Genomic DNA, 57,671 nt, shown 5'->3' with positions numbered 1-57,671 from the left:
CCCTGTTCCCCGGAAGTTTTAGCAATGGCAATATTTACGTGTGCCTGCGCTTTTTTGATTGACAGAGTATCCAAATGCGCGTTTTCCAGATTGATTTTGGTTATCTTTTTAGCAATAATATCCTGAGTATTTTCGATAAAAGAAACACTCGGACTGCTGTTTGAAATAAACTCGATTTTATGCTCTAATTCGCTTACATCCTCCGTTTTAGGAATTACTAAAATCCCTTCGTAACCGTTATTTGTAATACTGTCTTTTAAATACTGACTGTCAATTTGCGATAAATCCAAATATTTATAGCTTTCCTCTTCTTTATTCTGAACCATAAAATCATGTACAAATAATCCGGTTTCATCGTGAATGGCTACCCGTTTTACATCCGGTTTTATAGAACTTAAATATCCTACAATCACCGCTATCGCCACAAACAGCAGCGGACTTAAAAAAGTCATTACAATAAAAGATTTGTTGCGCACTTTGGCAAAAAATTCTCTTTTTATAATTAATGATATAATACTCATTTCTTGATTTTAGATTTTAGATTGCTGACTTTAGATTTTAGATCTTAGGTTTTCACTCTAAAATCTGAAATCTGAAATCTAATTTTTATTTTCAGTTACTGTTTGAATAAAAATATCGTGAACACTCGGGATTTTTTCTACAAAATGAGTCAACTGTCCGCGTTGTGTAATAACGTTTAGCAATTCATTTGGCAGTGCATTTCCTATTTGAATTTCCAATTTTAATTCGTTGTTCAGCGATTTAAAATGCGCCGGACTCACCTTGAATTTTTGTGTAATATCGTACATCAAACCTTCAACATTTTCGGTCAGAATTCCCACTTCATAACTATTGCTTTTATGTTCTCTTTTAACGTCTTCCAGTTTTCCTTCAATCAATTTATTGGATTTATGAATCAAAGCAATGTGATCACATAATTCTTCCACACTTTCCATACGATGTGTCGAGAAAATAATGGTAGAACCCTGTTCCTTCAAAGCCAGAATTTCATCTTTAATGATATTGGCATTTACGGGATCAAAACCAGAAAAAGGTTCGTCAAAAATCAGCAATTTTGGTTTATGCAAAACACAAACTACAAATTGGATTTTTTGCGCCATCCCTTTAGAAAGCTCCTGAATTTTCTTGTTCCACCAACCCTGAATTCCTAATCGGTCAAACCAATATTCCAGTTGTTTTTTGGCTTCAGCTTTTGATAAACCTTTCATTTGAGCCAAATACAAACATTGCTCTCCCACCTTCATACTTTGGTACAAACCTCGCTCTTCGGGCAAATAACCAATATATTGTACATGTTTAGGCTGTAATTTTTCGCCATCCAAAATTACCTCTCCGCTGTCGGGCATCGTAATTTGATTAATGATACGAATAAGGGAAGTTTTTCCGGCACCATTAGGACCTAAAAGTCCATAAATACTGCCTTTAGGAACAGACAAAGAAACTTCGTTAAGTGCCACATAATCTCCGTATTGCTTAACTATTTTATTGACTTCTAATAAGGTATTCATACTGATTTTTGGAATTTTCTTCTTCAGTTAGGTCATTTTGACCTTGCGGCTGTAAAAGTAAATAATTAGGAGCGAAATAGACGATAATTGTATCATAAAAAAACCCATCTTTCAAAATCTGAAGATGGGTTTTTGAATCTATATTTCAACTTATTTAAAAAGTTTAAGAAAACATATCTTTTACTTTTTCAAAAAATGATTTATCTGATTTTTCAGGACTTGGCGAGAAATTTTCATCTTCAAGATTTTTCTCAAAGAATTGTTTCTGTTCTTTATTCAATGTTTTTGGTGTCCAAACATTTACATGCACTAACAAATCTCCGCTTCCGTAACCATTGATACTTGGAATTCCTTTTCCTTTCAAACGAAGAATTTTTCCGGATTGAATGCCTTCTTCTAATTTGATTCTCACCTTACCATTTACCGCATCAATATCTTTAGAAACCCCTAAAATTGCTTCCGGGAAACTGATATACAAATCGTAATGCAGATTTTCCCCTTCACGTTTCAGGAATTCATGTTCTAATTCTTCAATGGCCACAATCAAATCACCAGGAACACTATTACTTCCCGGCGCATCGTTTCCTTTATTAGAAACTTTCAATTGCATTCCGTCAACAACTCCGGCAGGAATTTTTATAGAAACCGTTTCGTCTTCTACAATCATTCCCTGCGTATCAGCTTGAGAAGGTTTTTTATCTAAAATTTGCCCGCTACCACCACAAGAAGGACAAGTAGTTGCCGATTGCATTCTTCCTAAAATCGTATTGGTAACACGCATTACCTGACCCTGTCCGTTACAGGTAGAACAGGTTTTATAAGAAACTCCGGGAGCCTGAACTTTACGCTTTACTTTTACTTTTTTCTCTACTCCATTGGCAATTTCCTCCAAAGTCAATTTGACTTTGATACGCAAATTACTTCCTTTTGGACGACGTACTCCGCCACGACTTCCGCCGCCACCGAAACCGCCAAAACCACCACCGAAAATATCGCCAAACTGACTAAAGATATCATCCATATTCATGTGATGACCTCCAAAACCTCCGGAACCGTCAAAAGCCTGATGTCCAAATTGGTCATACTTTGCTTTTTTGTCAGGATCCCCTAAAACCTCATAAGCTTCAGCTGCTTCCTTAAATTTTTCTTCAGCAACTTTATCTCCGGGATTTTTATCAGGATGAAATTCAATAGCTTTCTTTCTGTAGGCTTTCTTAATTGCAGAAGCATCTGCACTTTTGGAAACACCTAATATCTCGTAAAAATCTTTTTTCATTTGTATTTATTTTTAAAAAAGCACTGTTTTGTATCGCCACAAAACCGGCTTAATTATTGTCCAATAACTACCTTTGGAAAACGAATAATTTTATCCCCTAGTTTGTATCCTTTTTCAAGAACATCAACAATTTTTCCTTTCAAATCATCCGATGGAGCCGGAATTTGAGTAATTGCTTCCGCAAAATCAGCATCAAAAGCATCTCCTACTTTCACATCCACTAATTCCAATCCTTTAGAATTCAAGGTGTTTTTTAATTTATCATGAATCAACTCCACTCCTTTTGTAAAAGTTTCGTCTTCTAATTTTGCGATTTCAACCAATGCTCTGTCAAAATCATCTAAAATTGGCAACATCGCTAACAAAACTTCCTGATTGGCAGTTTTAAATAACTCTACACGTTCTTTTGAAGTTCTTCTTTTGTAGTTTTCAAATTCAGCAAATAATCGTAAATATTTATCTTTTTCATCTGCTAAGTCCTTCGCTAATTGCTCCTCGGCACTTAACTCCTCAGTAACTGCCTGCTCTTCGCCTGCCTTGTTTTCCATCGTTACTTCATCCATTTCTTTATCGATTTCTGTATTCTCAGTACTCATATTCCCTTTATTTTTAAAAATATTCTTAAACTTCATTTTTACACTTTCCTTTGGATAGCAAAAGTACTGCCAAAGCGCACTAAATGCCAAATTGTCACTCTTTTTCTTAATAGCTATTTTTCCAGCCTTATTTTTTCTGTATTTACTTTTTTCAACCTTTAAATTAAAATTTTAATGAATTTTTAATGAAAATTTGAAATACTTTCTATATGTTTGCGATTAGGTTCTAATCTAACGCTGGTTTTCTCCTCAAATTAAGACCAAAATCAGGGTTGATTTCTAAACAATTATTAATTCGCGATTATTTATATTAAAAAAAGCTTTGTCTTACCGACAAAGCTTTTTTTATATTTTGCTACTTTCCCGAATTAGCTCAAAGCTTGCTTTAAACCTTCAAAATCCAGGTTAATTTGTTCCCCCGAGACTAAATTTTTAAGTGAATAGGTATTCGAATTCATTTCTTCACCACCTATTACCACTGCAAAAGGAATATTGCGTTTATCAGCATACTGAAATTGTTTTCCCACCTTTGCTTTATCCGGATACAACTCCACTTTTATTCCGGCTGCCCTTAATTTTTTAATAGCCTGCAGAGCATAAAAAGCCTCCACATCTCCATAATTCACAAACAAAGCTTTAGAACTTGCCATTACTGTTTCCGGGAACAAATTCAACTCTTCAATTACCAGATAAATACGGTCTAACCCAAAAGAAATCCCCACGCCACTCATATTTTTTAAACCAAAAATCCCGGTCAAATCATCGTATCTTCCACCGCCGCCAATAGATCCCATAGCCACACCTTTTGGTGCAGCAACTTCAAAAATAGCTCCGGTATAATAATTTAATCCACGTGCCAAAGTCACATCCAAATCTAAAATTGCCGTTGACAAACCTAAATCAGTCACCTTGTCACAAATAAAACGCAACTCTTCTACCCCTTTCATTCCTTCTTCAGAAGTAGCTAAAAGCTGCGATAATTTTTCAATTTTCTCCGAAATACTTCCCGTAAAATTGAAAAGCGGCTGTACTTTAACAATAGCGTCTTCCGAAATTCCTTTTTCAATCATTTCTTTTTTAACACCGTCTTCACCAATTTTATCCAACTTATCTAAAGCTACCGTGAAATCAATCAGTTTCTCCGAAGCACCGATTACTTCAGCAATTCCGGATAAAATTTTACGGTTGTTGATTTTTACCGTCACTCCGTTCAAACCTAATGACGTAAAAACAGTATCATATAATTGTACCAATTCGACTTCCTGCCATAACGACTTAGAACCTACCACATCGGCATCACACTGAAAAAATTCCCTGAAACGCCCTTTTTGCGGACGGTCGGCACGCCAAACCGGTTGGATTTGGTATCTTTTAAATGGAAATTCAATTTCGTTTTGATGTTGCACCACATAACGCGCAAACGGCACCGTCAAATCATAGCGCAATGCTTTTTCGGAAATACTGGAAGTTAATTTCGTACTATCTTTAGCTTCTAAATAAACACCATTGGCTTTCGCCAAATAATCTCCGGAATTCAATATTTTAAAAATCAATCGATCTCCTTCTTCCCCGTATTTTCCCATCAGGGTTTCTGAATTTTCAAACGAAGGCGTTTCAATTGGTTGAAAACCAAACTTTTCAAAATCAGCTTTTATCGTTTGAATAATATATTGACGTTTAGCCACCTCAGCCGGTGAAAAATCTCTGGTTCCTTTAGGAATACTTGGTTTTGATGCCATTGTTACAAGTTAGAAGTTTTTTAAGTTGGGAGTTAGAAGTTGGGAGCTGGAAGTTAAAAACATTCGTCTTCCTTCTTCAATCTCCCAACTTCCATCTCTTATCATCTCATTTCGCGCTGCAAATATCTTATTTTTAAAATAAATAAGCAGCCTCGAAAACAAACTTCTGTCAAAAATTGTATTTTCGTATCAAACTATCGTGATGAGCAACCTCTTAAAAGAAAATATCAAAATAGCTTTGGGATCCATAAAAACCCAAATTCTAAGAACGACACTAACCATCGTCATTATTGCTATTGGAATTACAGCCTTAGTAGGAATTCTAACTGTAGTTTCGGCTTTGGAAAACACTATTTCCTCTGATTTTGCCTCGATGGGCGCGAATACTTTTAATATTAATCGCTACGAAAATACCATAAAAAGACATGGCGGCGAGGAACGCACTGTAATTAACCCAATAATTTCTTATCCCGAAGCAGTTGCTTTCAAAAACAAATACAATTTTCCTCTGGCGCAAACCTCACTTTCCTTCAGAGCTACTTCTACTGCCGAAGTAAAATTTGAAGACGAAAAAACTGATCCGGAGATTTCCGTTTTGGGAGTGGATGAATATTTTGTAACCAATTCAGGACTGGAAACCAGCACAGGACGCAACTTTAATAATTTCGACATTAGCAATAACAACTATGTTTGTGTCGTAGGTTCGGACTTTTTGAAAGGAATTCTGAAAAACGTGAACCCTATCAACAAAATCATTTCCATTCGTGGCGCACGTTTTAAAGTCATTGGCGTTTTAAAGGAAAAAGGCTCCACTTTTGGCAACAGCCAGGATTTAAGAGTTTTAATCCCTATTCAGTTGGCTCGCTCTTTATTCACCTCCCCTAACATCAATTACAGCGTCAGTGTCATGGTCAACAACAAAGATTTTTTAGATCACGCCATAGACGAAGCCATCAGCAGCATGCGCCGCATTAGAAAACTAAGTCCTGTAAAAGAAAATAATTTTTCCGTAGTAAGAAGTGACGATTTAATCAACAGAATCCTCAGTATCACCCAATATTTAGGCTGGGCATCCTGGGTTATCGGAATCATCACCATTTTAGGTTCATCAATTGCTTTGATGAATATTATGATTGTTTCGGTTACCGAACGCACTAGAGAAATTGGCGTTCGAAAAGCCTTAGGTGCTAAACGTTCAACTATCGCCATTCAGTTTTTTATTGAAACTTTGCTTATTGGTCAATTAGGCGGACTCGCCGGAATTGTTTTTGGAATTCTTATCGGTTTCGGAATTGCATCAGCACTCAGTTTTGTTTTTGTCATTCCCTGGCAGGCTATTATGGCAGCTTTTTTAACCAGTTTTGTCGTTGCTATCGTTTCCGGTTCTTATCCTGCTATCAAAGCTGCGATGTTAGACCCAATTGAGGCGTTGCGTTATGAATAAGTGATCAGTCGTCAGATTACAGAATGCAGACAGAAAAGATTTAGTTTTAAATAAAAAAACAAAAGATGAGATTTCAAGACTTATTAGCTTATAAAAATGAATTATCTATGTCGATTTCAAAATAACAAAATCTTTCCAATTGAAGAAAAATACTCGCTTACAGACCAAATTAGAAGATCTTCAAGAAGTGTTTCGGCTAATTTAGCAGAAGCTTCAAGAAAAATAAAATATGAAAAAAACCTTTGTTTCAAAACTCACAGACTGTGATGCAGAAAATACTGAAACTCAAGCGTGGTTGGAATATTCCGTTGCTTGCGAATATATTTCGGTAGAATTATTTATCGAATTAACTGCCAAAAGTTTAGAAGTTGGAAAACTAATCAATTACAACATGATTAACAATCCAGATAAATTCTCTTAAAAGTCTGCTTTCTATATTTAAATTCCACGATCTGCATTCTGCCTTCTGAAATCTTATTTCTCTCCGAAAACCATCCTGTCATTCCCGTAAATATCTTTTCGCAATTCGATATTCCTGAAATTCATTTTCTCAAGCATTTCGATCATTTCTTTTCCTAAATACTGATTAATTTCAAAGAATAATTGTCCGTTTGGGCTTAGATTTTTTTGTGCCAATCGGGCAATTTTTCGATAAAAAACCAACGCATTATCATCTTCGACAAAAAGTGCCAAATGCGGTTCGTAATCCAAAACATTTTTCCTGATTTCCTCTTTTTCCAAATTGCGAACATAAGGCGGATTAGAAACAATAATATCAAATTGAGTCGGAAGCTGGAAGTCAGCAGCCGGGAGTTTCTCTAAATCTTCCGTTTTTAAAATGTCGGTTTTTATAAAATGAACTTCAACCTGATTATTTACAGCATTTTTTTGAGCTGTAGCCAAAGCTTTTTCAGAAACATCAATCGCAAAAACCTGCGCATTCGGAATATTTTTAGCCAAAGAAATCGCAATACAACCACTTCCGGTTCCAATATCCAATATCTTTAAATCTTTAATTTTTTCACCCGAGGCTCTGCCGAATTGAGCGGAGCTAATCTTTAAATTTCCCTGAATAATCCAATCAACCAGTTCTTCGGTTTCCGGTCTTGGAATTAAGACATATTCATTGACTTCAAATTCCAATCCGTAAAATTGCGTTTTACCCAACAAATACTGAAGCGGAATTTCCTTTTTTAACTGTTCCAAAATCAAATTCCAATCCTGAATTTCCTCCTCCGTAAAAGTCAAATCAGGCTGCAAAGCCAAATCAATTCGCTTCAGCTGTTTTTTGGTTTCTAAAATCAAATAGAAAAAACTTTCTGCCTCGGCAGCATCATAAATCGATGAAAGTTCCTGAATAAATTGACTTCTGTATTGTTTGGCTTGCATTTTTCCTTCTAAAATTTAAAAAAGCAAAAATAACAATACTTTATGGTTATTTTTAGTGCTTTCAAAACTAAACCATAAACTCAAAATTTTTTATTTTTGCCCTGTGAAAAAACATGAAAAATACTTAAAACGCTGTATTCAACTTGCTCAAAACGGCTTAGGGACCACTTATCCTAACCCGATGGTGGGCAGCGTTATCGTTTATAATGACCAAATTATCGGCGAAGGCTGGCACAAAAAAGCCGGAGAAGGGCACGCCGAAGTAAACGCCGTAAACTCGGTTAAAGATAAATCTTTGCTACAAAAAGCAACTATTTATGTGAGTTTAGAACCTTGCAGTCATTTTGGAAAAACACCGCCTTGTTCTGATTTAATTATTCAAAACAAAATTCCAAATGTGGTTATTGGAACCGTCGATCCAAATGAAAAAGTGGCCGGAAGAGGTATTAAAAAACTGATTGAAGCCGGAATCAACGTTACTGTGGGTATTTTAGAAAAAGAATGCAACGAACTCAACAAACGTTTTTTTACATTTCATCAAAAACAACGTCCTTATATTATTTTAAAATGGGCCGAAAGTCAGGATGGTTTTATTGCACCGAGTGAAAGAAACGAGCAAAAACCGGTTTGGATTAGCAATCCTTATTCCAGACAATTGGTTCACAAATGGCGCAGTGAAGAACAGGCAATTCTCATTGGCACGCAAACCGCTATTGACGACAACCCAAAATTAGACGTGCGCGACTGGACCGGAAATTCGCCTGTAAGAATCGTTTTAGACCAAAATAATCGCATTCCAAAAACGCATTTTGTATTCGATAAAAAACTAAAAACCATTGTTTTTTGCCAGTCAAACGATAAATCAATCGAAGAAAACCTTATCTTTGAAGTAATTCATTTTAAACAAAATATAATTCCTCAAATCTTAACCAAATTATACCAGCATCGAATTCAGTCTGTTATAATTGAAGGAGGTCGTCAAATCCTGCAAGCTTTCATTTACGAAAACCTTTGGGACGAAGCACGCATTTTTAAAGGAAAATCCAACTTTAAAAACGGAACAAAAGCACCAACTTTCGCAATAAACACAACCCAAAAACAGTTCATCCTTGAAGACGAACTTCTAATAGTAAAAAATCATGACCAGCGCCATTAATACCATTATATTTGATTTTGGAGATATTTTCATCAACCTGGACAAAAAAGCCACAATGGATGGTTTTAAAAAATTAGGTTTAAAAGAATGGAACAATGAATTAGACCAATTAAATTTTCAGTTTGAAAAAGGAAATATTTCCCGCGAGGAATTTCTTGCCGGATTTCAAAAACAAATGCCGAATGCCAGCATCGAGGAAATTTTGGAAGCATGGAACGCTATTCTGGCCGATTTCCCGCTCTACCGATTGGAATTTATACAAATGCTTTCCAAAAAATACAAATTGTTTCTGTTAAGCAATACCGATTCTATTCATATTGACACTTTCGAACAAAAAGTTGGTCCGTCTTTTTATGGTGATTTTTACCAATGTTTTGAAAAAGTTTATTTTTCCTTTGAAATGGGCATGCGCAAACCGGATGCTGAGATTTATCAGGCTGTTTTAAATAAACACGAACTACAAGCCAAGCGTACTTTATTTGTAGATGACAAAAAAGAAAACACCGATGCCGCTGCCGCTTTAGGAATTCATGTTTGGAATTTACAGGTAGGCAAAGAAGACGTGATTGATTTATTTGAAAAAGTGATTCTTTAAAAAATTTTAATTTCAAAAATCAATAACAATTGTAATTCTTTTATTAATTGTTTTTTGACATTGAAATTATTTTTTTGCTATTAAACAATGAAAGACACTTATAAAACCATTGCTTTTTCACCCGAAGAAATTCTTTTTAAAGAAAAGGGAAGTAAATTTTTCGGTTATGCTTTTCCAATAACTTCCGAAGAAGAAGTAAAACCTATTATTGAAATTTTAAGAAAAAAACATCCAACGGCCTGTCATTACTGCTACGCTTACCAAATTGGCACCGAAAAAATCAGTTACAGAGCCAATGATGACGGCGAACCCAGCAATTCGGCAGGGACTCCCATATACGGACAAATCCAGTCTTTTGACATAACCAACACCCTTATTGTCATTGTCCGTATTTTTGGAGGAACTAAATTAGGCGTTGGTGGATTAATTACCGCTTATAAAACTGCCGCCCAACTTACTCTGGAAAATTGTGAAATAATCGAAAAAACCATCGACATTCATTTTTTAGTCTCTTTTGACTATAAAAATATGAATAAAGTAATGCGGGTGATTAAAGAAAAAAATATTGATATTGTGACTCAAAAAATGGAAATGAGCTGCAAAATCGAAATTAAAACCCGCAAAAAAAATGCCGAAATATTGTTCGAAATCTTTAATTCTTTATATGAAATAGATATCAAAATTAAAGAATAACCAATATCCTTTTCATACATTTTTATATTCGCAAAAGCTGCGTTTTCACATAATCCGGAGCTGCCATTGGACGCCCTGTTTTCATGTTCACAAACACCAAAATTGAGTTCCCGATTGTTAATAACTCATCCTGTTCATTATAGATTTCATAATCGAATTCTATCTTAGCAGAAGTCTGACTTTTAAAGATAGTTTTCACCCTTAACAAATCGTCATAACGAGCCGGTTTTTTATAATTTGCTGTCAAAGAAACCACCGGAAGCATCACTCCGTTTTCCTCCATCCATTTATAAGAAATCCCAATGTTTCTAAGCCATTCCACGCGTCCCATCTCAAAATATTGGGCATAATTTCCGTGATACACCACCCCCATTTGATCTGTTTCTGAATACCTTACCCTAACATTAAACTCGTATATTTTCATCTCTAATTTTATCTTATTTTAAATATTAATTTGAAATCTTTTTCTTCATACTTACAACAATATTTCTTCAAAATCAACCCCTGAAAATTTTTTTTTAACGAAATTTGTTCACATATTTGTTACCCCGAGAAATAACAACTTTTTTTGCTGTTATTTACTTCAGACAACCTATATACAAAATATAATAATTTAACAGAATTTATGAACAAAACTGCTCAATCAGTATGGGATAACTGTTTGTCTTTTATAAAAGACAATATTCAGGACCAGGCATACAAAACCTGGTTTGAACCAATCAAGTCAGTTGAACTTACCGATAACGCATTATATATTCAGGTTCCCAGCAAATTCTTTTACGAATGGCTGGAAGAACATTATGTTAAATTATTGAAGGTTGCCCTTACTAAAGAACTTGGAAAAAACGCAAAGTTACTTTATAAAATCAAAATGGAGAACACTTATGGCAACAAACAACCGTTTACAGAACAGTTGCCAAGTACGAATCGTTCTCCGATGAAACCTCAAAATGTAGATGCGCCTTTAAAGAATTTAGATCCGGAATTAAAAAATCCTTTTGTTATTCCCGGAATCAGAAATTTAAAGATTGAATCGCAACTAAACCCGAATTACAGTTTTGATAATTTCCTCGAAGGAGATTCTAACCGACTGGCTCGTTCAGCTGGTATGGCTGTTGCTAATAAACCGGGCGGAACATCATTCAATCCGTTACTAATCTTCGGAGGAGTTGGTTTAGGGAAAACACATTTGGCTCACGCTATTGGGGTAGAGATTAAAGAAAAATATCCTGAAAAAACGGTTTTGTATATTTCAGCCGAGATTTTCACGCAACAATATATTGACTCTGTTAGAAAAAACACCCGAAATGATTTTATTCATTTCTATCAGTTAATTGATGTTTTAATCATTGACGACGTACAATTTCTATCCGGAAAATCAGGAACGCAAGACGTATTTTTCCACATTTTCAACTATTTGCACCAAAACGGAAAACAGGTTATCCTAACTTCCGATAAGGCACCAGTAGATATGCAGGATATCGAGCAACGCTTATTATCCCGTTTCAAATGGGGATTATCTGCTGAGTTACACCAGCCGGATTATGATACCCGTGTTTCAATTCTAAAAAACATTCTGTTCCGTGACGGAGTAGAAATGCCGGACGAAATTGTTGAATATGTAGCCCGTAACATCAAATCAAATGTTCGAGAACTGGAAGGCGCTATTATTTCATTGATTGCGCAGTCTTCTTTCAACAAAAAAGAAGTGACTATCGAACTGGCAAAAAGCGTCGTAGAGAAATTTGTTAAAAATGTAAAACGAGAAATTTCTATCGATTACATTCAAAAAATTGTTTCTGATTATTTCCAATTGGACGTAGAAACTCTGCAATCCAAAACACGGAAAAGACACGTGGTACAAGCTAGACAATTAGCAATGTTCTTTGCCAAAAAATTCACTAAAAACTCTTTAGCGAATATTGGTTCACAAATAGGAGATCGCGATCACGCCACCGTTTTACATGCTTGTAAAACCGTAGATAATTTGGTTGCAACCGACAAACAATTCAAAAAATTTGTCGAAGATATCCACAAAAAACTAACGCTATAAAAGCATTATGTCTGTCAAAATTTTAATGGTATGTTTGGGCAATATCTGTCGTTCGCCTTTGGCCGAAGGTATTTTAGCATCCAAACTACCAAAAGACAAATTCTTTGTTGATTCTGCTGGTACCGGTGCCTGGCATTCCGGAAATCAACCTGATTCCCGCTCCATTGCCGTTGCAAAAAGCCACAATTTAGACATCTCTTATCAAAGAGCCCGGCAATTCAAAGTGGAAGATTTTGACTCTTTTGATTATATTTATGTAATGGACAAATCTAACTTTAGAGACCTAATTCGTTTAGCCAAAAAAAACGAACACAAAGAAAAAGTTGAAATCATCCTTAACGAATTGTATCCGAATGAAAATGTAGATGTTCCGGATCCTTATTACGGCATAGCCAACGGTTTTGAAATGGTTTACCAAATGCTTGACGAAGCCTGTGAAATCATCGCAACAAAACTAAAAACCAATCACCGCTAATCTTAGCAAAATACTCAAAAAAAAAAAAAAAAAAAAAAAAACTATGAAATCAAGTCCGCAATTTGGAAAACTCTATTTAATCCCAACAACCATGGGAGAATGCGACCCAACGGACGTTTTACCACAAACCGTAAAAAGAACAATTGATTTCATTGATCATTATATTGTAGAAAACGAAAAAACTGCCAGAAAGTCTATCAAAGCAGTACATCCCGAGAAAAAACAATCTGATTTAGTGCTTTTTGCTCTAAACAAGCACACCGATTCCAAAGAACACAAAGACTTTATCCAACCTTTATTAGAAGGAAAAAATGTTGGTTTGATGAGCGAAGCCGGCTGTCCAGGTGTGGCTGATCCTGGCGCTGTAATTGTAAAATTAGCCCATGAAAAAGGAATTCAAGTGGTGCCATTAGTAGGTCCCTCTTCTATTTTACTAGCCATGATGGCATCCGGAATGAACGGACAAAGTTTTACTTTTCATGGTTATTTACCAATTGAAAAAGACGAAAAAAGAGCCACTCTTAAAAGTTTAGAACGTATTTCTTTCGAAAAAAACCAATCGCAAATTTTCATCGAAACTCCATATCGCAACAACAAATTAGTTGAGGATCTAATCAGTATTTTGAATCCGGAAACCCATTTGTGCATTGCCACCGATATCACTTTACCAACGGAATACATCAAAACCAAGAAAATTTTGGTCTGGAAAAAAGAAAATGTAGATTTACACAAACGTCCTACGATTTTTATTATTCATAAAATGTAGTTCATAATCTATTTCCTCAACTCGAGCCATTTATTTACTTTTAGGCTTTTAAAAATAAAAGTATGCCAAAGCTTCCTCATGTTACAACAAGCATCTTTACCGTCATGTCAAAAATGGCAGCAGAGCATAATGCCATCAATCTATCTCAGGGCTTTCCTAATTTTCCAGTGAATAAAAAACTGACAGAAATCGTAGCTAGATTAGCCAAGGAAGACGTTCACCAATACACCCCAATGTCAGGCTACCCGCCATTGTTAAACAAAATAGCCAAGCTCACGCTTCAGTCTTATGGAAGAAGTGTAGATCCGGAAACAGAAATTCTGGTCACTACTGGGGCTACTCAGGGAATCTTTACTGCTATTCAGGCATTAGTAAAGAACGAAGACGAAGTAATTATTTTGGATCCAAGTTATGATTCCTACAAACCGAATGTCCTTTTATCCAACGGCATTCCGGTTAGAATCTCTTTAAACGATAACTATTCAACCAATTGGGATTTGGTAGAAAAAGCCTGTAATGAAAACACCAAAATGATTATCATTACAAACCCTCACAATCCTACTGGAAAGATTCTTTCTCTTGCTGATATCGAAAAATTAGAAGCCATTTTAGAAAAATTTCCAAATATCATTTTACTTTCGGATGAAGTATACGAATACATCTCTTTTGAACAAAAACTCATTTCAGTTAACACAAGAAAATTACTTCGCAACCGGGCTGTCATAGCTTCTTCATTTGGCAAAACATTTCACGTTACCGGTTGGAAAGTAGGCTATTTAATTGCTCCGGAATATTTGATGAAAGAAATCAAAAAAGTGCACCAATTTTTAGTTTTCAGTGTCAACAGCATTGCCCAGGCCGCCATTAGTGAGTATTTAGACCAAACTTCAGTGGACGAAATCAGTGCCTTTTATCAACAAAAAAGAGATTATTTCCAACAGCTACTTTCCGGCAGCCGCTTTGAATTAATGCCCTGCGAAGGCACCTATTTTCAGGTAGTATCTTACAAAACAATTTCAGATGAAAATGATGTAGATTTTTGCAAACGCCTAATCACCGAACACGGTGTAGCTGCCATTCCGATTTCCACTTTTTATGAAAATGGCAAAGATTTAAAACTTATCCGTTTTTGTTTTGCCAAAACTGATGCTACTTTAGAAGAAGCTACAAGAAGACTCTGCAAAATTTAATTTTAGAACAAAAAGTCTTTATTTAACGATATTCCTGTCCTTTACTTCCGCAGTCGAGTGTCAAATATTTGAAGAATGCGTAAAAAGAAAAGCTGTTTGAGGACGAAGGACGAGTTCTTTTCTTTTAGCATTCGAAAATAAATTTGACCGACGAGGAAGTGCAGACTTGATTTTTTTGTTTCTTTTTTGATCAAGCAAAAAAGAAAAACCTATTTCGTATATTTACCTAAAACCTCAACAAAATGAACTTCAGCCAAAAAATGCTTCGTGACGATGCTCTTCAGGGAAAAGTAATTGTAGTAACCGGTGGCGGTAGCGGACTCGGAAAAGCAATGACCCAATATTTCATGGAACTGGGCGCTAAAGTTGCCATCACTTCACGCGATTTAGACAAACTTAAAAATACCGCTGTTGAACTGGAAAGTCTTACTGGCGGAAGTTGTTTGCCTTTGCAATGTGATGTGCGCCATTATGAGGCAGTCGAAAAAATGCTGGAAGAAGTCTTAAAAGCCTTTGGTAAAGTCGATGTCTTGCTCAATAACGCAGCCGGAAACTTCATCTCTCCTACCGAACGACTTTCGGCTAATGCTTTTGATACCGTCATTGATATTGTACTGAAAGGCACCAAAAACTGCACGCTGGCTTTTGGAAAACACTGGATTGACAGTAAACAAACCTCGGCTACGATCTTGAATATTGTAACCACCTATGCATGGACCGGTTCGGCTTATGTGGTGCCGAGTGCCACTGCCAAAGCTGGCGTGCTCGCCATGACCCGAAGTCTTGCTGTAGAATGGGCTAAATACGGAATTCGTACCAATGCCATCGCTCCGGGCCCCTTTCCTACCAAAGGCGCCTGGGACAGATTGCTTCCGGGAGATTTGGCGCAAAAATTTGATTTGGCGCAAAAAGTACCGCTTAAACGCGTAGGAGATCATCAGGAATTAGCCAATTTAGCGGCATATCTGGTATCTGATTTCTCGGCTTATATCAATGGCGAAGTCATTGTGATTGACGGCGGCGAATGGCTCAAAGGCGCAGGACAATTCAACATTCTGGAGGCAATTCCAGAAGAACTTTGGGACCAACTGGAAGCTATAATTAAGGCAAAGAAGAATAAGTAATTGATTTTTTGGGCGTCCCCCCGCCTCCACTCCGTTACGGCGTGGTCAGGCTTCCCGATAGCTATCGGGACGATATATCTCTTGTTCCGCTACGCCCCACAAGAGGATACCGTTTCCATCCTTAACGCAAATCTTCGCCAGCATGTATGTCATCCTATGTTTACTTAAACATTATGTTCTTTGTTTATGCAAACATAGGATGACAAGAATGCGAAAAAACCAAATTTATCATCAAAACCCTGTTGAAAACCCACCAACATTTCACCCTCAAACTCCAACCAACTCCCAATTAAATTCCTATTTTTGTTGTACAAAAAAAGTAAAAAAACTATGCTTATTATAGGAATCGCGGGCGGCACAGGAAGTGGAAAAACAACGGTGGTACATCAGATAATGAATCAGTTACCGGATGCCGAGGTAGGCGTTATATCTCAGGATTCCTATTATAAAAAAAATGAAAACCTCAGTTATGACGAACGTGCTTTAATTAATTTTGACCATCCCAGAGCCATTGATTTTGATTTATTGGTCAGTCATTTAAATGAACTCAAAGCTGGCGAAACCATTCAGCAACCGGTCTATTCTTTTGTCACTCACAATCGTACGGAGGATACCATCAGCACCCATCCACGAAAAGTGATGATTGTGGAAGGCATTTTGATTTTGGCGCATGCCGAACTAAGAGAATTGTTTGACATCAAAATCTTCGTGCATGCCGATGCCGATGAACGCCTCATTCGCCGTTTGAAAAGAGACATCGCCGAACGTGGTCGCGATATGGACGAAGTACTCAACCGCTATCAGAAAACATTAAAACCGATGCACGAGCAATTTATAGAACCCACTAAAGCTTTTGCAGATATTATTATCCCAAACAACAATTACAACACCGTAGCCATTGATATGTTACGAACTGTAATTCATCAAAAAATCAGATAATTTTATTGTATTTTTATAACGTCCAAACCTGACTATTAAAAACGTCAATTCGAGTGTTTCTTATATTATACTGACACTTCAGGATAATATAAGAAATGTCCCGAGAATCGTTTTTAATCCTAATCAAACAAACAACAACTCATGACAAATCCCTATAAAGAAAAAGCCTGGTTTAAATTTTTAAGCAATAAGTACATTTGGTCCTTATTATTTTTTGCAGTTTGGATGTTATTTCTGGACAATTATTCTTATTTTGACCATCGGGTTTTAAACAATCAGATTGAGGAACTGGAAGACAACAAAACCTATTATCAGGAAGAAATTAAAAAAGACGAAGCACAAATCAAGCAACTTAAAAATCCGGATCAGGTCGAAAAATATGCCCGCGAAAAATATTATATGAAAAAAGACAGCGAGGATATTTATATTATTGAATTTGAAGGCGACACGATTGAAAAAAAATAAATAGCACACCCCTAACCCCTCTCAAGAGGGGAATTAAAATAAACAAAAATGGCGACTCACCTATTCGAAGATTTTGATCCTGTTTCTTCCAAACAATGGAAACAACGAATCCAATATGAATTGGATGGCGCCGATTATAATGAAAACTTAGTTTGGAATTCACCGGAAGACATTAAAGTAAAACCTTTTTATCATGGAGACGATTTTAGCCAGATAGCTACCGCTCCTACCCATGCTTCCAACTTTAAAATTTGCCAAAACATCTTTGTATTTAACATTCAAAAATCAATAGACCGAGCTTTAGATTCACTGCAAAGAGGTTCCGAAAGTCTCCGATTTACCATTGATGACGAAACCATCGACATAAAAAAACTACTTGAAAATCTACCCTTAGAAAATACTACAATCTATTTTGATTTAAAATTTCTTTCGGTTGATTTTATCGAAAAAGTAAATCAAATAGTAGCTTCAAAAAAAGCCCGTATCTTTTACAATTTAGACCCCATTGGTCAACTGGCTAAAGAAGGTAATTGGTTTACTACTAAAGAAAAAAATAATTTTGAAAGTCTACAATTGCTTTCAAAGAATACGCGCGAGCATTCATTGATTAGCATCAATATGGCCTTGTATCAAAATGCTGGGGCAACCATGGTACAGCAAATCGCTTATGCTTTGACACATGCCAATGAATACCTGAATCGCATTCCTACAATTCATCAGCCGATTGTTTTTAAAGTGGCCGTTGGCAGCAATTATTTTTTTGAAATTGCTAAATTGCGTGCTTTACGATTACTCTTTCAACTCATTGCCAAAGAATATTACCACGACAAAGACTGTCATTTATTAGTAACCCCATCAAAACGCAACAAAACGCTATACGATTACAATATGAATATGTTGCGCACGACTACCGAATGTATGTCGGCGATTATTGGCGGAGCCGATGCGATTGCTAATTTACCTTACGATGCCATTTACCATAAAAACAATGAATTTGGCGACCGCATCGCTCGAAATCAACTGTTGATTCTGAAAAATGAAAGTTATTTTGACAAGGTAAACAACCCCGCTGACGGCAGTTATTACATCGAAACTTTGACACAGCAACTCGCCGAAAAAGCATTGACTTTATTCAAAGAAATCGAAGCTAATGGTGGTTTTCTAAAACAACTGAACGAAGGGATTATCAAACGAAAAATTCAGGAAAGCGCCGATAAAGAACAACAACTTTTTGATTCAAATACCGAAATTTTGGTTGGAACCAATAAATATCAAAATTCTAAGGACAAAATGAAGGACAACATTGAGTTATACCCTTTTGTAAAAATAAAACCACGAAAAACACTGATTACCCCTATCATTGAAAAACGACTGGCAGAGCAATTAGAACAAGAGCGACTTGCAGCCGAATAATAAGCCAAAATCAATTTGCAAAAAGCACCCAAATGATTCGAAAAGACCTCCGACATATTCAACTAAAATCAGAAACCGCAAGCAGTTTCGAATATTCTTTTACTAAAGAAAATACTACTGCTGAAAATTTCGTCACCGCTGAAGGAATTGAGCTAAAACAGACTTATGTTGAAAATGATATTGAGGATTTGGAACATTTAGATTTTGCAGCCGGTTTTCCGCCTTTTCTTCGCGGCCCTTACGCCACAATGTATGTGCAAAAACCCTGGACAATTCGTCAATATTCAGGATTTTCCACTGCCAAAGAAAGCAATGCTTTTTACCGAAAAAATCTGAAAGCCGGTCAGGAAGGACTTTCGATTGCTTTTGATCTGGCCACCCATCGCGGCTATGATTCCGATCACGAACGTGTTGTGGGGGATGTTGGAAAAGCAGGAGTTGCTATTGATACCGTAGAAGATTTCAAAATATTATTTGACCAGATTCCATTGGATAAAATGTCGGTTTCCATGACCATGAACGGAGCGGTTTTACCCATAATGGCTTTTTATATCGTTGCCGCCGAAGAACAGGGCGTAAAACCAGAACAACTTTCGGGAACCATTCAAAATGACATCCTCAAAGAATTCATGGTACGCAATACCTATATTTATCCACCGGAAGCTTCGATGAAAATTATTGCGGCTATTTTTGACTATGCCAGCAAAAAAATGCCCAAATTCCATCCCATTTCTATTTCGGGTTATCACATTCAGGAAGCAGGAGGAACGGCCGATATTGAATTGGCATACACACTGGCAGACGGCTTGGAATATGTAAGAACCGGACTTTCAGCAGGACTTAAAATTGATAATTTTGCTCCCCGATTGTCATTCTTTTGGGGTATCGGAATGAATCATTTTATGGAAATTGCCAAAATGAGAGCCGCCAGAATGATTTGGACCAAACTAATGCAACAATTTCATCCTAAAAATCCAAAATCTGTTACATTACGAACACATTGCCAAACCAGTGGATGGAGTTTAACCGCTCAGGATCCTTTTAACAATGTAGCCCGAACTTGTATTGAAGCCGCAGCAGCTGTTTTTGGCGGCACACAATCCCTTCATACGAATGCTTTGGATGAAGCCATGGCCCTACCAAGTGATTTTTCGGCACGAATTGCCCGAAATACTCAATTATTTTTATTGGAAGAAACGAAAATCACCAAAACCGTTGACCCCTGGTCCGGAAGTTATTATGTTGAAAGTCTAACGAATGAGATTGCCGAAAAGGCCTGGAAACATATTGAAGAAATCGAAACGCTTGGTGGCATGACCAAAGCATTATCCAGCGGAATTCCGAAATTAAGAGTTGAAGAAGCCGCCGCCCGAAAGCAGGCTAGAATTGACAGCGAACAGGATATAATTGTAGGAGTTAATCAATTTCAAGCCAAAAAAGAAGTACCTTTAAATATTCTGGATATTGATATCGAAAAAGTTCGCAGTCAACAACTCGAACGATTAAATCAGGTAAAATCCAGCCGAAACAGTTTAAAAGTTAAAGAAGCTTTAGAAAAAATTACTCTTTGTGCGCAAAACGGAAATGGTAATTTATTAGAATTAGCCATTGAAGCTGCCAGAGTAAGGACTACATTAGGTGAGATTAGTCAGGCTTTAGAAATCGTATTCGGAAGACATCAGGCAGCAATTAAATCTTTTAGTGGCGTGTATAGTAAAGCAATCAAAAAGAATAAGAGCTTTGAAAAAGCAAAAGAATTAGCCGATATTTTTGCCAAACAGGAAGGTCGTCGTCCGCGAATTATGATTGCTAAAATGGGACAGGATGGTCATGACAGAGGTGCAAAAGTAGTTGCAACTGCTTTTGCCGATATTGGTTTTGATGTAGATATTGGATCTCTTTTTCAAACTCCCGCCGAAACAGCCAAGCAAGCCATGGAAAATGACGTCCACATTTTAGGCATTTCTTCACTGGCCGCCGCTCACAAAACCTTAGTTCCTCAGGTTATTGAAGAATTAAAAAAACTTGGTCGGGAAGATATTATGGTCGTTGTGGGCGGGGTAATCCCAACTCAGGATTTTGAATACCTGTTTGAAGCCGGAACCGCTGCCGTATTTGGTCCCGGAACGAATATCAGTAAAATTGCTTCAAAAATTTTAAACTTTTTTATCGAAGAGGAAAGCGAATAAAAAAAGAGTCATTACTAAAAATTAGAAATGACTCTTTTCTTTTAAGTTTAAGATTAAAGCGAAACTACCGCATTTACATTGGGTTGGATAAACGAAGTATCATAACCACCAAATGCTTTTAAATAACTGCGTATCGAAGTACCATAGGCATCTTTAATGTATTTTTTTCCGTTATGCTTAAAAAATCTTTTCACAGAACCTGCACCTCCCAAATGAGCTGCAGCCAAAATACCCGATTCGGTAATCAAAATACCATCTACAACTTTTCCGTCGTATCGTTCAATAATGTCCTTTAAAATGGATTTGTTTTTAGATAATAAAGCAACAAAGGCTTTTTCCTGCAGTTTAGGACTTCTTAAGAATTTTTCTGTATCGTGAATTCCAATAGACCTTAAAGTTTCGTTACCAAACTGGTATTTTCCTAAATACCCTAACGAATTTACTTTTTTGTACTTGTTCTCGGATTCTCTATATCCGATTGCTTCCTTAAAACCGATGAATAAATTTCCTGTAAAAGGAATATTTAAACTGGTATAATCTTCCTGTTGTAATGAAGGAAATTGGTATTGCATTCCTTCAACATTTTTCCTCAAAAACCACTCATCATTATCTAATTTCAGTGGTTTAAAACTGTAACTTAAGAATACTATAATTACAGCTAAACTGGTGTAAAAATGCCATTTTTTTATCATAAATTGGTTTTCTTCTAAACCTGTCACATTCAGAAATTTCACGGCGCAAAGATACAACTTTTTTCATAAAACCTGAAAATCAACCAATTAATAGCCGCTAAAAATACAACAGATGCGCCTTAAGTCCCTCACGACCTGAGTATTCAAGCGTGGGCGCGGGAATTTTTAAAACGGAAAAAACAGAAAAAAAAGTCTTCAAAAAATGCGATTTTGTATCAATTTTTGTCAGGTCAACGTCTAAACTCAGATAAAATTGTCGCGTTCTTACCCAATTTTCTTCTGCTAAAAACGGTGAATTTTCTCCTTTTCCACTAAGCATTCCATCCGCTCCGTAACCTAGAGCGAGATTTATAATTTTTGGAATTTTAGAATCTTTAAAAAAGGATTTTAAATTAGCCGACAACCAATAGGTTTGTCCGTTATAATCTTTTAAAATTTGCTCGGAAAAACTTACTCCTAAAACTTCCGGTCGGTAATTGGAAAATCGGGTGTTGTGAAAAGAAAATTTGGGTGTAATGCGTTGCTCTTTCCATAGCAATTGTTGCGAAACATATAAAGCTGTTCCGGTAGCATTGGCAATTACATCTCCGGAAGAAGCACCCCATTCAGAAGAAAATCCGTCTAAAACTTCCACAACAGTCAAAAATGCAAAACCTAAACCAGCACCATACAACAATTGTTTTTTAGGTGTCGCTCCGCTCCATTGCAACATTTCGTTCCCAAAACGTCCTAAATGATAAGAAGAAAACAGATGTCCAAGCTTATCCATTTGCAGCCATTCCTGATTGTCATTGATAAAATGAAATTTGGAACGGGGATAATCAGCATACCACAACTGATTTAAACCAACCAGAGTTATAGCAGAAAAAGCTGCTTCCGAAACGAAAACAGCTTTTTGTCTTTTATTATTTAAAGTATCTGAAGGTTTTAAAAAAGAATCTATTTTGCCCTGAGCGGTACAATTAAAAACTGCAAGCAAGCATCCGATAAACAAAAAACCTTTATACTTCAAAACTATCTTTTTACCCCTTGTGCATTAATCCAATCCGAATATTTTTTGGCATTTACGTTATGTTCCGCTAAAGTAGCAGCAAATTCGTGATACCCAAAACGGTCCACACTGGCACAGAAATAAATAAAATTATTCTTTTCCGGTTTTAAAACCGCCTCAAGAGCCGTAATATCCGGCATTGCAATTGGTCCCGGAGGAAGTCCGGTTACTTTATAAGTGTTATAAGGCGAATTCAAAAATAAATCATTGTAAAACACTCTTTTGATAATTTGATTAAAATCGTTGTCTTTCTTTTTCTTGGCATAAATCACCGTTGGATCGGCCTGAAGTGGCATTCCTAATCGCAATCTGTTCAAATAAACCGCTGCAATTCGTGGTCTTTCGTCTTTTTTAACCGATTCTTTATGAACAATGGAAGCCAAAATCGTAGCTTCAGTAGGTGATAATCCTTGTTTTTGCGCATCGGCAACACGCTCTTTATTCCAAAAATTGCGATATTCTTTAATCATTTTATCTCTGAATTTATCAGCCGAAGTATTCCAATATACCTCATAAGTATTAGGAATAAACATGGTTAAGACATTTTCCTCAGTAAATCCGTTTTCTTTTAAGAAAATAGAATCTTTAAACGAATGCATCAAAGAAACACTGTCGGCTTCAATTTGAGACCCCACACGTCCGGCCAGATTTTCAATTCGCTCCTGATTATTAAAAGCTAACTTTACCGGAACATTGTAACGCATGGCTTTAACCAATTCGTAACTGTTCATTCCTTTTTTCAATAAAAAACGTCCTGATTTAACATTGGCAGGATAACTCATTTTATTGGCTACCATTTCAAAACGATCCAAATTGGTCACATAAGGCGAAACAGAATCTAAAACCTGAGCATAAGTGGCATCTGTAGGGACATGCACATAAACCTCATCTTCAGTAAACTTGGTATTATTTGAAAAAATTTGAGAAATTAAAACAAAACCATAAATAATCAATCCCGAAACCACGACAATTGCGGCAATTGAAATCATTTTTTTTGTGCTCATTATGAAAGCTAAAAATTAAATTATTAATTAATTAACTGATAGACGGCTTCGTCCTGATATACTCCGTTGATAAGATTCCAATCTTTTTTAAGCCCTATACATTGAAAGCCAAATTTAGTAAAAAGTGCTACACTCGCATCATTTGACACCCCAATATTTGCATACAACTGATGTAAATTTAAATGTCCGAACGAGTAACGAATTAATAACTCCAGAGCCTCCGAACCAATTTGCTGATTTCGATTCCCTTCACTGTGAATTAAAATCCCCACTCCGGCTCTGTTATTTCGGGGATCAAAATCAAATAAATCAATCAATCCAATGGCTGGAAAGTCGTTTTCTTTACAGATAGCCAACCTTAACTGTTTGGCTTCATAAATATCCTGATGCGCATTTTCAAGGTACTGCCGAATGAGAAATCGGCTGTAAGGAGTTTGTGTATTACTCACTTCCCAAATATTTTCATCATTTTCTATGGCATAGATAAATTCTAAATCTTCCGGTTCCAAAGCCCGCAAATAAATAGAATTGCCTTTTAATGTTATCATGAGAAGTGAGTGATTTTATTCCAAAATTAGATTTCGATAGTTCCTTCAAAAACAAACTTTGCCGGACCGTTCAAAAATACATTCACGTATTTATTGCCTTCTTTTTCAAAAGAAACCGATAATTTCCCGCCTTCAACATTTACGTTAATCGCTGTCAAATCTGTTTGTCCGGTAGCATTCATCGCGATTGCTGCCGCTGTAGCTCCGGTTCCGCAAGCCAGGGTTTCATCTTCTACGCCACGCTCGTAAGTACGTAATGCAAAAGTGGAATCGTCAATTTTTTTAACAAAATTGATATTGCTTCCCGCTTTTCCATACAATTCGCCATAACGAATAGCAGCACCATTTTCTTTTACATTATAATGCTCTAAATCATCTACTAATTGCACATGATGTGGAGAACCGGTGTTTAAAAAACTATAGTCCGGATTAATTTTTATTTCATCAACATCAATCATTTGCAAAGAAACAATTCCGTCTTTATCTACTGAAGCATGATGCAAACCATCAACGGCATTAAAGGAAGTAGTGTCTCCGATTACATTTAATTGTTTCGCAAAAGCGACCAAACATCTTCCGCCATTTCCGCACATGGTGCTTTGATTCCCGTCTGAATTGTAATAAACCATTTTAAAATCGGTTTCCGGATCATTTTCAAGCAACATCAATCCGTCTGCTCCAATTCCAAATCGTCTGTCACAAAGACGCTCAATTAATTTTGTGTTTTCTTTTGGAAAAAATTCGGAACGATTATCAATAATCACAAAATCGTTTCCGGTACCTTGGTATTTATAAAATTGTACTTGCATTTTATTGAATTATAAACCACAAAAATACGAACTATTAATGAAATGTTAATCATTGTTAAACAGCGTTAAAGTGTTTTTTAACATTCTATTTTCGCTTTAAATTTACTTTACAAATAACGTAAAAACGATCTCTATTATGAAACGATTTTCTAATCTATTTTTAGTGTCTTTATTAAGTGGAGCCACAACATTAGGGGCATACAAATTATTATTTGACGATAACGGTTATTTTTCAGATAACAAAAAAGCAATAACAACTCTTTCATCTGACAATTACACAAAAAGAGTTGGATTATCATCAGATGTACTCGACTTTACCGAAGCCGCCGACAAAACCGTTCACACTGTAGTTCACGTAAAAAATGTTTCTTACCAAAAAGTAAGCGACCCAATGCTGGAATTTTTCTACGGCTACAGAGGAGGTCAGGCTCAGGAACAAGTAGGTACCGGTTCAGGAGTAATCATTTCGGAAGACGGATATATTGTGACCAATAATCACGTAGTAAAAGATGCTTCGGAAATTGAAATCACTTTAAACAACAAAAAATCCTACAAAGCAAAATTGATTGGCACCGATTCTAAAATGGACATTGCTTTGTTGAAAATTGATGCCGATGAAAAATTGCCTTATACCACTTTTGGAAATTCAGACGATGTAAAAGTAGGAGAATGGGTACTTGCCGTGGGAAATCCATACAACCTGACTTCTACAGTTACTGCCGGAATTGTTTCGGCAAAAGCCAGAAATCTTGGAACGAAAGATAACGACATTCAGTCATTCATCCAAACTGACGCTGCGGTAAATCCCGGAAACAGTGGTGGAGCACTGGTAAATACCCGTGGAGACTTAATCGGAATCAACACGATGATTACTTCGATGACCGGTTCTTATGTGGGGTATTCCTTTGCTGTCCCTTCTAATATTGCCCGAAAAATAATTGAAGATATTATGGAATACGGCAATGTACAACGCGGAATTTTAGGTGTTGTAGGAGGCGAACTAAATGCAACAGTATCTAAAAAATACGGAGTTACACAAACTGAAGGAGTTTATATCCAAAGTGTTCAAAAAAATTCCGGTGCTGAAAAAGCCAATTTAAAAAAAGGAGATGTTATCGTAAAAATTGACAATCAAAACATCGCCACTTTTGCTGATTTATCCGGATACATCAACACCAAACGTCCAAACGACAAAGTAAACGTAACGATTATTAGAGACAATACATCTAAAACAGTTCCGGTGACTTTGAGCAAAAATGAATTTTTCAGTGCTGAATTTAAAGGAATCGAATTAGAAAATATTTCTGCTACTGACAAGAAAAAATTCCATGTAGATTATGGTGTAAAAATCAAATCCATCAACAACGAAAATCTAAGACAATATGCCGATGAATTACAAGGAAACATTATTTTAAGCATTGACAATGTCAAAATAAAAGATATCGAAAGTGCCTCTAAACTTCTAAACAACAAAGATGATCAGCAAAGTGTTCGAATTGAAATGTTGAATAAAAACGGAGAAATCATTCGAATTATCATCTAAAAACAACTTTTAGCAAATCTCAAAAAGCCGGAAAACTTTAAACTTTCCGGCTTTTTTTATGCTTTTCCCTGTCCCAGAATAGTTGACTCTAATGAATTTTCTTCAGTCAAATCAATTCCTAACACAGCTATCATTTGATAAAAAAAAAAAAAAAAAAAATCATTTCTCAAATCTAAAACAGCAACAACAAACCACTCTTTTTAATCTACCAAACTCTGTTTACAGAAATTAAAAACATCAAATCTTTTAAGATTAAAGCATAAAAAAAGCGCTTTATCAGCGCTTTTTTATGCTTTAATCTTATTTTTTTTTTATAAAACCCTGTTTATTTGAGTAACCCTTTTATTGTAATATTCTTCTTTTAACGAAGAAATAATCACACCACTGCTGGTAGAAGCATGAATAAATTTAATTTCACCATCTTCTCCAACTTCAACAACCATTCCTACGTGATTAATCTGTCTTCTTCCGTTAGTCTTAAAGAAAATCAAATCTCCTTTTTTGGCATCTTCATTGTTTACTTTCACACCATATTGAGCCTGTTCAAAAGAAGAACGAGGCAACTGTATGTCATAAGCTCCAAAAGTCGAAAACATGAGTCCCGAACAATCAAATCCATCTTTTGATGTCCCTCCCGATCTGTAGCGCACTCCAATATTTTCGGAAGCCGTACAAATTAATTGGTCAATAAAATCAGCTCCGTGAAATGATTTCACATTGTATTCCGGCTCAGTTTTGGTCAACGCGTCCGAAAAATCAAATTTCGGAGTGGTTTTAACATTCGATTTTAAAGTACGAATCGTTAATTTTTCACCAATCAATAATCTATTTACAATCTTGGGATTTTGCTCCTCCAATTCCTTTACCGTAATCCCAAATTCTTTTGCGATTCCGTATTTAGTTTCTTTAGCTAAAACCTCATGTGTTATTTCAACTTCAGTATTTGCTTCATCAGCTTTGACAACCGCAACTTCTTTTGGTTGTTCTGTCACAACAGTATTCGCAACAACTACTTCTTCTTTTTTATCCTCTTTCGAATTTTCCTGATTTTCTGCTGCCTTGGCTGTAGGAATCACAATTTTTTGTCCTATTCGTAAAGCCTGATTCGCTAAAATCGGATTGGCATTTTCTATATCAGCAACCGAAACTCTATATTGTCTGGCAATTCCATAAAGTGTTTCTTTAGCCAAAACTTCTCTAATCAAATTCCCATTTGCACTCAATTGCTCCAAAGGAATTACATCACTTTTTTCGGCAATTACCGGAGTAATTTCCGGCTGAATTTCTACTTTAGCCGCTGTTTGTGTTATTTTTTCTTTTGATGGTAATTTTCCTTCCAAAACCACTTCTTGTTTTGCATCAACAACCGGAACGACAATCTCATTTCCTACACGTAATCCTCTTTTTTCCAAAGAAGGATTCATAGCATACAAAACTGCTACTTTGACACCATATTGTTTGGAAATTCCATAAAGTGTTTCTTTGGCTAAAACAATATGCTTTTCTGTTGGAATTGATGCAACTTCGGAAGTAAGCGGAGTATTTTTTTCATTTTTCACAGAAACAACAGGGATTAATAAAACTTGTTTGTATTGGATTCCCTTTTGAGCATCTGGATTTAATTCGTAGATAGAAGACGCTTTAATTTTATAATGTTCCGCTATTTTAGAAATTGTTTCTCCTTTAGCAACAGCATGTTTAACATATTTTTCCTGAGAAAAACCATTAAACTTACTGAAAGCAAACAATAAAACAATCCAAAAGCGATACCTCATAAACTTCTTTTAATAAACGAAACTCTGTTCTTATGTAATTATGAAAATAAAGTTAGCCAAACGACTAACTAAAGAATGAAAATAAATTTTTCAGAAGCGAATTTAACGTTTTAATACCAATTAAACCAATTTTTAACAGCTATTTAAATTGTTTTTTACTGAAAAAACAAAAAAAGCGTTCTGCAAAACACAGAACGCTTTTCTAAAAATTTTAAAAATCAGTTTAGGCCTCGGCCGCAATTAAATTCAAGGCAGAACCCGCCACAAACCAACCAATCTGACTTTCATTATAAGTATGATTCGCTAAAACAATATCTTTAGAACCATCAGCATGTACAAATTCTAATGTCAATGGTTTACCCGGAGCAAATTCGGTTAAATCCAGGAAATTAATAGTATCATCTTCCTGAACTTTATCGTAATCGGCTTCGTTAGCAAAAGTCAAAGCCAACATTCCCTGTTTTTTAAGATTCGTTTCATGAATACGGGCAAAGGATTTTACCAAAACTGCTTTTACACCTAAAAAACGAGGTTCCATAGCCGCATGTTCACGGGAAGAACCTTCTCCGTAATTTTGATCTCCCACTACAATCGAAGGCACACCAGCTGCTTTATAAGCACGTGCCACAGCCGGAACAGCATCATATTCTCCGCTTAATTGATTTTTAACCGAATTGGTTTTCTGATTGAAAGCATTCACCGCACCAATCAACATATTATTAGAAATATTATCCAAATGACCACGGTAACGCAACCAAGGTCCCGCCATAGAAATATGATCGGTAGTACATTTACCAAAAGCTTTGATTAACAATTTAGCTCCGGAAATATTTTTTTTATCCCAAGACGCAAATGGTGCTAACAATTGCAATCTATCCGAAGCAGGATCTACCATAATTTGTACTGAGGAACCGTCTTCTGCCGGAGCCTGAAAACCTGCATCTTCAACATCAAAACCTCTATTAGGCAATTCATCACCTTCAGGAGCTACCAATTTCACTTCTTCTCCATTATCATTCAATAACGTATCCGTTATTGGATTAAAATCTAATCTTCCCGAAATTGCCAAAGCAGCCACCATTTCCGGCGAAGTCACAAAAGCATGTGTATTGGGGTTTCCATCTGCTCTTTTGGAAAAATTTCGATTAAACGAATGCACAATGGTATTTTTTTCGCCTTTATCAGCTCCGGCTCTGTCCCATTGCCCGATACAAGGCCCGCAGGCATTCGTAAACACCTTCGTTCCCATTTTTTCAAAATCGGCAATAATACCATCTCTTTCGATAGTATAACGAATTTGCTCCGAACCCGGATTGATTCCAAATTCTGCCTTAGGAGTTATTCCATGTGCAACAGCCTGTCTGACAATCGAAGCCGCACGGGACATATCCTCGTAAGAAGAATTAGTACAAGAACCTATCAAACCCCACTCTACTTTTATAGGCCAACCATTAGCTTCGGCTTCTGCTTTCATTTGAGAAACCGGAGTACCTCTGTCCGGAGTAAAAGGCCCGTTAATATGAGGTTCTAATTCCGAAAGATTAATTTCAATTAATTGATCAAAATATTCCTCTGGATTCGCATAAACTTCCGGATCAGCAGTTAAATAAGAAGCCACTTTGTCGGCAGCATCCACCACACCCTGACGACCGGTAGCCGATAAATATCTTCGCATCGAATCATCATAACCAAAGGTTGAAGTCGTTGCACCGATTTCAGCCCCCATATTACAAATAGTTCCTTTTCCGGTACAGGACATACCCGTAGCTCCTTCACCAAAATATTCCACAACAGCACCTGTACCTCCTTTTACTGTTAAAATATCAGCTACTTTTAAGATAACATCTTTCGGAGCTGTCCATCCGGATAATTTCCCGGTTAGTTTCACCCCAATTAATTTTGGGAATTTCAATTCCCATGACATCCCAGACATTACATCCACCGCATCTGCTCCTCCAACACCAATTGCTAACATTCCCAAACCACCGGCATTTACAGTGTGTGAATCGGTACCAATCATCATTCCACCCGGAAAAGCATAATTCTCCAGAACAATTTGATGAATAATTCCGGAACCAGGTTTCCAGAAACCAATTCCGTATTTATTGGAAACCGAAGAAAGAAAATCAAAAACCTCTTTAGATTGCTTATTTGCAGCAGCTAAATCAAATTCAGCACCATTTTTAGCTAAAATTAAGTGATCACAGTGCACTGTGGTAGGCACCGCAACTTTAGATTTTCCAGCGTGCATAAATTGCAACAAAGCCATTTGTGCAGTTGCGTCCTGACAAGCCACTCTATCCGGAGCAAAATCAACATAATCCACTCCTCTTTTATAAGCTTCTTTTGCCTGTCCTTCCCAAAGATGACTGTACAAAATTTTCTCTGTCAAAGTAAGCGGACGACCAACAATTTCACGTGCTGCATCAACACGACTAGCCATGTTGTCATACACTTTTTTAATCATTTCAATATCAAATGCCATAATACCTAAATATATAATTGTTTAACTGCTAAATAATTCCAACAACACAAGTTACAAAAAATAGTTTAGCAATAAAAAAAAGCCTGAGTCAAAGACTCAGGCTTTTGGAATTATTTAACAATAATTAAATATTATTTCACCAATAATTTATGTGATGGCGCAAACTTAGTTAAGTTGATTCCGTCAACAGCAGTTGTATATTCTTCTATAGTTGGAGTTCTACCTAAAATTGTAGAAAGAACTACAACCGGAGTTGAAGACAATAAAGATTCTCCTTTTTTCTCAGCTGAATCCTCAACCACACGTCCCTGGAATAAACGTGTAGAAGTTGCCATTACCGTATCTCCTTTAGACGCTTTTTCCTGGTTACCCATACAAAGGTTACAACCCGGACGCTCTAAGTATAACATATTTTCGTACTCTGTACGTGCAGCTCCTTTTGGTGCGTTATCATCAAATTCAAATCCTGAATATCTTTGCAACACTTCCCAGTCACCTTCTGCTTTTAATTCATCAACGATATTATACGTTGGAGGAGCAACCACTAACGGAGCATTAAATTTCACTTCTCCTTTTTGCGCTTCTACATTTTTAAGCATTTGCGCTAAAATTTTCATATCACCTTTGTGTACCATACAAGAACCGATAAATCCTAAGTCTACTTTTTTAGTACCCCCATAGAAAGAAAGCGGTCTGATAGTATCGTGCGTATAACGTTTAGAGACATCTGCATTATTTACATCCGGGTCAGCAATCATTGGCTCAGCAATAACATCTAGGTCAACCACTACTTCAGCGTAATATTTAGCGTTAGCGTCCGGAGTAAGTGCTGGTTTTTCACCTGAACGAATTTCAGCAATACGCTTATCTGCTTTTTCAATTAAACCTTTTAATACTTCTTTAGCATTATCCATACCTTTATCAATCATGATTTGGATTCTGCCTTTAGCAATTTCTAAAGATTCGATTAAAGTTTCATCTTCCGAAATACAGATAGATGCTTTTGCTTTCATTTCTGCAGTCCAGTCAGTAAATGTAAAGGCTTGGTCAGCCGTTAATGTACCAATGTGAACTTCGATAATTCTTCCTTGGAAAACATTTTCACCTCCAAATTGCTTCAACATTTGTTGTTGTGTAGCATGAACCACATCTCGGAAATCCATATATGATTTCATATCTCCTTTGAAAGTTACTTTTACAGACTCTGGAATTGGCATTGAAGCCTCACCTGTTGCTAAAGCTAGAGCTACAGTTCCTGAATCCGCTCCAAAAGCAACCCCTTTTGACATACGGGTATGAGAGTCACCACCAATAATGATAGCCCACTCATCGATAGTAATATCATTTAATACTTTATGGATAACATCGGTCATTGAGTGATACACTCCTTTAGGGTCACGAGCCGTAATCAATCCGAAATCGTTCATAAATTTCATCAATTTAGGAATGTTAGCCTGTGCTTTTTTATCCCAAACTGAAGCAGTGTGACATCCTGATTGGTAAGCACCGTCAACGATTGGAGAAATCGTAGTTGCAGCCATTGATTCTAACTCCTGAGCTGTCATCAATCCGGTTGTATCCTGAGAACCTACAATGTTCACTTCCACACGAACATCAGATCCTGCGTGTAATACTTTACCCGGAGTCGTTCCTACTGCATTTCTGTTGAAAATTTTCTCAACAGCAGTAAGACCTTGCCCTTCATGAGAAACCTCTTTTGAAGGAGCAAACACTACCGGAGCCTGAACTCCTAATGTTTGTGCAGCAAACGTTTGGATTTTTTTACCAAATACAATGGCATAAGACCCACCCGCTTTGATGAATTCCATTTTTTGAGGAGTAAAAGATCTTGAAATATCAATTAACTCTTGGTCTCCGTTATATAATTTTTTTGCTTTGGTGTTGATGGTTAAAACCGTACCAGTTGCAACAGAATACGCTTGTTCTAAAACAGGTTCTCCGTTTTCGTCACGCACTAAATTTCCTTCAGCATCGGTTTTCTTAACCCAGTTTTTCAAATCGATTCCGATACCACCCGTTACATCAACCGTAGTTAAGAAGATTGGCGAAATACCGTTTGTTCCGGCAACAATTGGAGCAATATTTACGAAAGGAACGTAAGGACTTGCTTGTTTACCAGTCCAAAGTGCTACGTTGTTTACCCCTGACATACGAGAAGAACCAACTCCCATAGTACCTTTTTCAGCAATTAACATTACCGATTTATCAGGATGTTGAGTCTGTAATGCTTTAATTTCAGCCTGAGCTTCAGGAGTAATCATACATTTTCCGTGCAACTCACGGTCAGAACGAGAGTGTGCCTGATTTCCCGGAGAAAGTAAGTCTGTAGAAATATCTCCTTCACCAGCAATAAAAGTAACTACTTTAATTTCTTCAGCTACTTCAGGAAGTTTGGTAAAGAATTCTGCTTTAGCATAACTTTCTAAAATGTCTTTTGCAATAGCATTTCCGTTTTCGAAAGCCGCTTTTAAACGAGCTGTATCTGCTTCGTATAAAAAAACTTGTGTTTTTAAAACTTCTGCAGCTTGTTTTGCGATAGCCCCATCATTTCCTAAAGCTAAATCTAACAATACTTCGATTGAAGGTCCACCTTTCATGTGAGACAACAATTCAAAAGCAAAAGCAGGAGTAATTTCAGCAACATCAGCTTCTCCTAAAATGATTTCTTTTAAAAATTTCGCCTTAACTCCGGCAGCTGGCGTAGTTCCGGGCAATGTATTGTAAATAAAGAATTTTAAAGAATCTTCTCTATTTGCATTGTTTTCATCTTTAATTTGCGCAATGATTTCGCTTAATAATTCAGCACCATCAATTGGCTTTGGGTGAAGACCCTGACTTTTTCTTTCTTCGATCTCCTGGATGTAATCGTTATAAATGTTCATAATTGAAATATTTCAATGTTTCCGCCAAATCACTTTGATTTCATTCAAAACAAAAGGCCTTAATATTAAGTATTTTTTTTGTGATGCAAATTTAGCTATTTAAGCCGAGATTAAAAAAAAATTTAATTCTCTGCAATTTCAGAAAGATTTTTTATTGAAAAATCCACCTTCAACGCGATTTAAATTAAGAAAAACGGGGTTTTTTACCATTTTTTATAAACAATCAATAAACAGTCAAATTATTTTCTAACAAACTTAAAATATGTTGTTATATAGAAGACATTATTTTTTGTCAAAAGTCGTAATTTCAGCAAGCCTTACACTAGTTTCGCAATAATCATTTCTTCTGTAATTCCCTCCGCATCAGCCTTATAATTTTTTATAATCCGATGTCTCAACACCGAAGTCGCGACAGCAATTACATCTTCAATATCCGGCGAAAATTTACCATGAAAAGCCGCATGCGCTTTGGCTGCCAAAATTAAATTTTGCGAAGCTCTCGGACCAGCTCCCCAATCCAAATAATTTTTAACAAAATCGGTCGACAAACTACTATCCGGACGGGTTTTACTCACCAAAGTCACCGCATATTCCACCACATTATCAGCTACCGGAATTCGGCGAATTAAATGCTGAAAACCAATAATTTCCTGAGCCGTAAACAAAGGGTTTATTTTTTGATTTTCATCAGAAGTAGTTCTTTTCACCACCTGAACTTCTTCTTCAAAAGAAGGATAAGCTAATTTTACCGCAAACATAAAACGATCCAACTGCGCTTCCGGCAACGGATAAGTACCTTCCTGCTCGATTGGATTTTGAGTAGCCAGAACAAAATAAGGCAAGTCTAATTTATGATTCACGCCGGCTATAGTTACCGAACGTTCCTGCATCGCTTCCAATAAAGCTGCCTGCGTTTTAGGCGGAGTTCGGTTTATTTCATCTGCCAAAATTATATTCGAAAAAACCGGTCCTTTTACAAATTTAAACTGCCGATTTTCATCCAGGATTTCACTTCCCAAAATATCCGAAGGCATCAAATCGGGTGTAAACTGTATTCTTTTAAAATGCAATCCCAAAGCTTCTGAAATCGTATTTACCATCAATGTTTTGGCCAATCCCGGAACCCCTATTAACAAAGCATGACCTCCTGAAAAAACACACAACAACAATTGATCGATAACTTCTTCCTGACCTACAATTTTTTTTGCAATTTCGTTTTTTAATTCAATTCGCTTTTGGACTAAATTATGTATTGCCGCAACATCAGACATTTTAAACTATTTTAAATTAAAAAAGAGCTAACTCTATAATTTCATAAAGCTAACTCTTTTTATTTATTTTGAACAAATTATTTTTTTAACCAATTATTGGTAAAATCACAATCTCTGTACTCTCCAACAATTTTAATATACGTTTCTTTAATTTTTTCATCAAACCATTTTCCGATAGCTTTGATTTGCTTTTCTTTTAATGCCAAATCTTTAATTTTCACATAATCCTGAGCATAATCGGCAGTATGTTCATTTATCCGGTTAGTTACCGTGATAATTTTATACTCTTTTTTTCCTGATTTTGTTTCATCCAAAATTGGCATTGAAATTTCATTATCTTTCAAATTAGAAACCTGAGAATACAAAGTTGGATCCATTTTTGTCAATTCAAAACGAGTATCCTGCGTTTCCGGATTAATCAAAATTCCTCCGTTCGCTCTGGTTTCTTTTTGATCCGACATGGTTCGGGCAGCATCCGCAAAAGAAATTTCTTTATCCATAATACGCTTTCTGATCAATGTAATTTTCTCTTTTGCCTCTTCCAGAGCTTCTTTTGTCACTGTAGGTGTCAACAAAATGTGACGTAACTCCAACTCCTGACCTTTGATTTTTTCTAAATATATAATATGAAAACCGTATTCTGTTTCAAAAGGGGCCGAAATTTCCCCTTCTTCCAAGCTAAAAGCTACATCTTTAAATTCTTTTACAAAAGGTGTTTTTCGGGTCATTTTATAAAATCCTCCACTGGATCTTGAACCCGGATCCTGAGAATACAAAACGGCTTTTGTAGCAAAACTGGAACCTTCCTGAATGTCTTTTTTAAATCCATTCAAGCGGTCAATTACTTTTTGTTTTTCAGCCTGAGTGATTTTTGGATCCACAACAATTTGCGCTACTTCCATTTCTGCACCAAAAACCGGCAATTCATCTTTTGGCAATTTCTTGAAAAAATTACGAACCTCTTCTGGTGTAATTTCTACTTCGTCCACAATCTTTTTTTGCATTTCTGAAGTCAACTTATTCTCTTTTAAAATATCAAAGAAATAACTTCTGAATTCTTCTTCCGAATCCTTTTTATAGTATTTCACCACTTTATCCATCGTCCCTAATTGCTGAATCATGTAATTCAAACGTTCGTCCATCATGGATTTAATCTCAGCATCCGTTACCTTTACACTATCCTGAATTGCCTGATGCGCATATAATTTATCTTCCAACAGTTTTCCTAACATCTGACATCTAGTAATGTCTTTGACAGAACCTCCCTGACTTGAAATTTCCAAATAAGCCTTATCAATATCCGAATCCAAAATAATATAATCTCCAACAGTAGCAATTACACCATCTACTTTTTGTCTTTTTCCCGTTGGATTTTGTTTTCTTTCAGTTACTACAGCGCTGTCTTTTATTATTTCCTGAGCATTCATTGCTGTATTTAACAACATCACAACAAAAAACAGAAGTACATTCTTCATTTTTATAGATTTCATTCTTAAGGATTTTAAAGGCATTTCTTTACAGAATTTTATTTTCTTTAATTGGGTTTCAAATATAATTCTCCTAAAATTAGCACTGAGGGAAGATAACAACTTAAAAAGAATATTACTTGTATTTATTTTGATAAAAACGAACAAAAATAACAATTCAATTACATTATACAAGTATCCATTAGACTATTAACAAAAAATTATAGGCAAAAATACAACTTTAATCCATTAACTATTCGGTTTAAAAAAACTAAAAAACAAAGCACAAAACACCCGAAGCAACAACAAAAGTCCATTCTTAATTTATTTTCAAATCGCATATATAAATAGTACTTTTGCAAATTATTTACATTTACTATGAGCTTTTTAAAAGAAATACAACGAAGAAGAACCTTTGGAATCATCTCACACCCTGATGCCGGAAAAACAACACTAACTGAAAAATTATTGCTTTTTGGTGGAGCAATTCAGGAAGCCGGGGCTGTAAAAAACAACAAAATTAAAAAAGGAGCCACTTCCGACTTTATGGAAATTGAACGTCAGAGAGGAATCTCGGTTTCGACCTCAGTCTTAGCCTTTAATTATAAAGATAAAAAAATCAACATCCTGGATACTCCGGGACACAAGGATTTTGCCGAAGACACTTTTAGAACTTTAACTGCAGTTGATAGTGTAATTGTGGTAATTGACGTTGCAAAAGGAGTTGAGGAACAAACTGAAAAATTAGTTGCGGTTTGTAGAATGCGTAATATTCCGATGATTGTTTTCATCAACAAATTAGACCGCGAAGGACATGATGCATTCGACCTAATGGACGAAGTGGAACAAAAATTAGGTCTGACAGTAACTCCGCTGAGTTTCCCAATTGGAATGGGTTATGATTTCCAGGGAATTTATAATCTTTGGGAGAAAAACATCAATCTATTTAGCGGTGACAGCCGTAAAAACATAGAAGAAACGATTGCTTTTTCGGATGTTCAAAATCCAGAATTAGAAAAAATTATTGGCCAAAAACCAGCAGACCGTTTAAGAGAAGAATTGGAATTAATTGATGAAGTTTATCCAAAATTCAGCCAACAGGATTACCTGGAAGGAAAACTACAACCGGTATTCTTTGGTTCGGCATTAAACAATTTTGGAGTTAGAGAATTGTTAGATTGCTTTATCAACATTGCTCCTGCTCCCAGAATTAAAGAATCCGACACGCGCCCTGTAAAACCGGAAGAAGAAAAATTATCCGGATTTGTTTTTAAAATCCATGCTAATATGGATCCAAAACACCGTGACCGTTTGGCTTTTATCAAAATTGTTTCCGGAACTTTTGAAAGAAACAAACCGTATTACCATGTTCGCCAAAAGAAAAACTTAAAATTCTCCAGTCCAAATGCCTTTTTTGCAGAGAAAAAGGAAATCGTTGATATTTCCTATCCGGGGGACATTGTGGGACTTCACGATACCGGAAATTTTAAAATTGGAGATACTTTAACCGAAGGTGAAACCATGAATTTCAAAGGAATTCCAAGTTTCTCTCCGGAACACTTTAGATACATTAATAATGCTGACCCAATGAAGTCCAAACAATTGGACAAAGGTGTAGACCAATTAATGGATGAAGGTGTGGCGCAGCTTTTTACTTTAGAAATGAACAACCGAAAAGTAATTGGTACTGTAGGAGCACTTCAATACGAAGTAATCCAATACCGTTTAGAGCACGAATACGGAGCAAAATGTACTTATGAGAACTTCCCGGTTCACAAAGCTTGTTGGGTAAAACCGGATGACCCAAAAAACGAAGAATTCAAAGAATTTAAGCGTATCAAACAAAAATTCCTTGCTAAAGACAAATACGATCAGTTGGTTTTCCTGGCTGATTCTGATTTTACTATCCAAATGACACAAAGCAAATATCCAAGTGTCAAATTGTATTTTACTTCTGAATTAGACTAAAAAGTCTAACTTTTATAAAGCAAAACGTCCCGTCCCGATAGCTATCGGGACGGGACGTTTTTTATTGGTACTATATTGTAATTTTATGATACTGCTGTTTCGTAATTCACTACTTTTTTCAAAAAAGCTTTAATTAACAAACGATTAGGAGCAATACCCGAGGTGATAATAGATTTCTTAGCATTTGTTCCTTCAGTATCTATGGTTGAATTAGGATCTTGTTTGGTACCCATAAACCATTGTGCAAACTCCAAATTCGAAGCAGCTCTTGAACTTTCTGCTTTTTCGCTTGTAACTGTTCCGTTTCCACTAATTTCTATTACCGAACCAGTTTGAGACTGACTATGCCCTGAAAATGAACACATTATAACCACCATAAAAACAACAGGTAAAATCCAGTTAGTATGGTTGTTATATGCTTTTGAATTGTTCATGACTTTTGTTTCTTTATTATTATGAAACAAATCTATAGCAATAGAAAAGCAGTAAAAAAAAATTTCGACAAACTACTTTAAAACTCGTTTAGAAACTAAAAAGAAACACTAAACCATAAAAAAACTCCCAAAAGGAGCCTTAATTCTATTTTTATGCCTGACCGGCAGGACCAAAATTAAGTGGTATCGGAGCTGGTTCAGTATCTTTTATCTCACCATGAGCATGCTCAAAACGATGAATATTATCGCCCAATGCTTTTAACAATCGTTTCGCATGTTGCGGCGTTAAAACAATTCTGGATTTCACCTTAGCCTTTGGTACACCCGGCATAATGCTTACAAAATCCAAAACAAACTCTGAAGCTGAATGATTTATAATGGCCAAATTAGAATAAATCCCTTCGGCTGTTTTTTCGTCTAATTCAATATTAATTTGTTCTTGTTGTTCTTTCATATCAGATCTTTTTATAAAGTTAAAAATAAAAAAAATAGAAAGACTACACGAAGTAATCTTTCTATTTTTTGATTCAAAGTATATTATTTATTAATAAATATATTCTTCTTTGTTCGCCATCATATCGTTGTAATCTTCTTTAGAACCTACAATAGCATTATCGTATTCTCTCATACCTGTACCAGCAGGGATTCTGTGTCCTACGATAACATTTTCTTTCAATCCTTCTAAAAGATCTACTTTACCAGCAACAGCAGCCTCATTTAATACTTTTGTTGTTTCCTGGAACGATGCAGCAGAGATAAATGATTTCGTTTGAAGCGAAGCTCTTGTAATACCTTGTAATACCGGAGTTGCAGTAGCAGTAACCACATCACGGGCAATTACTAAGTTTTTATCAGAACGTTTCAATAAAGAGTTCTCGTCTCTCAACTGACGTGGAGTAACGATTTGACCTTCTTTTAAGTTAGAAGAATCTCCGGCGTCCTCAACCACTTTCATTCCGTACAATTTATCGTTTTCAAGGATAAAATCTTTTGTATGGATCAATTGATCTTCTAAGAATAATGTATCTCCCGGATCCTGAACCTGAACCTTACGCATCATTTGACGTATAACCACCTCAAAATGTTTATCGTTGATTTTTACCCCTTGTAAACGGTAAACCTCTTGAATTTCATTTACCAAGTACTGTTGAACAGCAGATGGACCTTGAATTCTCAAGATATCGTCCGGAGTAATCGCTCCGTCGGATAATGGAGAACCTGCTCTTACGAAGTCATTTTCCTGAACAAGGATCTGACTTGATAATTTCACCAAGTATTTCTTGATCTCACCAAACTTAGATTCGATGATAATCTCACGGTTACCACGTTTGATTTTACCAAAAGAAACAACTCCGTCAATTTCAGAAACCACAGCTGGATTAGAAGGATTACGAGCCTCAAGAAGCTCCGTAATTCTTGGTAAACCTCCCGTGATATCCCCAGATTTAGAAGAACGACGAGGAATTTTAACTAAAACTTTACCAGCTTTAATTTTCTCACCATTTTCTACCATAAGGTGAGCACCTACGGGTAAGTTGTAAGAACGGATTAATTCTCCATCATTACCATAAACTAATAAAGTAGGAATTAATTTTTTATTTCTGGCTTCAGAGATTACTTTTTCCTGGAATCCTGTTTGCTCATCGATTTCAACCATGAACGTTTGTCCTTGCTCTAAATCTTCGTAAGCAATTTTTCCTGTAAATTCAGAAACAATTACCCCGTTATATGGATCCCATTTACAGATAACCTCTCCTTTTCCAATAGAATCTCCGTCTTTCACGTAAATACTAGATCCGTAAGGAATGTTATGCGTATTTAATACAATACCAGTTTTCTCATCAACCAATTTCAATTCAGTAGAACGCGAAATAACGATATCCACTTCATTTCCTTCGTTATCTTCTCCTTTAACTGTTTTCAAGTCTTCTACTTCAAGTCTTCCAGGGAATTTAGCAATAATGCTAGACTCTTCAGAAATACCTCCGGCAACCCCTCCAACGTGGAACGTACGAAGTGTTAACTGTGTACCAGGCTCTCCAATTGACTGTGCAGCAATTACACCTACAGCCTCACCTCTTTGAGTCATCTTTCCGGTAGCCAAGTTACGTCCGTAACACTTAGCACAAATTCCTTTTAATGCCTCACATGTTAATGGAGAACGTACTTCAACGCTCTCTAATGGAGAAGCTTCGATAGCTTTAACCACTGATTCAGTGATTTGCTCACCCGAAGCAACAATTACTTCATTAGTTAATGGATTAATTACATCTTGTAATGCAACACGTCCTAAGATTCTTTCTCCTAATGATTCAACGATTTCTTCATTCTTTTTCAATGCAGCAACTTCAACACCTCTAAGAGTACCACAATCCTCAATGTTAACAATAACATCCTGAGAAACGTCATGTAAACGACGTGTTAAGTAACCAGCATCAGCCGTTTTAAGAGCCGTATCCGCAAGACCTTTACGAGCACCGTGAGTAGAGATAAAGTACTCAAGGATTGAAAGACCTTCCTTAAAGTTAGAAAGAATCGGGTTTTCAATAATTTCACCACCACCAGCAGTCGATTTTTTAGGCTTAGCCATCAAACCACGCATACCGGTTAACTGACGAATCTGTTCTTTAGATCCACGAGCTCCGGAATCAAGCATCATATACACAGAGTTGAATCCTTGTTGGTCTTCTCTAATGTTTTTCATCGCTAACTCTGTCAATTGAGCATTGGCAGAAGTCCATACGTCAATTACCTGATTATAACGTTCGTTATTAGTAATAAGACCCATGTTATAGTTCATAGAAATTCCTTCTACTTGCTCTCTCGCATCAGCAATCAATTGTGTTTTTTGCTCTGGAATTCTAATATCACCTAATGAGAAAGATAATCCTCCGCGGAAAGCGAATTTATATCCCATATCTTTCATGTTATCCAAGAAAGCAGCCGTTTCAGGCACACTTGTTGAATTTAATACGTGACCGATAATATCTCTTAAGTTTTTCTTAGTTAATACCTCATTGATATATCCTGCCGCTGGTGGTACTACTTCGTTAAATAATACACGTCCTGCAGTTGTTTGGATAATTTTGTATACTAATTCTCCTTCTTCATTCAAATCTTTTGCTCTGATTTTCACACGAGCATTCAATTCTAATCTTCCTTCGTTTAATGCGATGTTTACTTCCTCAGCAGAGTAGAAAGTCAATCCTTCACCTAAAATTTTTTTCTCTGGAGTAGACAAACGCTCTTTAGTCATATAATACAGACCCAAAACCATGTCCTGAGATGGTACTGTAATAGGCGCTCCATTTGCAGGGTTCAGGATGTTATGAGAAGCAAGCATTAATAATTGCGCTTCAAGGATTGCTTCTGGCCCTAATGGCAAGTGAACCGCCATCTGGTCACCATCGAAATCCGCGTTGAAAGCCGTACACGTTAATGGGTGTAATTGGATCGCTTTTCCTTCAATTAATTTTGGTTGGAAAGCCTGGATACCCAAACGGTGCAAAGTAGGAGCACGGTTCAGTAATACTGGGTGTCCTTTGATTACGTTTTCAAGAATATCCCAAACTACCGGCTCTTTTTTATCAATGATTTTCTTAGCCGACTTCACTGTTTTTACAATTCCTCTTTCAATCAATTTACGGATTACAAAAGGTTTATACAATTCAGCAGCCATATCTTTTGGAAGACCACACTCATACATTTTTAACTCAGGCCCAACAACAATTACCGAACGAGCAGAATAATCCACACGTTTTCCTAATAAGTTTTGACGGAAACGTCCTTGTTTACCTTTTAACGAGTCCGATAATGATTTTAAAGGTCTGTTTGATTCTGTTTTAACAGCAGAAGCTTTACGAGTGTTATCGAATAATGAATCTACCGATTCCTGTAACATACGTTTTTCGTTTCTTAAGATTACTTCAGGAGCTTTAATCTCCATTAATCTTTTCAAACGGTTGTTACGGATAATTACACGACGGTATAAATCATTCAAATCTGAAGTTGCAAAACGACCTCCATCAAGTGGCACTAACGGACGTAATTCTGGTGGAATAACAGGAACCACTTTCATAATCATCCATTCCGGACGGTTTTCGCGGTTTTCGTTAGACTCACGGAAAGATTCCACAACTTGTAATCTTTTTAAAGCTTCCGTTTTACGTTGTTTAGATGTTTCGTTGTTAGCACTGTGTCTTAACTCATAGGATAATGCATCTAAGTCAATTCGGGCTAACAAATCCATAATACACTCTGCTCCCATTTTGGCAACAAATTTATTAGGATCAAAATCATCTAAATATTGGTTATCCTGAGGAAGTGTATCTAAGATATTCAAATACTCTTCTTCAGTTAAGAAATCTAATCTTTGTAATGATTCACCATCAGCATTTTTAGCAATACCTGGTTGAATTACTACATATCTTTCATAATAGATAATCATGTCTAATTTCTTAGACGGAAGACCTAGAATGTATCCAATTTTATTTGGAAGAGAACGGAAATACCAAATGTGAGCAATTGGCACCACCAAGTTGATGTGACCCACTCTGTCTCTACGCACTTTTTTCTCCGTAACTTCAACCCCGCATCGGTCACAAATGATTCCTTTATAACGGATTCTTTTGTATTTACCACAAGCACACTCAAAATCTTTTACCGGACCGAAAATACGCTCACAGAAAAGACCGTCACGTTCTGGTTTGTGCGTTCTATAATTGATAGTTTCAGGCTTCAACACCTCACCTCTTGATTCTTTCAAGATAGACTCAGGAGAAGCTAATCCTATCGAAATTTTGTCAAACCTTTTTACTTGGTTTTTCTCTTTATTGTTTCTATTATTCATCATAGTTTTTACTATTGATTTATTTGCAATTAAAAATTGATTTTGGTTCTTGAGTTTCAAAAACCACTACCTCGAATTACTTCTCTAAACTTTAACCTCTCAATCAAAGTGCTAGTTATACAACCTAAAGATTATATAAAAAATCGGAACGGTTTACGGGTATAAATCTTGAAAACTAATTTAAAAGTGTTCAGTGTTTGGTCACAACATGCAACCAAACACTGTTCACTGAATACTATTCTTCTAATCTAATGTCTAATCCAAGACCTTTCAATTCATGCATCAATACATTGAATGATTCAGGTAATCCTGGCTCTGGCATTGTTTCACCTTTTACAATAGCTTCGTAAGTTTTAGCTCTACCAATTACGTCATCAGACTTCACTGTTAAGATTTCTCTAAGTGTACTAGAAGCACCATAAGCCTCCAATGCCCAAACCTCCATCTCTCCAAAACGCTGACCTCCAAATTGAGCTTTACCTCCAAGTGGTTGTTGTGTAATCAACGAGTATGGACCGATAGAACGTGCGTGCATCTTATCGTCAACCATGTGTCCTAATTTCAACATATAGATAACCCCTACTGTTGCTGGCTGGTGGAAACGCTCTCCAGTACCTCCGTCATATAAATAAGTATGACCGAATCTTGGAATTCCAGCTTCATCAGTTAAAGCATTAATCTGATCTAAAGTAGCTCCGTCAAAAATTGGAGTAGCATATTTTCTACCTAATTTTTGCCCAGCCCATCCAAGAACCGTTTCGTAAATCTGACCAATGTTCATACGTGAAGGTACCCCAAGTGGGTTCAATACAATATCAACTGGTGTTCCGTCTTCCAAGAAAGGCATATCTTCATGACGAACGATACGAGCAACAATACCTTTGTTACCGTGACGTCCCGCCATCTTATCCCCTACTTTCAACTTACGTTTCTTAGCAATGTAAACTTTAGCTAATTTCAAAATTCCTGATGGTAATTCATCTCCAACAGTAATAGTGAATTTCTCTCTTCTTAAAGCTCCTTGTAAATCGTTCAACTTAATTTTATAGTTATGAATCAAATCATTAACTAATTTATTAGTTGCATCATCAGCTACCCATTGACCTTTGCTTAAGTGAGCAAAATCTTCAACAGCGTAAAGCATTTTTTGAGTATATTTTTTACCTTTTGGTAAAACTTCTTCACCCAAATCGTTCATTACACCTTGTGATGTTTTTCCGTTTACGATTAAGAAAAGTTTCTCAATTAATCTATCTTTTAACTCTGTAAATTTAACTTCGAACTCCATTTCTAACGCTCCTAAAGCATCTTTATCCTGAGTACGTTTACGTTTATCTTTTACAGCTCTTGCAAATAATTTTTTGTCTAAAACTACACCATGTAAAGACGGAGAAGCTTTCAATGAAGCATCTTTTACATCACCCGCTTTATCACCGAAGATTGCTCTTAACAATTTCTCTTCCGGAGTTGGATCTGATTCTCCTTTTGGTGTAATTTTTCCGATAAGAATATCACCAGGTTTTACCTCGGCACCAATTCTAATCATACCATTTTCATCTAAGTCTTTAGTAGCCTCTTCAGAAACGTTTGGAATATCATTCGTTAATTCTTCGTTACCTAATTTTGTATCACGAACTTCTAATGAATAATCATCAACGTGGATAGAAGTAAAGATATCATCACGAACTACTTTTTCAGAAATCACAATCGCATCCTCGAAGTTATACCCTTTCCATGGCATGAACGCAACTTTTAAGTTTCTACCTAAAGCTAATTCACCATTTTCAGTAGCATAACCTTCTGATAATACTTGACCAGGAATTACTCTGTCACCTTTTCTTACGATAGGTTTCAGGTTGATACTTGTTCCCTGATTTGTTTTTCTGAATTTAATTAAGTTATATGTTTTCTCATCAGCATCAAAACTTACCATTCTTTCTTCTTCAGAACGATCGTATTTGATAGTAATGATATTCGCATCTACATATTCTACAGTACCGTGTCCTTCAGCGTTGATTAACACTCTGGAATCAGAGGCAACCTGACGCTCTAAACCAGTACCTACAATTGGAGCTTCAGGACGAATCAATGGAACGGCCTGACGCATCATGTTCGATCCCATCAACGCACGGTTCGCATCATCATGCTCCAAGAAAGGAATTAAAGATGCAGAAATCGATGCAATTTGGTTAGGAGCAACGTCTGTATAATGTACTTTAGAAGGATCAACAACCGGGAAATCACCTTCTTCACGTGCAATTACATTTTCAGCAGTAATTTTTCCTGAATCTTCCATCTCGATGTTTGCCTGAGCAATTAACATCCCTTCTTCTTCTTCAGCACTTAAATATTTAGGTTCAGAAACTAAATCAACTACACCGTCTGTAACTTTACGGTAAGGAGTTTCGATGAATCCCATTCCGTTTACCTTAGCATAAACCCCAAGAGAAGAAATCAAACCAATGTTTGGTCCCTCTGGTGTTTCAATAGGACATAAACGTCCGTAGTGCGTATAGTGAACGTCACGAACCTCAAATCCGGCTCTTTCTCTCGAAAGTCCACCTGGTCCAAGTGCAGATAATCTACGTTTGTGCGTAATCTCAGCCAGAGGATTCGTTTGATCCATAAATTGAGATAACTGATTAGTACCAAAGAAAGAGTTGATAACTGATGATAATGTTTTCGCATTAATCAAATCAATAGGTGTAAACACCTCGTTATCTCTAACGTTCATTCTCTCACGAATAGTTCTGGCCATACGTGCTAAACCAACACCGAATTGTTGAGACAATTGTTCACCAACTGTTCTCACACGACGGTTTGATAAGTGGTCAATATCATCAATATCCGCTTTCGCGTTAATCAACTCAATTAAATACTTAACGATAGTAATGATATCTTCTTTGGTCAAAACTTGTTTGTCCATAGGGATATCAAGACTTAATTTTTTGTTCATTCTGTAACGACCTACTTCACCTAAGTTGTAACGTTGGTCAGAGAAGAACAATTTATCTATAATACCACGAGCAGTCTCCTCATCAGGCGGTTCAGCGTTACGCAACTGACGGTAGATGTGCTCTACAGCTTCTTTTTCAGAGTTTGTTGGATCTTTTTGTAACGTATTGTGGATAATTGCATAATCTGCCTGATTAGCATCCTCTTTGTGTAACAAAATAGATTTAACGTTAGAATCGATGATTTCTTCCACATTATCTTTGTCGATAATTGTGTCACGATCAAGGATAATCTCGTTACGCTCGATAGAAACTACCTCTCCTGTATCCTCATCCACAAAATCCTCATGCCATGTATTCAAAACACGGGCAGCCAATTTTCTACCAATATATTTTTTAAGTCCTGTTTTAGAAACTTTAATTTCCTCTGCTAAGTCAAAGATTTCAAGGATATCTTTATCTCTTTCGAAACCAATAGCACGGAATAAAGTTGTTACAGGTAATTTTTTCTTTCTATCGATATAAGCATACATTACGCTGTTAATATCAGTAGAAAATTCAATCCAGGAACCTTTAAAAGGAATTACTCTGGCAGAATATAATTTTGTTCCATTAGCGTGGAATGATTGTCCGAAGAAAACCCCTGGAGATCTGTGCAATTGAGAAACAACTACACGTTCTGCACCATTAATAACAAAAGTACCACTTGGAGTCATATACGGTATTGTACCAAGATAAACGTCCTGAACAATAGTTTCAAAATCTTCGTGCTCCGGGTCTGTACAATAAAGTTTTAACCTTGCTTTTAAAGGCACACTGTGTGTTAACCCTCTTTCGATACATTCCTGAATGGTATAACGTGGTGGATCTACAAAATAATCCAGGAATTCCAATACAAAGTTATTTCGCGTATCTGTTATTGGAAAGTTTTCCATGAAGGTGTTGTATAAACCTTCGTTGCCTCTTTCGTCTGATTTAGTTTCTAATTGAAAAAAATCTTGAAAGGATTTCACCTGTACATCCAGAAAATCCGGATACTGAGGTATATTTTTCGTAGAGGCAAAATTCAATCTTTCAGTCTGATTTGTTATCATCAATGGACAAAATTTTGATTAAAAAAAGTAATTTATTTTTGTGTAAAACACACTGTTTAATGGATACTTTCTTTTTTATAATCAACACATCTTTAAAAATAATCCAAGTATCAGGCTATTTTTTTTCTTCGTGTTGATCAAAAACATTTTCGTATTTATAAACGAATATTTATAATAAAATTGGAACTATTTCATTATACGAAAAATGGTTTAGGCTTTGAGTCGTTAAACTCAAGACCTAAACCTTGTTCTTAAAACTGTTTAAACTTATTTAAGCTCAACTACAGCTCCAGCTTCTTCTAAAGATTTTTTAAGACCTTCAGCCTCTTCTTTAGAAACTCCTTCTTTAACGTTAGATGGAGCACCGTCAACTACGTCTTTAGCTTCTTTAAGACCTAAACCAGTTAATTCTTTAACTAATTTAACTACTGCTAATTTAGAAGCACCAGCCTCTTTCAATACAACTGTAAATTCAGTTTGCTCTTCAGCAGCAGCACCAGCATCACCACCAGCTACAACTACAGCAGCAGCTGCAGGCTCGATACCATACTCATCTTTTAATATTGTTGCTAATTCGTTAACTTCTTTAACTGTTAAGTTAACTAATTGTTCTGCGAATTGTTTCAAATCTGCCATTTTTTCTATCTTTTAAAATGATTTGTAAAAATTATAATTTATTTATTGTGCGCAATTTCAAATAAACAGAGTGCGTACTCCGTTTTATTATGCTTCTGTTTCTTCTCCAGCGAACTGGTTTTGAAGAGCAGAAATAATTCTTTGAGCAGGAGATTGAAGCAATCCGATGATTTCTCCAATAAGTTCTTCTTTCGATTTGATAGTAGCTAAAGCATCTAATTGCTCATCACCAATATAAATCTCAGAATTAATAAAAGCTCCTTTCAAAATAGGTTTTGCTGCTTTTTTTCTGAATTCTTTAATAACTTTTCCAGGAGCATTAGCAACGTCTGCAATAAGAATAGCGCTGTTACCAGTCAATACTGATGGCAAATCACCATAATCATTATCAGAAGCTTCCATAGCTTTAGCAAGCAAAGTATTCTTTACTACTTCTAATTTAATTCCAGCTTTAAAACAAGCTCTTCTTAAGTTCGAAGTTGTTTCTGCATCAAGTCCAGAAATATCAGATACATAAATAATATTTGTACCAGCTAACTGTGCAGTTAAATTTTCAATCGCGATTGATTTTTCTTCTCTAGTCATACTAAAAATTTTTAACTACCAATTATACTGCTTTTGGGTCTAATGCAATAGCAGGACTCATTGTGCTTGTAAGGTGAATACCTTTAATATAGGTACCTTTAGCAGCAGTTGGCTTAAGTTTGATTAATGTTTGAATAATTTCGTGTGCGTTATCAACGATTTGCTCAGCCCCGAAAGAAACTTTACCAATTCCTGCATGCACAATACCAGTTTTATCAACTTTAAAGTCAATTTTACCAGCTTTTACTTCAGCTACAGCTTTAGCAACATCCATAGTTACTGTACCTGTTTTAGGGTTAGGCATTAAACCTCTAGGTCCTAAAATACGTCCTAATGGTCCTAATTTACCCATAACAGCAGGAACTGTGATAATTACATCAACATCTGTCCAACCGTCTTTAATTTTTTGTAAATATTCGTCTAGACCTACATAGTCAGCTCCAGCTTCTTTTGCTTCAGCTTCTTTATCCGGAGTAACTAATGCTAATACTTTTACATCTTTCCCTGTTCCATGAGGCAATGTTACCACACCTCTAACCATTTGATTCGCTTTTCTAGGATCAACTCCCAAACGTACTGCGATATCAACAGACTCATCAAATTTTGCAGAAGCAACCACTTTAATTAATGCAGCAGCATCTTTCAAAGAGTATAATTTGTTCTTTTCAATTTTTGAAGCAGCCTCTTTTTGCTTTTTTGTCAATTTTGCCATGTCTTTCTCTTAATTAAAAAGGAGCATCTCCTGATACAGTTATACCCATAGATCTAGCTGTTCCAGCAACCATACTCATCGCTTTTTCAACTGTAAAAGCATTCAAGTCTGGCATTTTGTCTTCAGCAATAGCTCTAATTTGTTCCCAAGTAACGCTGGCTACTTTTTTACGATTAGGCTCACCTGAACCAGATTTTAGCTTTGCAGCTTCCATTAACTGAACTGCTGCAGGAGGAGTCTTAACAACAAAATCGAATGATTTGTCTTTATACACAGTAATTTGTACTGGGCATATTTTGCCAGGCTTATCTTGTGTTCTAGCATTGAATTGCTTACAGAACTCCATGATATTAACCCCAGCAGCTCCTAAAGCAGGTCCAACCGGTGGCGATGGATTCGCAGCACCTCCCTTAACTTGTAGTTTAACTACCTTACTAATTTCTTTAGCCATTTTTTAAAAAATTTAACACAACAATTTACGGAAGCAATTGAAGTGATTATTATAGTGTAACGAAAATTATACTTTTTCAACTTGCATAAAACTCAACTCTAATGGTGTTTTTCTTCCGAAAATCTTAACCATAACTTCAAGTTTACGCTTTTCTTCATTAATTTTTTCAACCGAACCATTGAAACCGTTAAAAGGTCCATCAATAACCTTAACTGTTTCGCCCAAGCTGAACGGAATTGATTTTGTATCTGTATTTACAGCCAACTCATCAACCTTACCAAGCATTCTGTTAACTTCAGAAAGTCTAAGCGGAACTGGCTCCCCTCCTTTAGTTTCACCTAAAAAACCAATAACACTGGTTACTGATTTAATAATATGAGGAATCTCACCAACCAGATTTGCTTCTATCATAACATAGCCCGGAAAATACACTTTTTCCTTAACTAATTTCTTTCCATCTTTTACTGATACTACTTTTTCGGTAGGAACAAGCACCTGAGACACATAATCAGACATCCCTAATCTAGCAATCTCTGTTTCAATATACGCCTTCACTTTATTCTCCTGCCCACTTACTGCCCGAACAACGTACCATTTTTTAACATTATTATCTGCCATAATAAACAACTATGCTTTTAACCAGTTAAAAAATCCTTCTAATGCTTTTGCAAAAAACTCATCTACTCCCCAAGTTGCTAAAGCAAATAGAACCGAAAAAACAGCCACAATAATTGTTAGACTTTGCACCTCAGCCCATTCTGGCCAAGTTACATTTGACTTCAATTCCTCAAATGCTTCTGATATGTAATTAACAATTTTTGCCATTATGATATATTTTTTTTGCACGGGCGGAGGGATTCGAACCCCCATCAACGGTTTTGGAGACCGCTATTCTACCCTTGAACTACGCCCGTATAAAAATCAGTAGCAACCGAAGCTGCTACTGATTCAATTTATTTATAGAAAATTATTCTACGATTTCAGTTACCTGACCCGCACCTACAGTTCTACCTCCTTCACGGATAGCAAAACGTAAACCTACGTTCATAGCGATTGGGCTTAACAACTCAACATTGATAGTTAAGTTATCCCCAGGCATAACCATCTCTACTCCTTCTGGTAAAGTAATAACCCCAGTTACATCAGTTGTACGTACGTAGAACTGTGGACGGTAGTTATTGTGGAATGGAGTGTGACGTCCACCTTCTTCTTTTTTCAAGATATAAACCTCAGCTTTGAATTTTTTGTGTGGTTTAACAGATCCTGGCTTGATGATAACCATACCACGTTTGATATCAGCTTTATCAATACCTCTTAACAATAAACCTACGTTATCTCCAGCCTCACCTCTATCAAGGATTTTACGGAACATCTCAACTCCAGTGATTGTAGAAGTTAATTTTTCAGCTCCCATACCGATGATTTCAACAGGATCTCCAGTGTTAGCAACTCCAGTTTCGATACGACCTGTAGCAACAGTTCCACGACCTGTAATTGTAAATACGTCCTCAACTGGCATCAAGAATGGTTTGTTAACATCACGCTCTGGCTCTTCGATCCAAGCATCAACAGCTTCCATTAATTCAATGATTTTAGGCACCCAGTTTGGATCATTATTCAATCCTCCTAAAGCAGAACCTTGGATTACTGGACAGTTGTCTCCATCATACTCATAGAAAGACAATAAATCTCTGATTTCCATCTCTACAAGCTCTAACAACTCAGCATCATCAACCATATCCACTTTGTTCATGAAAACAACGATACGTGGAATACCTACCTGACGTCCTAAAAGGATGTGCTCACGAGTTTGTGGCATTGGACCATCAGTAGCAGCAACTACTAAGATAGCACCGTCCATTTGAGCAGCACCAGTAACCATGTTCTTAACGTAATCCGCGTGACCTGGACAGTCAACGTGAGCGTAGTGACGGTTAGCTGTTTCATACTCTACGTGAGATGTATTAATAGTAATACCTCTTTCTTTCTCTTCTGGAGCGTTATCGATTTGATCAAAAGACTTTGCTTGACAGAATCCTGCATCAGATAATACTTTAGTGATTGCAGCAGTCAAAGTAGTCTTTCCGTGATCTACGTGTCCGATAGTACCAATATTTAAGTGTGGTTTCGAACGATTAAAACTTTCTTTTGCCATTTTACTTAATTTTTAATCTTAGTTATATATTAATTTCAATTTCCTACTTAATTGAGCCAATGACGGGATTTGAACCCGTGACCTCTTCCTTACCAAGGAAGCACTCTACCCCTGAGCTACACCGGCAGAGAGTTCTGATTTTAGACTTTTGAATTCAAATTTCAGATTTCAAAAAACCCAAAATCTAAAATCCAAAATCTTAACTTCTTTTTTTGTGGGAAGAGCAGGATTCGAACCTGCGAAGGTTACCCAACGGATTTACAGTCCGTCCTCGTTGGCCGCTTGAGTATCTTCCCTAACCAATAATTTCAATATTTCAAAAGAGCCGACAGAAGGACTTCCCGATTTCACTTCGTTATTTCGGAATAAACTTCTCATCCCTTTTCAGAACTAAAGAAGCCGATCACTTTATCAACACATTCATTTTTCAAAGAGCCGATAGAGGGACTCGAACCCACGACCTGCTGATTACAAATCAGCTGCTCTAGCCAGCTGAGCTACATCGGCATTATCAATAAAAAAAGTCCGCTATTTCTAACGGACTGCAAATGTATAGATTTTATCTCTCAATCAAAACATTTTTTGAAAAAAATTTAAATTATATATGCGCTCTTATCTTTTCTTTCCTTTTTACCAGCAAACGCTCTAATGATTCCGCAGACAACTCCACCGCCTCTTCAAAGGTTTTACACTGTTTTTTCACCAGAAAATCATCTCCCGGAACATTAACTTTAACCTCTACAATTTTATTTTCCTTCTCACTAGTCTTCTCAACCTTCAAATAAACATCCGAAGAAACCACTCTATCATAGTATTTTTCCAACTTATCCATTCTTCCCTGAACGAAATTCATTAGTTTTCCATCAACTGCAAAGTTAACAGCATGAACATTTACCTTCATAATCAATATATTTTTATGGTTAAACTTTAGAGTTATCATTCCCTCTTGGATGCGCACCAACATACACTTTTTTCAACTCCATTAAACTATTATGAGTATAAACCTGCGTTGAAGCCAAACTAGAATGCCCTAACAACTCTTTAACTGAATTCAAATCGGCTCCGTTATTTAATAAATGAGTTGCAAATGTATGCCGAAGCATATGCGGACTTCTTTTTACCTTTTCGGAGACTTTACTAAAGTAAGAATTTATTAATCGATACACAAAAGATTCACTTAATTTTAACCCCTTCTTCGTCAAAAAAAAATATTCTTCATCTTCAACCTTCTCCAATCCCTCACGCTCTTTAAGATACAAACGCATTTGTTTTAAAACAATCGCCAACACCGGAATCACACGCTCTTTATTTCTTTTTCCCAAAACCTTAACAACTGAGCCAGAAAAATCAACCGCATTTAACTTCAAATGAATCAATTCCGACCGCCTAATCCCCGTGGAATACAACAACTCAATCAAAAGCCTATCTCTCACCGCCTCAAACCCAACTTCCTGCTGAATATTCTCCAAAACCCGCTCCAATTCTTTTTCAGAAAAAGGAATCTGAACTTTCTTTGAAATTTTTAACGCCCGGTGCTTCAACAAAGGACTCACCTCAATTTGCTTGATTTTTAAAAGAAATTTATAAAACGCTTTCAACGAAGCCACTTTTCTATTCACAGAAACAGTTAACAAACCAGACTCCACCAAAGACACCAACCAGGAACGAATTTGAACATATTGCACCTCAACCAAATCCTCCTGTTGAAAATTTAAAAAATTAAATTGCTGAAATTCAATTACATCACCCACATACGCACGCACCGTATGAGAAGAATATTTTTTCTCTTTTTGCAAATAATCTGTAAACGCCTCTAAATTTGTAGCCATAAAAAAACCGTTAGCATCAAATTTATAAAAATCTGACCACTAACGGTTATTATTTGTTTCAAAAAGTAACTACTAGCTCTCTAAGCTATCTTTCAAACTTTGGATGTAAGCCGCTTTTTGGAATTTCATTCTGTTTTTAACAGACGGTTTAATAAAAGCTGTACGTGCTCTTAATTGACGAACTGTTCCAGTTTTATCAAATTTTCTTTTATATCGCTTTAATGCTCTATCGATATTCTCTCCGTCTTTAATTGGTATAATTAACATAATTTTGACACCTCCTCTCGTTAAGGCTGCAAAAGTATAAAATTAATTATTAATAACAAGTTATTAATTGTAAATTATTTTTCTGAGTAGAAAAAAGAGAAAAGAACAAAGAAAACAGACTTTCTTCCAACTCCCAACTTCTAACTCCCCACTCTTATCCTTTCAAAATATTTCTTGAAATCACCACTTTTTGAATCTCAGTAGTTCCTTCACCAATGGTACACAATTTCGCATCACGATAAAATTTTTCAACCGGAAAATCTTTGGTAAAACCATAACCCCCATGAATCTGCACTGCTTCATTCGCTACTTTTACACACATTTCAGAAGCATACATCTTAGCCATTGCTCCCGCCGTAGTTACCGGACGATGTTGTTCTTTCAAGAAAGCCGCTTTGTGCAACAACAATTCCGAAGCCTCAATTTCAGTAGCCATATCTACTAATTTAAACGACACCCCTTGAAATTCTGAAATTGGCTTACCAAATTGTTGTCTTTCTTTCGAATATTTCAAAGCTGCTTCATAAGCTCCTTTTGCAATTCCAAGTGACAAAGCACCAATTGAAATACGTCCGCCATCCAAAATTTTCATCGCCTGAACAAAACCTTCTCCTACCTCACCCAATCGATTGGCATCCGGAATGCGGCAATTATCAAAAACCAATTCGGCTGTTTCACTGGCTCGCATTCCTAATTTATTTTCTTTTTTTCCGGAAGTAAAGCCCGGCGTTCCTTTTTCAAAAACAAAAGCAGTCATCCCGCGAGAATCACCTTTTTCACCAGTACGAACAATTACCACAGCAATATCTCCGGAAATGGCATGCGTTATAAAATTCTTTGCTCCGTTTACAATCCAATAATCACCGTCTTTTTTAGCCGTAGTATTCATACCCGCAGCATCCGATCCGGTATTATGTTCGGTCAACCCCCAGGCTCCGATGTGTTCCCCGGAAGCTAATTTAGGAATCCATCTCTTTTTTTGCTCTTCATTTCCAAAAGTCAAAATATGATTCGTACATAAAGAATTATGTGCCGCAACTGACAATCCAATTGAAGGATCCACTTTAGAAATTTCTTCTACAATAGTAACATACTCATGATACCCCAATCCGGCACCACCCAATTCTTCAGGGACTAAAACTCCCATAAATCCCATTTCACCTAATTGCTTAAACAAAGGAACCGGAAAAACCTGAGCTTCATCCCACTCCATGATATGAGGTCTTATATTTTTTTCAGCAAAATCCCTTATGGATTGCGCAATCATATTTTGTGTTTCACTAGTATCAAAATACATCATTACGGATCGTTTATTTTAAAAGTCCAAATATAAGGCTATAATATTTGCATTTTCAACAGGCATGCCTTTTATTTTTAATAAATCCGCCGTATTTTTTATATCCCCATTCATACTTCTGTACATCACAATTTCTCTGGCTAAACTATATTTAAAGTAAGGAAACTGCGCCAATTCCTTTATAGAAGCATTATTAACATCGATTTTCTTAAAATCCGAAACAGCTCCAACTTTAAAAGAAACGTTCAGACGCTCAACAACTTCAGTAGATAATCCCCAAACATCTTTCATCTGTTCCATAGAAACAAAACCTCCAAGACTTTCCTTAAATTTCAAAATCCGCATCGAAAGCGCCTCTCCAACTCCATAAATCTTCATCAAATCTTCCTGAGTAGCCTGATTAATGTCTTTAACAACTACTTTTTCTTTTTTCGAAAAATAGGCTGCCTTTGTATTCGAAAAAGCAACTAATTCAGAAGTTTGTTTGTTGTTAACCCAATCCGGAAATTTAAAATACGGCGAGATTGCATTTAATAAAGAATCAGAAACTCCGGTTACTGCCTGAAATTCCTTTGCCGAATTCACATATTTATTTTCTTCCCTAAAAGCGTATAATCGGTCTATTTCAGCTACCGACATTCCTAATTTATAACCTTTATAATCAGTTATAAAATTAGGATTAAAGGGATAAATTTCAGGATTTCTATTTTTTAGATTCAATCCCATCGAATCAATTTGTGTTTCAAGTGCAAGCCATTGTTGTTCTTCCGGATTTTCTTTTGAAACCGGACTAAAATCGACAAAGTAACAGACCAATTGCAACACAATAATGACAGAGAACAACAAAAGAATTCCCTTTTGCTGCTCTCTGGAAAATTGAAAATAATGTCTGTTTTTCATAAAAAATGATTACTAAAACTACTCAATCACAAAGCTAAATTTATAACTATTTTTAATGATTTGCTCTAATTCCAAAACATAATTATTGTTTTTTCATAAAAAACTATACTTTTGAAACATCGTAATCTAAAAACAGAGAAATAATATGTCAATCTGGAAAAGAAAACCTCTTAACCAACTTTTAGCCGAAGCAGAAGATTCTGAAAAAGGCTTAAAGAAAACATTAACCGCTCCCGGCTTAGTAGCTTTAGGAATTGGAGCCATCATTGGAGCCGGATTATTTTCAATCACCGGTCTTGCAGCTTCGCTAAATGCCGGTCCAGCCATTACCATTTCTTTTCTTATAGCCGCTTTCGGATGTGTTTTTGCCGGTTTGTGTTACGCTGAGTTTTCTTCGATGATTCCGGTAGCCGGTAGTGCTTACACTTATTCATTTGCTACCATGGGCGAATTCATTGCCTGGATTATCGGTTGGGATTTAGTACTGGAATATGCCGTGGGAGCCGCCACGGTATCCATAAGCTGGTCACGCTATTTAGGAAAATTATTAAGCAGTTATGGTATACATTTGAGTGATGCTTACATGCTTTCGCCGTTTGAAGGAGGAATTATCAATCTTCCGGCAGTTTTTATTGTCATGCTAATGTCCTTAATCTTAATCCGAGGGACTAAAGAATCGGCTTTCATTAACGGAATTATCGTTTTACTTAAAGTTTCTGTGGTTTTAATTTTTATTGCCGTTGGCTGGCAATACATCCGACCTGAAAACTACACTCCTTACATTCCTGAAAACACCGGTAAATTTGGCGAATTTGGTTTCTCCGGAATTATCAGAGCTGCCGCTATCGTCTTTTTTGCCTACATCGGTTTTGATGCGGTTTCCACAGCTGCTCAGGAAGCTAAAAATCCAAAAAGAGACATGCCTATTGGAATTTTATTATCATTAGCAATTTGTACCATCC

Annotated in this window: 51 protein-coding genes and 4 tRNA genes (2 of these 55 cut by a window edge); 18 read left to right on the top strand and 37 right to left on the bottom strand. The window is 36.3% G+C overall.

Features of this window, described 5'->3' with window-relative positions; translation table 11 throughout:
- From H599_RS0106230 to hisS, 5 genes are all read right to left on the bottom strand, one after another.
- A protein-coding gene (locus tag H599_RS0106230) for an ABC transporter permease (protein WP_026713334.1) crosses the window boundary here: on the bottom strand, positions 1 to 521 show its start. The gene continues 796 nt to the left of window position 1, outside the view; the window shows 521 of its 1,317 coding nt (coding positions 1–521); the start codon lies at positions 519 to 521; its stop codon lies off the left edge, out of view.
- A 78-nt stretch (positions 522 to 599) separates the two neighbouring features.
- On the bottom strand, positions 600 to 1,529 hold the full coding sequence (locus H599_RS0106225) for an ABC transporter ATP-binding protein (RefSeq protein WP_026713333.1): 930 nt from the start codon (positions 1,527 to 1,529) through the stop codon (positions 600 to 602).
- 163 nt (positions 1,530 to 1,692) lie between these two features.
- Positions 1,693 to 2,805 (bottom strand): molecular chaperone DnaJ, encoded by a 1,113-nt coding sequence (gene dnaJ / locus H599_RS0106220; protein ID WP_026713332.1) that lies wholly within the window; start codon positions 2,803 to 2,805, stop codon positions 1,693 to 1,695.
- Positions 2,806 to 2,858: 53 nt separating this feature from the next.
- Positions 2,859 to 3,437 (bottom strand): nucleotide exchange factor GrpE, encoded by a 579-nt coding sequence (locus H599_RS0106215; protein WP_026713331.1) that lies wholly within the window; start codon positions 3,435 to 3,437, stop codon positions 2,859 to 2,861.
- Between the two features lie 332 nt (positions 3,438 to 3,769).
- Positions 3,770 to 5,140: a histidine--tRNA ligase gene (hisS, locus tag H599_RS0106210; protein ID WP_026713330.1), complete on the bottom strand. Its 1,371-nt coding sequence runs from the start codon at positions 5,138 to 5,140 to the stop codon at positions 3,770 to 3,772.
- 202 nt (positions 5,141 to 5,342) lie between these two features.
- On the opposite strand from hisS, the gene H599_RS0106205 reads away from it, so the two are divergent.
- The 3 genes from H599_RS0106205 (at position 5,343) to H599_RS21350 (ending at position 7,005) form a co-directional block, all read left to right on the top strand.
- On the top strand, positions 5,343 to 6,584 hold the full coding sequence (locus H599_RS0106205; protein WP_026713329.1) for an ABC transporter permease: 1,242 nt from the start codon (positions 5,343 to 5,345) through the stop codon (positions 6,582 to 6,584).
- 96 nt (positions 6,585 to 6,680) lie between these two features.
- The gene (locus tag H599_RS21355) at positions 6,681 to 6,851 is read left to right on the top strand and encodes a four helix bundle protein (RefSeq protein WP_316930438.1); all 171 of its coding nucleotides are present in this window, start codon (positions 6,681 to 6,683) and stop codon (positions 6,849 to 6,851) included.
- A complete protein-coding gene (locus H599_RS21350; RefSeq protein WP_316930437.1) occupies positions 6,814 to 7,005 on the top strand; it encodes a four helix bundle protein in 192 nt (63 codons plus the stop codon). Before H599_RS21355 ends, H599_RS21350 begins: the two co-directional genes overlap by 38 nt.
- A 53-nt stretch (positions 7,006 to 7,058) precedes the next feature.
- On the opposite strand, the gene prmC is transcribed toward H599_RS21350, so the two are convergent.
- Positions 7,059 to 7,973: a peptide chain release factor N(5)-glutamine methyltransferase gene (prmC, locus tag H599_RS0106195; protein ID WP_026713328.1), complete on the bottom strand. Its 915-nt coding sequence runs from the start codon at positions 7,971 to 7,973 to the stop codon at positions 7,059 to 7,061.
- Positions 7,974 to 8,076: 103 nt separating this feature from the next.
- Here prmC and ribD point away from each other — a divergent pair, with 103 nt between their 5' ends.
- The 3 genes from ribD (at position 8,077) to H599_RS0106180 (ending at position 10,417) form a co-directional block, all read left to right on the top strand.
- The gene (gene ribD, locus H599_RS0106190; protein WP_026713327.1) at positions 8,077 to 9,129 is read left to right on the top strand and encodes a bifunctional diaminohydroxyphosphoribosylaminopyrimidine deaminase/5-amino-6-(5-phosphoribosylamino)uracil reductase RibD; all 1,053 of its coding nucleotides are present in this window, start codon (positions 8,077 to 8,079) and stop codon (positions 9,127 to 9,129) included.
- Entirely contained in the window at positions 9,113 to 9,724 is a 612-nt protein-coding gene (locus H599_RS0106185; protein ID WP_035141247.1) for an HAD family hydrolase, read from the top strand. Before ribD ends, H599_RS0106185 begins: the two co-directional genes overlap by 17 nt.
- A gap of 87 nt (positions 9,725 to 9,811) precedes the next feature.
- The gene (locus H599_RS0106180; protein ID WP_026713325.1) at positions 9,812 to 10,417 is read left to right on the top strand and encodes an IMPACT family protein; all 606 of its coding nucleotides are present in this window, start codon (positions 9,812 to 9,814) and stop codon (positions 10,415 to 10,417) included.
- A gap of 22 nt (positions 10,418 to 10,439) precedes the next feature.
- Here the strand turns inward: H599_RS0106180 and H599_RS0106175 are convergent, their stop codons facing one another.
- Positions 10,440 to 10,841 (bottom strand): acyl-CoA thioesterase, encoded by a 402-nt coding sequence (locus H599_RS0106175; protein WP_026713324.1) that lies wholly within the window; start codon positions 10,839 to 10,841, stop codon positions 10,440 to 10,442.
- Between the two features lie 201 nt (positions 10,842 to 11,042).
- Here H599_RS0106175 and dnaA point away from each other — a divergent pair, with 201 nt between their 5' ends.
- The 9 genes from dnaA to scpA all read left to right on the top strand — a co-directional run bounded on the left by dnaA (position 11,043) and on the right by scpA (position 21,031).
- Positions 11,043 to 12,470: a chromosomal replication initiator protein DnaA gene (dnaA, locus tag H599_RS0106170; protein WP_026713323.1), complete on the top strand. Its 1,428-nt coding sequence runs from the start codon at positions 11,043 to 11,045 to the stop codon at positions 12,468 to 12,470.
- 7 nt (positions 12,471 to 12,477) lie between these two features.
- Complete coding sequence (locus H599_RS0106165) at positions 12,478 to 12,945, top strand: low molecular weight protein-tyrosine-phosphatase (protein ID WP_026713322.1); 468 nt, start codon at positions 12,478 to 12,480, stop codon at positions 12,943 to 12,945.
- A 43-nt stretch (positions 12,946 to 12,988) separates the two neighbouring features.
- Complete coding sequence (locus tag H599_RS0106160; protein WP_026713321.1) at positions 12,989 to 13,711, top strand: SAM-dependent methyltransferase; 723 nt, start codon at positions 12,989 to 12,991, stop codon at positions 13,709 to 13,711.
- A 62-nt stretch (positions 13,712 to 13,773) separates the two neighbouring features.
- Positions 13,774 to 14,901 carry a methionine aminotransferase gene (locus H599_RS0106155; RefSeq protein ID WP_026713320.1) on the top strand — a complete coding sequence of 376 codons (1,128 nt, stop codon included), beginning with the start codon at positions 13,774 to 13,776 and terminating at the stop codon, positions 14,899 to 14,901.
- A 242-nt stretch (positions 14,902 to 15,143) separates the two neighbouring features.
- Positions 15,144 to 16,025, top strand: coding sequence for an SDR family oxidoreductase (locus H599_RS0106150; protein ID WP_026713319.1), 882 nt, complete (start codon positions 15,144 to 15,146; stop codon positions 16,023 to 16,025).
- Between the two features lie 330 nt (positions 16,026 to 16,355).
- Positions 16,356 to 16,964 carry a uridine kinase gene (gene udk, locus H599_RS0106140; RefSeq protein ID WP_026713318.1) on the top strand — a complete coding sequence of 203 codons (609 nt, stop codon included), beginning with the start codon at positions 16,356 to 16,358 and terminating at the stop codon, positions 16,962 to 16,964.
- A 141-nt stretch (positions 16,965 to 17,105) separates the two neighbouring features.
- Complete coding sequence (locus tag H599_RS0106135) at positions 17,106 to 17,429, top strand: FtsB family cell division protein (protein WP_026713317.1); 324 nt, start codon at positions 17,106 to 17,108, stop codon at positions 17,427 to 17,429.
- 48 nt (positions 17,430 to 17,477) lie between these two features.
- Positions 17,478 to 18,842: a methylmalonyl-CoA mutase subunit beta gene (locus H599_RS0106130; protein WP_026713316.1), complete on the top strand. Its 1,365-nt coding sequence runs from the start codon at positions 17,478 to 17,480 to the stop codon at positions 18,840 to 18,842.
- A 32-nt stretch (positions 18,843 to 18,874) separates the two neighbouring features.
- The gene (gene scpA / locus H599_RS0106125) at positions 18,875 to 21,031 is read left to right on the top strand and encodes a methylmalonyl-CoA mutase (RefSeq protein ID WP_026713315.1); all 2,157 of its coding nucleotides are present in this window, start codon (positions 18,875 to 18,877) and stop codon (positions 21,029 to 21,031) included.
- 53 nt (positions 21,032 to 21,084) lie between these two features.
- Here scpA and H599_RS0106120 read toward each other — a convergent pair whose 3' ends face one another.
- From H599_RS0106120 to dapF, 5 genes are all read right to left on the bottom strand, one after another.
- A complete protein-coding gene (locus H599_RS0106120) occupies positions 21,085 to 21,723 on the bottom strand; it encodes a hypothetical protein (RefSeq protein WP_026713314.1) in 639 nt (212 codons plus the stop codon).
- Positions 21,724 to 21,820: 97 nt separating this feature from the next.
- Positions 21,821 to 22,735: a DUF2279 domain-containing protein gene (locus H599_RS0106115; protein WP_026713313.1), complete on the bottom strand. Its 915-nt coding sequence runs from the start codon at positions 22,733 to 22,735 to the stop codon at positions 21,821 to 21,823.
- 2 nt (positions 22,736 to 22,737) lie between these two features.
- Complete coding sequence (gene mltG / locus H599_RS0106110; protein WP_026713312.1) at positions 22,738 to 23,778, bottom strand: endolytic transglycosylase MltG; 1,041 nt, start codon at positions 23,776 to 23,778, stop codon at positions 22,738 to 22,740.
- A 23-nt stretch (positions 23,779 to 23,801) separates the two neighbouring features.
- On the bottom strand, positions 23,802 to 24,326 hold the full coding sequence (locus H599_RS0106105) for a GNAT family N-acetyltransferase (RefSeq protein WP_026713311.1): 525 nt from the start codon (positions 24,324 to 24,326) through the stop codon (positions 23,802 to 23,804).
- A gap of 26 nt (positions 24,327 to 24,352) precedes the next feature.
- Positions 24,353 to 25,135: a diaminopimelate epimerase gene (gene dapF / locus H599_RS0106100; RefSeq protein WP_026713310.1), complete on the bottom strand. Its 783-nt coding sequence runs from the start codon at positions 25,133 to 25,135 to the stop codon at positions 24,353 to 24,355.
- Between the two features lie 136 nt (positions 25,136 to 25,271).
- Here dapF and H599_RS0106095 point away from each other — a divergent pair, with 136 nt between their 5' ends.
- A complete protein-coding gene (locus H599_RS0106095; protein ID WP_026713309.1) occupies positions 25,272 to 26,678 on the top strand; it encodes a Do family serine endopeptidase in 1,407 nt (468 codons plus the stop codon).
- A 311-nt stretch (positions 26,679 to 26,989) separates the two neighbouring features.
- Here H599_RS0106095 and H599_RS0106085 read toward each other — a convergent pair whose 3' ends face one another.
- The 5 genes from H599_RS0106085 to H599_RS0106065 form a co-directional block, all read right to left on the bottom strand.
- A complete protein-coding gene (locus H599_RS0106085) occupies positions 26,990 to 28,453 on the bottom strand; it encodes a peptidoglycan endopeptidase (RefSeq protein ID WP_026713308.1) in 1,464 nt (487 codons plus the stop codon).
- A gap of 223 nt (positions 28,454 to 28,676) precedes the next feature.
- Positions 28,677 to 30,938: an aconitate hydratase gene (locus tag H599_RS0106080; RefSeq protein ID WP_026713307.1), complete on the bottom strand. Its 2,262-nt coding sequence runs from the start codon at positions 30,936 to 30,938 to the stop codon at positions 28,677 to 28,679.
- Between the two features lie 131 nt (positions 30,939 to 31,069).
- A complete protein-coding gene (locus H599_RS0106075; protein WP_026713306.1) occupies positions 31,070 to 33,841 on the bottom strand; it encodes a bifunctional aconitate hydratase 2/2-methylisocitrate dehydratase in 2,772 nt (923 codons plus the stop codon).
- Positions 33,842 to 34,158: 317 nt separating this feature from the next.
- Complete coding sequence (locus H599_RS0106070) at positions 34,159 to 35,112, bottom strand: AAA family ATPase (protein ID WP_026713305.1); 954 nt, start codon at positions 35,110 to 35,112, stop codon at positions 34,159 to 34,161.
- 77 nt (positions 35,113 to 35,189) lie between these two features.
- On the bottom strand, positions 35,190 to 36,623 hold the full coding sequence (locus tag H599_RS0106065; RefSeq protein ID WP_026713304.1) for a peptidylprolyl isomerase: 1,434 nt from the start codon (positions 36,621 to 36,623) through the stop codon (positions 35,190 to 35,192).
- A 333-nt stretch (positions 36,624 to 36,956) separates the two neighbouring features.
- On the opposite strand from H599_RS0106065, the gene H599_RS0106060 reads away from it, so the two are divergent.
- Positions 36,957 to 38,546, top strand: a complete 1,590-nt coding sequence (locus H599_RS0106060) for a peptide chain release factor 3 (RefSeq protein WP_026713303.1) — start codon at positions 36,957 to 36,959, stop codon at positions 38,544 to 38,546.
- 83 nt (positions 38,547 to 38,629) lie between these two features.
- Here H599_RS0106060 and H599_RS0106055 read toward each other — a convergent pair whose 3' ends face one another.
- From H599_RS0106055 to H599_RS0105960, 20 genes are all read right to left on the bottom strand, one after another.
- A complete protein-coding gene (locus tag H599_RS0106055; protein WP_026713302.1) occupies positions 38,630 to 38,980 on the bottom strand; it encodes a hypothetical protein in 351 nt (116 codons plus the stop codon).
- 151 nt (positions 38,981 to 39,131) lie between these two features.
- Positions 39,132 to 39,434: a DUF3467 domain-containing protein gene (locus H599_RS0106050; protein ID WP_035141243.1), complete on the bottom strand. Its 303-nt coding sequence runs from the start codon at positions 39,432 to 39,434 to the stop codon at positions 39,132 to 39,134.
- A gap of 90 nt (positions 39,435 to 39,524) precedes the next feature.
- On the bottom strand, positions 39,525 to 43,832 hold the full coding sequence (gene rpoC / locus H599_RS0106045) for a DNA-directed RNA polymerase subunit beta' (protein WP_026713300.1): 4,308 nt from the start codon (positions 43,830 to 43,832) through the stop codon (positions 39,525 to 39,527).
- A 232-nt stretch (positions 43,833 to 44,064) separates the two neighbouring features.
- Entirely contained in the window at positions 44,065 to 47,877 is a 3,813-nt protein-coding gene (gene rpoB / locus H599_RS0106040; protein ID WP_026713299.1) for a DNA-directed RNA polymerase subunit beta, read from the bottom strand.
- Positions 47,878 to 48,144: 267 nt separating this feature from the next.
- Positions 48,145 to 48,513: a 50S ribosomal protein L7/L12 gene (rplL, locus tag H599_RS0106035; protein ID WP_026713298.1), complete on the bottom strand. Its 369-nt coding sequence runs from the start codon at positions 48,511 to 48,513 to the stop codon at positions 48,145 to 48,147.
- 87 nt (positions 48,514 to 48,600) lie between these two features.
- Positions 48,601 to 49,098 carry a 50S ribosomal protein L10 gene (rplJ, locus tag H599_RS0106030; protein WP_026713297.1) on the bottom strand — a complete coding sequence of 166 codons (498 nt, stop codon included), beginning with the start codon at positions 49,096 to 49,098 and terminating at the stop codon, positions 48,601 to 48,603.
- Between the two features lie 22 nt (positions 49,099 to 49,120).
- Entirely contained in the window at positions 49,121 to 49,810 is a 690-nt protein-coding gene (gene rplA, locus H599_RS0106025) for a 50S ribosomal protein L1 (protein WP_026713296.1), read from the bottom strand.
- A 13-nt stretch (positions 49,811 to 49,823) separates the two neighbouring features.
- A complete protein-coding gene (gene rplK, locus H599_RS0106020; RefSeq protein ID WP_026713295.1) occupies positions 49,824 to 50,261 on the bottom strand; it encodes a 50S ribosomal protein L11 in 438 nt (145 codons plus the stop codon).
- A gap of 66 nt (positions 50,262 to 50,327) precedes the next feature.
- A complete protein-coding gene (gene nusG, locus H599_RS0106015) occupies positions 50,328 to 50,879 on the bottom strand; it encodes a transcription termination/antitermination protein NusG (protein WP_026713294.1) in 552 nt (183 codons plus the stop codon).
- Between the two features lie 9 nt (positions 50,880 to 50,888).
- Positions 50,889 to 51,086 (bottom strand): preprotein translocase subunit SecE, encoded by a 198-nt coding sequence (secE, locus tag H599_RS0106010; protein ID WP_026713293.1) that lies wholly within the window; start codon positions 51,084 to 51,086, stop codon positions 50,889 to 50,891.
- A gap of 18 nt (positions 51,087 to 51,104) precedes the next feature.
- Positions 51,105 to 51,175, bottom strand: a tRNA-Trp gene (locus H599_RS0106005).
- Positions 51,176 to 51,228: 53 nt separating this feature from the next.
- The gene (gene tuf / locus H599_RS0106000) at positions 51,229 to 52,416 is read right to left on the bottom strand and encodes an elongation factor Tu (protein ID WP_026713292.1); all 1,188 of its coding nucleotides are present in this window, start codon (positions 52,414 to 52,416) and stop codon (positions 51,229 to 51,231) included.
- 54 nt (positions 52,417 to 52,470) lie between these two features.
- Positions 52,471 to 52,542 (bottom strand) — tRNA-Thr (locus H599_RS0105995).
- Positions 52,543 to 52,631: 89 nt separating this feature from the next.
- Positions 52,632 to 52,712: transfer RNA gene (locus tag H599_RS0105990), tRNA-Tyr, on the bottom strand.
- A 137-nt stretch (positions 52,713 to 52,849) separates the two neighbouring features.
- Positions 52,850 to 52,923: transfer RNA gene (locus tag H599_RS0105985), tRNA-Thr, on the bottom strand.
- Positions 52,924 to 53,014: 91 nt separating this feature from the next.
- On the bottom strand, positions 53,015 to 53,317 hold the full coding sequence (hpf, locus tag H599_RS0105980; protein ID WP_026713291.1) for a ribosome hibernation-promoting factor, HPF/YfiA family: 303 nt from the start codon (positions 53,315 to 53,317) through the stop codon (positions 53,015 to 53,017).
- Between the two features lie 19 nt (positions 53,318 to 53,336).
- Positions 53,337 to 54,245, bottom strand: a complete 909-nt coding sequence (locus H599_RS0105975) for a tyrosine-type recombinase/integrase (RefSeq protein ID WP_026713290.1) — start codon at positions 54,243 to 54,245, stop codon at positions 53,337 to 53,339.
- Positions 54,246 to 54,317: 72 nt separating this feature from the next.
- A complete protein-coding gene (gene rpsU, locus H599_RS0105970) occupies positions 54,318 to 54,512 on the bottom strand; it encodes a 30S ribosomal protein S21 (protein ID WP_026713289.1) in 195 nt (64 codons plus the stop codon).
- 154 nt (positions 54,513 to 54,666) lie between these two features.
- Positions 54,667 to 55,809 (bottom strand): acyl-CoA dehydrogenase family protein, encoded by a 1,143-nt coding sequence (locus H599_RS0105965; protein ID WP_026713288.1) that lies wholly within the window; start codon positions 55,807 to 55,809, stop codon positions 54,667 to 54,669.
- A gap of 18 nt (positions 55,810 to 55,827) precedes the next feature.
- Positions 55,828 to 56,709, bottom strand: coding sequence for a ComEA family DNA-binding protein (locus H599_RS0105960; protein ID WP_026713287.1), 882 nt, complete (start codon positions 56,707 to 56,709; stop codon positions 55,828 to 55,830).
- Positions 56,710 to 56,854: 145 nt separating this feature from the next.
- On the opposite strand from H599_RS0105960, the gene H599_RS0105955 reads away from it, so the two are divergent.
- Positions 56,855 to 57,671, top strand: partial view of an amino acid permease gene (locus H599_RS0105955; protein ID WP_026713286.1) — the 5' portion only. 818 nt of this gene lie beyond the right edge of the window; 817 of the gene's 1,635 nt are visible here — the first part of the coding sequence; it begins with the start codon at positions 56,855 to 56,857; its stop codon lies beyond the right edge, outside the window.

It is taken from the genome of Flavobacterium daejeonense DSM 17708, from assembly GCF_000425425.1.
Taxonomy (GTDB): Bacteria; Bacteroidota; Bacteroidia; order Flavobacteriales; family Flavobacteriaceae; genus Flavobacterium; species Flavobacterium daejeonense.
Note: the sequence above shows the minus strand (reverse complement) of the source record. Positions and strands in the feature narration are given on the sequence as shown.

Bases quoted from the DNA above. Each gene is read 5' to 3' on its own strand.
- H599_RS0106055 (WP_026713302.1), bottom strand. From the start codon at position 38,980: ATGAACAATTCAAAAGCATATAACAACCATACTAACTGGATTTTACCT.
- udk (WP_026713318.1), top strand. From the start codon at position 16,356: ATGCTTATTATAGGAATCGCGGGCGGCACAGGAAGTGGAAAAACAACG.
- prmC (WP_026713328.1), bottom strand. From the start codon at position 7,973: ATGCAAGCCAAACAATACAGAAGTCAATTTATTCAGGAACTTTCATCG.
- H599_RS0106075 (WP_026713306.1), bottom strand. From the start codon at position 33,841: ATGAACATTTATAACGATTACATCCAGGAGATCGAAGAAAGAAAAAGT.
- H599_RS0106185 (WP_035141247.1), top strand. From the start codon at position 9,113: ATGACCAGCGCCATTAATACCATTATATTTGATTTTGGAGATATTTTC.
- H599_RS0105975 (WP_026713290.1), bottom strand. From the start codon at position 54,245: ATGGCTACAAATTTAGAGGCGTTTACAGATTATTTGCAAAAAGAGAAA.
- rpoB (WP_026713299.1), bottom strand. From the start codon at position 47,877: ATGATAACAAATCAGACTGAAAGATTGAATTTTGCCTCTACGAAAAAT.
- rpoC (WP_026713300.1), bottom strand. From the start codon at position 43,832: ATGATGAATAATAGAAACAATAAAGAGAAAAACCAAGTAAAAAGGTTT.
- hisS (WP_026713330.1), bottom strand. From the start codon at position 5,140: ATGGCATCAAAACCAAGTATTCCTAAAGGAACCAGAGATTTTTCACCG.
- H599_RS0106160 (WP_026713321.1), top strand. From the start codon at position 12,989: ATGAAATCAAGTCCGCAATTTGGAAAACTCTATTTAATCCCAACAACC.
- H599_RS0106070 (WP_026713305.1), bottom strand. From the start codon at position 35,112: ATGTCTGATGTTGCGGCAATACATAATTTAGTCCAAAAGCGAATTGAA.
- H599_RS0106065 (WP_026713304.1), bottom strand. From the start codon at position 36,623: ATGCCTTTAAAATCCTTAAGAATGAAATCTATAAAAATGAAGAATGTA.
- rplJ (WP_026713297.1), bottom strand. From the start codon at position 49,098: ATGACTAGAGAAGAAAAATCAATCGCGATTGAAAATTTAACTGCACAG.
- H599_RS0106085 (WP_026713308.1), bottom strand. From the start codon at position 28,453: ATGAGGTATCGCTTTTGGATTGTTTTATTGTTTGCTTTCAGTAAGTTT.
- scpA (WP_026713315.1), top strand. From the start codon at position 18,875: ATGATTCGAAAAGACCTCCGACATATTCAACTAAAATCAGAAACCGCA.
- nusG (WP_026713294.1), bottom strand. From the start codon at position 50,879: ATGGCAGATAATAATGTTAAAAAATGGTACGTTGTTCGGGCAGTAAGT.
- H599_RS0105965 (WP_026713288.1), bottom strand. From the start codon at position 55,809: ATGTATTTTGATACTAGTGAAACACAAAATATGATTGCGCAATCCATA.
- H599_RS0106120 (WP_026713314.1), bottom strand. From the start codon at position 21,723: ATGATAAAAAAATGGCATTTTTACACCAGTTTAGCTGTAATTATAGTA.
- H599_RS0106150 (WP_026713319.1), top strand. From the start codon at position 15,144: ATGAACTTCAGCCAAAAAATGCTTCGTGACGATGCTCTTCAGGGAAAA.
- dnaA (WP_026713323.1), top strand. From the start codon at position 11,043: ATGAACAAAACTGCTCAATCAGTATGGGATAACTGTTTGTCTTTTATA.
- secE (WP_026713293.1), bottom strand. From the start codon at position 51,086: ATGGCAAAAATTGTTAATTACATATCAGAAGCATTTGAGGAATTGAAG.
- H599_RS0106180 (WP_026713325.1), top strand. From the start codon at position 9,812: ATGAAAGACACTTATAAAACCATTGCTTTTTCACCCGAAGAAATTCTT.
- H599_RS0106135 (WP_026713317.1), top strand. From the start codon at position 17,106: ATGACAAATCCCTATAAAGAAAAAGCCTGGTTTAAATTTTTAAGCAAT.
- H599_RS0106060 (WP_026713303.1), top strand. From the start codon at position 36,957: ATGAGCTTTTTAAAAGAAATACAACGAAGAAGAACCTTTGGAATCATC.
- H599_RS0106165 (WP_026713322.1), top strand. From the start codon at position 12,478: ATGTCTGTCAAAATTTTAATGGTATGTTTGGGCAATATCTGTCGTTCG.
- dnaJ (WP_026713332.1), bottom strand. From the start codon at position 2,805: ATGAAAAAAGATTTTTACGAGATATTAGGTGTTTCCAAAAGTGCAGAT.
- rpsU (WP_026713289.1), bottom strand. From the start codon at position 54,512: ATGTTAATTATACCAATTAAAGACGGAGAGAATATCGATAGAGCATTA.
- H599_RS0106215 (WP_026713331.1), bottom strand. From the start codon at position 3,437: ATGAAGTTTAAGAATATTTTTAAAAATAAAGGGAATATGAGTACTGAG.
- H599_RS0105960 (WP_026713287.1), bottom strand. From the start codon at position 56,709: ATGAAAAACAGACATTATTTTCAATTTTCCAGAGAGCAGCAAAAGGGA.
- H599_RS0106175 (WP_026713324.1), bottom strand. From the start codon at position 10,841: ATGAAAATATACGAGTTTAATGTTAGGGTAAGGTATTCAGAAACAGAT.
- dapF (WP_026713310.1), bottom strand. From the start codon at position 25,135: ATGCAAGTACAATTTTATAAATACCAAGGTACCGGAAACGATTTTGTG.
- H599_RS0106050 (WP_035141243.1), bottom strand. From the start codon at position 39,434: ATGAAAGAACAACAAGAACAAATTAATATTGAATTAGACGAAAAAACA.
- H599_RS0106225 (WP_026713333.1), bottom strand. From the start codon at position 1,529: ATGAATACCTTATTAGAAGTCAATAAAATAGTTAAGCAATACGGAGAT.
- H599_RS21355 (WP_316930438.1), top strand. From the start codon at position 6,681: ATGAATTATCTATGTCGATTTCAAAATAACAAAATCTTTCCAATTGAA.
- H599_RS0106095 (WP_026713309.1), top strand. From the start codon at position 25,272: ATGAAACGATTTTCTAATCTATTTTTAGTGTCTTTATTAAGTGGAGCC.
- H599_RS0106205 (WP_026713329.1), top strand. From the start codon at position 5,343: ATGAGCAACCTCTTAAAAGAAAATATCAAAATAGCTTTGGGATCCATA.
- H599_RS0106080 (WP_026713307.1), bottom strand. From the start codon at position 30,938: ATGGCATTTGATATTGAAATGATTAAAAAAGTGTATGACAACATGGCT.
- rplL (WP_026713298.1), bottom strand. From the start codon at position 48,513: ATGGCAGATTTGAAACAATTCGCAGAACAATTAGTTAACTTAACAGTT.
- rplA (WP_026713296.1), bottom strand. From the start codon at position 49,810: ATGGCAAAATTGACAAAAAAGCAAAAAGAGGCTGCTTCAAAAATTGAA.
- mltG (WP_026713312.1), bottom strand. From the start codon at position 23,778: ATGAGCACAAAAAAAATGATTTCAATTGCCGCAATTGTCGTGGTTTCG.
- H599_RS0106155 (WP_026713320.1), top strand. From the start codon at position 13,774: ATGCCAAAGCTTCCTCATGTTACAACAAGCATCTTTACCGTCATGTCA.
- rplK (WP_026713295.1), bottom strand. From the start codon at position 50,261: ATGGCTAAAGAAATTAGTAAGGTAGTTAAACTACAAGTTAAGGGAGGT.
- H599_RS0106105 (WP_026713311.1), bottom strand. From the start codon at position 24,326: ATGATAACATTAAAAGGCAATTCTATTTATTTGCGGGCTTTGGAACCG.
- tuf (WP_026713292.1), bottom strand. From the start codon at position 52,416: ATGGCAAAAGAAAGTTTTAATCGTTCGAAACCACACTTAAATATTGGT.
- hpf (WP_026713291.1), bottom strand. From the start codon at position 53,317: ATGAAGGTAAATGTTCATGCTGTTAACTTTGCAGTTGATGGAAAACTA.
- H599_RS21350 (WP_316930437.1), top strand. From the start codon at position 6,814: ATGAAAAAAACCTTTGTTTCAAAACTCACAGACTGTGATGCAGAAAAT.
- H599_RS0106130 (WP_026713316.1), top strand. From the start codon at position 17,478: ATGGCGACTCACCTATTCGAAGATTTTGATCCTGTTTCTTCCAAACAA.